Below are 56,957 nucleotides of genomic sequence, written 5' to 3' on the forward strand. Positions count from 1 at the left end.
GGTGGTGGGGGCGGATGGGGTCTACCGGCTCGTCGCCGGACCACCTCTCAACCCCCGTTCGGCCGCCGCCCGGCCAACGGGCACAAAAGAGGGGGGGGGGCGCGGAACGGACTCGAACCGTTCCGCGCCCCGCCCCTTCGCGTGCCGGCGCACACCACTCGCGTGTGGGCCTTCGCACACTCCCCCGTCGCAGGTCAACGCCAGGTTGACGGGTGTTCGCGGGCCGTGGTGGACTTCCGGGGCCATCTACGGCGGCAGGAGAGGAAGCCCGGTGCGAATCCGGCGCGGTCCCGCCACTGTGACCGGGGAACAGGAATCCCCGGGAGCCAGGAACTCTCACCGCCGGACTCTTCGAACCAGGGCGTGGACACCCTGAGTGAGGACATGACGCGATGCCCGGCTGCCGCCGCCCCCGCCCGACGCACAGCACCAGGTGCTTCCCCGACCGTGTGACCGGCTGAGCCCATGCGTGCCGGACGCGTCTTCGCGTACGGCGCCGCCGCCGGCCTCCTCGGCGACCTGCTCCTCGGCGACCCGCGCCGCGGACATCCGGTCGCCGCGTTCGGCCGTGCCGCGGGCGCCGTGGAACGGGTGCTGTGGCGGGACCACCGGGGCTGGGGCGCCCTGCACACCGCCGTGTGCGCCGGTGGCGCCGCCGCCCTCGGGCTGGCCGCCTCCCGTGCCGTACACCGCTCCCCCGCCGCCTCCGTCGCACTGACCGGCGCGGCCACCTGGGCCGTGGTCGGCGGCACCTCGCTGGCCCGCGAGGCCGCCGCCGTCGGCCGGGCCCTGGAGGCCGGGGACGTCGAGGCGGCCCGGGCGCGGCTGCCGCACCTGTGCGGGCGGGACCCGCAGGCGCTGGACGCCGACGGCGTCGCCAGGGCGGTCGTGGAGTCCGTCGCCGAGAACACCTCGGACGCGGTCGTGGGCGCCCTGGTGTGGGGCGCCGTGGCGGGTGTGCCGGGGCTGCTCGGCTTCCGGGCCGTCAACACGCTGGACGCCATGGTCGGCCACAAGTCGCCCAGGTACCGCCGCTACGGCTGGGCCTCGGCCCGCCTGGACGACCTCGTGGGCTGGCCGGGCGCCCGTCTGACCGCCGCCTTGACCACGGTGGCCGGTGTCGACCCGCGGGGCGCGGCGCGGGCCTGGCGCGCGGACGCCGCACGGCACCCGAGCCCCAACGCGGGGCCCGTGGAGGCCTCGTTCGCCGGTGCCCTGGGCGTGCGGCTCGGCGGGACGCTCTCCTACGGCGGGCGGGTCGAGCACCGGCCCGTCCTCAACGGCGCCGCGGGGCGCCCGGTACGGGCCGGTTCCGGCGACATCGACCGGGCGGTACGGCTGTCCCGGCGCGTGAGCTGGCTGGCGCTGGGCGTGTGCGCGGGCGCACGGCTGCTCGCGCGCGGCATCGTCAGGAAGGGACGTACGTCATGAACGGTGGTCTGCTCGTCGCCGGCACCACCTCCGACGCCGGCAAGAGCGTCGTCACCGCCGGGATCTGCCGCTGGCTGGTGCGGCAGGGCGTGAAGGTGGCGCCCTTCAAGGCGCAGAACATGTCACTGAACTCCTTCGTGACCCGCGAGGGCGCGGAGATCGGGCGGGCGCAGGCCATGCAGGCCCAGGCCTGCCGGGTGGAGCCGACCGCGCACATGAACCCGGTGCTGCTCAAGCCCGGCGGGGAGCGCAGCAGCCAGGTCGTGCTGCTCGGCAGGCCCGTCGGCGAGATGAGCGCCCGCGGCTACCACGGCGGCCGCCAGGAGCGACTGCTCGGCACGGTCCTCGACTCGCTCGCCGAACTCCGCGCCACCTACGACGCGGTGATCTGCGAGGGGGCGGGCAGCCCGGCCGAGATCAACCTGCGCCGCACCGACATCGTGAACATGGGGATCGCCCGGGGGGCCGGACTCCCGGTCCTCGTCGTCGGCGACATCGACCGCGGGGGCGTCTTCGCCTCCTTCTTCGGCACGGTGGCGCTGCTGGCCCCGGAGGACCAGGCGCTGGTCGCCGGGTTCCTGGTCAACAAGTTCCGGGGCGACGTGTCGCTGCTGGAGCCGGGCCTCGACATGCTGCACGGCCTCACCGGGCGGCGGACGTACGGTGTGCTGCCGTTCCGGCACGGGCTCGGCATCGACGAGGAGGACGGACTGCGGGTCTCGCTGCGCGGGACCGTGCGGGAGTCGGTGGTCGCGCCGCCCGTCGGGGAGGACGTGCTGCGGGTCGCCGTCTGCGCGGTGCCGCTGATGTCCAACTTCACGGACGTGGACGCGCTGGCCGCCGAACCGGGTGTCGTGGTGCGGTTCGTGGACCGGCCGGAGGAGCTGGCCGACGCGGACCTGGTGATCGTGCCGGGGACGCGGGGGACGGTGCGGGCGCTTCAGTGGCTGCGGGAGCGGGGGCTCGCGGACGCGATCGTCCGCAGGGTCGCCGAGCAGCGGCCCGTGCTCGGCGTCTGCGGCGGTTTCCAGCTCCTCGGGGAGCACATCGAGGACGAGGTCGAGTCCCGCGCCGGGCACGTGGACGGGCTCGGACTGCTGCCCGTGCGGGTGCGGTTCGCCCGCGAGAAGACCCTCACCCGGCCGGTGGGCGAGGCCCTCGGCGAGCGCGTCGAGGGGTACGAGATCCACCACGGGGTCGCCGACGTCGCAGGGGGCGATCCCTTCCTGGACGGCTGCCGGGTCGGCCAGACCTGGGGCACGCACTGGCACGGTTCGCTGGAGTCGGACGGCTTCCGGCGGGCGTTCCTGCGCGAGGTGGCCGCCGCCGCGGGCCGCCGCTTCGTGCCGGCCCCCGACACCTCGTTCGCCGCGCTGCGCGAGGAGCAGCTCGACCGGCTCGGCGACCTGATCGAACACCACGCGGACACGGACGCGCTGTGGCGGCTCATCGAGTCCGGCGCGCCGCAAGGACTGCCCTTCATTCCACCGGGAGCGCCCGCATGAGCACAGTGTTGTTGTTGTCGACCGCCGACACGGACCTGCTGGCGGCCCGCGCGTCGGACGCCGCCTACCGGATCGGCAACCCGACCCGGGTCGACGTCCGGGAGGAGCTGCCGGGCCTGGTCGAGGGCGCGGACCTCGCCGTCGTGCGCCTGCTCGGCGGCAAGCGCGCCTGGGAGGACGGGCTGGCCGCGCTGAAGGCCGCCGGCATCCCTACCGTCCTGCTCGGCGGCGAGAGCGTGCCGGACGCGGAGCTGATGGCCGAGTCGTCGGTCCCGGCCGGGGTGGTGGCGCAGGCGCTGCGCTACCTGGTCGAGGGCGGCCCGGACAACCTCACCCAGCTCGCCCGCTTCCTGTCGGACACGGTGCTGCTGACCGGCGAGGGCTTCGACGAGCCGGAGAAGATGCCGGAGTACGGCGTCCACGGCTCCCGGGACGTCGTGGCCGGCCGCCCGACGGTCGGCGTGCTCTTCTACCGCGCCCACCACCTGAGCGGCAACACCGCGTTCGTCGACACGCTGTGCGACGCGATCGAGGCGCGCGGCGCCAACGCCCTGCCCGTGTACTGCGGTTCGCTGCGCGGCGCGGACCCGGGGCTGTACGAGCTGCTGGGCCGGACCGACGCCCTGGTCGCCACCGTCCTCGCGGCGGGCGGCACGCACGCCTCGCAGGCCTCGGCGGGCGGCGACGAGGAGGCGTGGGACATCGGGGCCCTGGCCGACCTGAACGTGCCGGTGCTGCAAGGGCTCTGCCTCACCTCCTCCCGGGCCGCCTGGGAGGCCTCCGACGCCGCCCTCTCCCCGATGGACGCGGCGATGCAGGTCGCGATCCCGGAGTTCGACGGGCGCCTGGTCACCGTGCCGTTCTCCTTCAAGGAGCAGGGTCCCGACGAGGTGCCGGTGTACGTCGCCGACCCCGAGCGGGCCGGGCGGGTCGCCGGCATCGCCGTACGGCACGCGGCGCTCGGGCACAAGGCGAACGCCGACAAGAAGCTCGCGCTGGTCTTCACGGCGTACCCGACCAAGCACTCCCGCGTCGGCAACGCGGTCGGTCTCGACACCCCGGCGTCGGCGGTGCGGGTGCTGGACGCGCTCAGGGACGCGGGGTACGGGGTCGGCGAATACCCCTCCGAGGGCGACGAGCTGATCCACCGGCTGATCGCGGCCGGCGGCCACGACGTGGAGTGGCTGACCGAGGACCAGCTCGCCGCCGCGCCCGCGCGGGTACCGCTGGCCGACTACCGGGCCTGGTTCGAGAAGCTGGACCCGGAGCTGCGGGACGCGATGACCGAGGCGTGGGGCGAGCCGCCGGGGTCGCTGTACGTCGACGGGGACGACATCGTGCTGGCGTCGCTCCAGTTCGGGAACGTCGTGGTGATGATCCAGCCGCCGCGCGGCTTCGGGGAGAACCCGATCGCGATCTACCACGACCCGGACATGCCGCCGTCGCACCACTACATGGCCGCCTACCGGTGGCTGGAGCACAGTTTCGGCGCCGACGCGATCGTGCACATGGGCAAGCACGGCACGATGGAGTGGCTGCCGGGCAAGGGCCTCGGCCTGAGCGCGGGCTGCGCGCCGGACGCCGTACTCGGCGACCTGCCGCTGATCTACCCGTTCATCGTCAACGACCCCGGCGAGGGCACCCAGGCCAAGCGGCGCGGCCACGCCACGGTGGTCGACCACCTCGTCCCGCCCATGGCGCGTGCCGACACCTACGGCGACCTGGCCAAGCTGGAGCAGCTGCTCGACGAGTACGCGCTCGTCTCCGACCTGGACCCGACGAAGGCGCCGGCGGTCCGGGCGCAGATCTGGACGCTGGTCAAGGCGGCCGAGCTCCACCACGACCTGCACGTGGACGACCAGCCGGACGACGACGCCTTCGACGAGTTCGTCATGCACATCGACGGCTACCTGTGCGAGATCAAGGACGTGCAGATCCGCGACGGCCTGCACGTCTTGGGCGGCGGCCCGGTCGGCGAGCCGCGCGTCAACCTGGTCCTCGCGGTGCTGCGCGCCTCGCAGGTGTGGGGCGGGCAGGCGAACGCCCTGCCGGGCCTGAGGGCGTCCCTGGCCGAGCACTTCGGCCTGGTGGAGAAGGAGCTGCTGGCCGAGCCCGGTGCCCCGGTGAAGGTGCCGGTGGAGCTGACGGAGCTGGTGGACGGTCCGGCCCGGTCGGCGGCCGACGCGATCGACCTGCTCGAACAGCTGTGCCGGCGGGTCGCGGAGGGGATGGAGCTGCGGGCGTGGGACCCGGCGGCCGTACCGGGCCTGGTGCGCGACGTGCTGGGCACCGAGCTCCCCGACGCGGTCGCGGTGCTGGAGTTCGCCTGCACGGAGGTCGTGCCGCGCCTGGCCCGGACCACGGACGAGATCGGGCACATCCTGCGGGCCCTGGACGGCGGCTACGTGCCTGCCGGACCGTCGGGCTCCCCGACCCGCGGGCTGGTCAACGTCCTGCCGACCGGCCGGAACTTCTACTCCGTCGACCCGAAGGCGATCCCGTCCCGGCTGAGCTGGGAGGTCGGGCAGTCGCTAGCGGACTCGCTGATCCAGCGGTACCTGAACGACACGGGCGAGTACCCGAAGTCCGTCGGCCTCACCGTCTGGGGCACGTCCGCGATGCGCACCCAGGGTGACGACATCGCGGAGATCCTGGCCCTGCTGGGGTGCCGTCCGGTGTGGGACGACGCCTCGCGCCGGGTGACGGGCTTCGAGGTGGTGCCGGCCGAGGAGCTGGGCCGGCCCCGCATCGACGTCACGGTGCGCATCTCGGGCTTCTTCCGGGACGCGTTCCCGCACGTGGTGGGGCTGATCGACGACGCGGTGCGGGCGGTCGCGGAACTGGACGAGCCCGCCGGGTCCAACTTCGTGAAGGCGCACGCCGACGAGGACACCGCCGAGCACGGCGACCGGCGCCGGGCCACCTCCCGCATCTTCGGCTCCAAGCCGGGCGCGTACGGCGCGGGTCTGCTCCCGCTGATCGACGCCCGCAACTGGCGCTCCGACGCGGACCTCGCCGAGGTGTACGCGGTGTGGGGCGGCTACGCCTACGGGCGCGGGCTCGACGGGCGGGCGGCGCGCGGGGACATGGAGACGGCGTTCCGGCGGATCGCGGTGGCGGCGAAGAACGTGGACACGCGTGAGCACGACCTCGTGGACGCCGACGACTACTTCCAGTACCACGGCGGCATGGTCGCCATGGTGCGGCACCTCACGGGCGAATCCCCCGAGGCGTACGTCGGCGACTCCGCCACTCCCGACCAGGTGAGGACCCGGACGCTGGGCGAGGAGACGCACCGGGTCTTCCGGGCCCGGGTGGTCAACCCGCGGTGGATGGCGGCGATGCGGCGGCACGGTTACAAGGGCGCCTTCGAGATGGCGGCCACCGTGGACTACCTCTTCGGGTACGACGCCACGGCCGGGGTGGTGGACGACTGGATGTACGAGCGGCTCAGCGCCGAGTACGTCTTCGACCCGGAGAACCGGGACTTCATGAAGAAGTCCAACCCCTGGGCGCTGCGCGGCATCACGGAGCGGCTGCTGGAGGCCGCGGACCGGGGGCTGTGGGCGGAGCCGGACGCGGAGACGCTGGAGCGGCTGCGCGCCACTTATCTGGAGCTCGAAGGTGACTTGGAGGGTGACGACAAGTGAGTACCCCGTTCCCGTTCACGGCCGTCGTGGGCCAGGACGACCTGCGGCTCGCGTTGCTGCTGAACGCCGTCTCACCGGCGGTCGGCGGTGTGCTGGTCCGCGGCGAGAAGGGCACCGCGAAGTCCACGGCCGTGCGGGCGCTGTCGGCGCTGATGCCGGAGGTGGACGTCGTCTCCGGGTGCCGCTTCTCCTGTGACCCCGACTCCCCCGACCCGGGCTGCCCGGACGGCCCGCACGAGCCGGGCGCGTTCGCGTCGCGCCCTGCCCGGATGGTCGAGCTGCCGGTCGGCGCCTCCGAGGACCGGCTGGTGGGCGCCCTGGACATCGAGCGCGCGCTGGCGGAGGGCGTGAAGGCCTTCGAGCCGGGCCTGCTGGCCGACGCGCACCGCGGGATCCTCTACGTCGACGAGGTCAACCTGCTCCACGACCACCTCGTGGACCTGCTGCTGGACGCCGCCGCCATGGGCGCCTCGTACGTCGAACGCGAGGGCGTGTCGGTGCGGCATGCCGCGCGGTTCCTGCTCGTCGGGACCATGAACCCCGAAGAGGGCGAGCTGCGCCCGCAGTTGCTGGACCGGTTCGGCCTGACCGTCGAGGTCGCCGCCTCGCGCGAGCCCGACCAGCGCGTGGAGGTCGTACGGCGCCGGCTGGCCCACGACGACGACCCGGCCGGTTTCGCGGTGCGCTGGGCCGACGAGGAGGCCGCCGTACGGGCGCGGATCGTGGCGGCGCGGGAGCTGTTGCCGTCGGTGCGGCTGGGCGACGGGGCGCTGCGGCAGATCGCGGCGACATGCGCGGCCTTCGAGGTGGACGGCATGCGGGCCGACATCGTGATGGCGCGGACGGCGACCGCGCTGGCGGCCTGGGCCGGGCGGACGGAGGTGCTCGCGGAGGACGTGCGGCAGGCGGCGCTGCTCGCGCTCCCGCACCGGCGGCGGCGCAATCCGTTCGACGCGCCGGGGCTCGACGAGGACAAGCTGGACGAGACGCTGGAGGAGTTCGGCGGGCAGGACGGGGACGGGCCCGACGGGGACGACGATCCCGGTCCGGGCCCCGGCGGCGGTCCCGGTGGGCAGCCCGAGCCCGACGACGCGCCGCGGGGTGACGGCGACGCCGCCGCGCGTCCCGAGGCCGGGGAGGACGGGGAGCCGCAGCCGTCCGGCGGCGCCGGTGAGCAGTCCCCCGCGCGGGCCGCCGAGCCGTTCCGGACCAAGGTGCTGAGCGTGCCGGGGCTCGGCGAGGGTGCCGCCGGGCGGCGTTCGCGGGCGCGGGCCGAGCACGGGCGGACCATCGGGGCCCGGCGGCCCCGGGGGGCGCTGACCAAGCTGCACCTCGCGGCGACCGTGCAGGCCGCCGCACCGCACCAGCGGGCGCGGGGGCGCAGCGGGCCGGGGCTGGTGGTGCGCCGGGACGATCTGCGGCAGGCGACGCGCGAGGGGCGTGAGGGCAATCTCGTGCTGTTCGTCGTGGACGCCTCCGGGTCGATGGCCGCGCGGCAGCGGATGGGCGCCGTCAAGGGTGCCGTGCTGTCGCTGCTGCTGGACGCCTACCAGCGGCGGGACAAGGTGGGGCTGGTGACCTTCCGGGGTGCGGCCGCCGACGTGGCGCTGCCGCCGACCTCGTCGGTGGACGCGGCGGCGGTCCGCCTGGAGTCGCTGCCGACCGGGGGGCGTACGCCGCTCGCGGCCGGGCTGCTCAAGGCGCACGAGGTGCTGCGGGTGGAGCGGCTGCGGGATCCCGCGCGGCGGGCGCTGGTCGTGGTGGTGACGGACGGACGGGCGACCGGGGGCCCGGAGCCCGTCGCGCTGGCCGGGCGTGCCGCGCGGCTGTTCGCCGCCGAGGGCACCGCCTCGGTGGTCGTCGACTGCGAGTCGGGGCCGGTGCGGCTCGGGCTCGCCGGGCAGCTCGCGGGTGAGCTGGGCGGTACGGCGGTGACGCTGGACGAGCTGCGGGCGGACTCGATCGCCGGGCTCGTGAAGGACGTGCAGGGCAGCAGGAGGGCCGCGTAATGCCGCAGGGGAAGCCGAGTGTCGTACCGGACGACGGGCTGACGACCCGTCAGCGGCGCAACCGTCCGCTGGTCGTGGTGCACACGGGCGTCGGGAAGGGCAAGTCCACCGCCGCCTTCGGGCTGGCGCTGCGCGCCTGGAACCAGGGGTGGCCGATCGGGGTGTTCCAGTTCGTCAAGTCGGCCAAGTGGAAGGTCGGCGAGGAGAACGCCCTGCGGGTGCTGGGCGCCAGCGGCGAGGGCGGGTCGGTCGACTGGCACAAGATGGGCGAGGGCTGGTCCTGGGTCCAGCGCGACGCGCAGCTGGACAACGAGGAGAAGGCCCGGGAGGGCTGGGAGCAGGTCAAGCGGGACCTGGCCGCCGAGACGTACAAGCTGTACGTGCTGGACGAGTTCGCCTATCCGATGCACTGGGGGTGGGTCGACACCGACGAGGTGGTGTCCGTGCTGCGGGAGCGGCCGGGGACCCAGCACGTCGTGATCACCGGGCGGAACGCGCCCGACGCGCTGGTGGAGTGCGCCGACCTCGTCACCGACATGTCCAAGGTCAAGCATCCGATGGACACGGGGCAGAAGGGGCAGAGGGGCATCGAGTGGTGACCTCCTCCGACTCCGCCTCCCCCACCCGCTCCGCCGTTCCCCGGCTGGTCGTCGCCGCGCCCTCGTCCGGGAGCGGCAAGACCACCGTCGCCACCGGGCTGATGGCCGCGCTCGCCGGGCGCGGGCTCGCCGTGTCGCCGCACAAGGTCGGGCCGGACTACATCGACCCCGGCTACCACGCGCTCGCCACCGGACGGGTCGGGCGCAACCTCGACGCGTACCTGTGCGGGCCCGAGCTGGTCGGACCGCTGTTCCTGCACGGGGCGCGCGGCTGCGACATCGCCGTGGTCGAGGGCGTGATGGGGCTGTACGACGGGGCCGCCGGCGAGGGCGAGCTGGCGTCCACCGCGCAGGTCGCGAAGCTGCTGCGGGCGCCGGTGGTGCTGGTCGTGGACGCGTCGTCGCAGTCGCGGTCGGTGGCGGCGCTGGTGCACGGGTTCGTGAGCTGGGACCCGGAGGTGCGGATCGGCGGCGTGATCCTGAACAAGGTCGCGTCGGACCGGCACGAGGCGCTGCTGCGGGAGGCGGTGGACTCCGTCGGGGTGCCGGTGCTCGGGGTGTTGCGGCGGGCCGCGCCCGTGGAGACGCCTTCTCGGCATCTGGGGTTGGTTCCTGTCGCCGAGCGGCGTTCGCAGGCGGTGGAGGCGGTTGCGGCGATGGCGGCGCAGGTGGCCGACGGGTGTGATCTGGAGGCGTTGACCGGTCTGGCGCGGAGTGCGGGGGCGTTGGGTTGTGCGGCGTGGGACGCGGGCGAGGCCTTGGTCTCCTCGCCCCCGCCGACCCCTCCCGTCCCGTCCCCGGGGGCTGCGCCCCCGGATCCCCGCTTTCGGCCTGGCCGGCCTCGTCCTCAAGCGCCGGACGGGCTGAAGAAGCGCGTCGCCGTCGCCGGAGGGGCCGCCTTCACCTTCTCCTACGCCGAGCACACCGAGCTGCTCGCCGCCGCCGGGGCGGAGGTCGTCACGTTCGACCCGTTGCGGGACGAGGAGCTTCCCGAGGGGACCGCCGGGCTCGTCGTCGGGGGCGGGTTCCCCGAGGTGTACGCCGCCGAGCTGTCCGCCAACGAGGGGCTGCGGAAGTCCGTCGCCGAGCTGGCGCTCAGCGGTGCTCCCGTCGCCGCCGAGTGCGCGGGGCTGCTGTATCTGTGCCGGGAGCTGGACGGGTTGCCGATGTGCGGGGTGCTGGACGCCTCCGCCCGGATGTCGGAGCGGCTGACGCTGGGCTACCGGGACGCCGTGGCCGTGTCCGACAGCGCGCTGGCCGGGGCGGGGACGCGGCTGCGGGGGCACGAGTTCCACCGGACGGTCGTGGAGCCGGGGGCCGGGGCGGCGCCGGCTTGGGGGATGCGGGCGCCCGAGCGGCGCGTCGAGGGATTTGTGGAGCGCGGTGTGCACGCGAGCTATCTGCACACGCACTGGGCGGCCGAGCCCGGTGTCGCCCGTCGGTTCGTGGAGAGGTGCCGGACGTCATGAGCAGCAGGCTGATCGGTGTGGGGGTCGGGCCCGGGGACCCGGAGCTGGTGACCGTGAAGGGGGTCAACGCGCTCCGGGCCGCCGATGTCGTGGTCGTGCCCGTGATGGACTCCGGTGAACGCGGGCGCGCCGAGGCGACGGTCCTGCACTACGTGGGCGGCGAGAAGGTCGTACGGGTCGTGTTCGCGCTGAACGAGCGCACCGACCGGGCGCGGCGCGAGGCGGCCTGGGACGCGGCCGGGGAGCGGGTGGCCGGACTGCTGCGGGAGCACGCCGCCGTCGCCTTCGCGACCATCGGCGATCCCAACGTGTACTCGACCTTCACCTATCTCGCGCAGACCGTCGGCGCGCTGGTGCCGGGCACCGTCGTGGAGACCGTGCCCGGGATCACCGCCATGCAGGACCTCGCGGCGCGGTCGGGGGCCGTACTGACCGAGGGCACCGAGCCGTTGACGCTGGTGCCGGTCACCGCGGGGGCCGCCGTGCTCAAGGAGGCGCTGCACGGGCCCGGCACGGTCGTCGCCTACAAGTTCGGCCGGCAGGCGGCCGAGGTGGCCGAGGCGCTGCGGGAGAGCGGGCGGCTGGACGACGCCGTGTGGGGGTCGGCGCTCGGGCTGCCGGAGGAGTCCGTACGGCCCGCCGGCGAGCTGGACGGGGCGCCGTTGCCGTATCTGTCGACGCTCATCGCGCCCGCCCGGCGCGAGGGCGGGCGGGGCGGGAAGCTGTGAACGCCCGTGGTGCGCGGCGCTCACTCGGCGATGCCCACGACCAGCCAGATGAACGCCGCGCCCGCGACCGTGCACAGCAGGGTCGAGCGGGCGGGGTGCTCGTGGTGGGCCTCGGGGAGGATCTCGGCCGCGGCGAGGTACAGGAGCACGCCGCCGAAGAGGCCGAGATAGGCGCCGAGCGCGCCCTCCGGGATGGTGAACAGGAGGGTGGAGGCCGCGCCGACGACGGGGGCCAGCGCGTCGGCGACCAGCATGGCGACGGCCCGGCGGCGGGCGTTGCCGTACAGGCTGGTCAGTGTGTAGGTGTTGAAGCCGTCCGCGAAGTCGTGGGCGATCACCGCCATCGCGACCGCCGCGCCCATGCCGCCGCCGACCTGGAAGGCCGCGCCGATCGCCACACCGTCCATGGCGCTGTGACCGACCATCGCGGACGCGGCCGTCAGGCCCACCTCGGGCGAGCGGTGGCCGTGCTCGTCGGCGCCGTGCGCGGCGCGGCGGGCCGCCAGCAGGCGTTCCACCAGGTGCGCGAGCAGGAATCCGGCGACGAAGAGCAGCAGGGCGGCCGGCACGCCGAACACCTCGTCGCCCGCCGCCTCCAGGGCCTCCGGCAGCAGGTCGAGGCCGACCACGCCCAGCATGAGGCCGCCGGCCAGGCCCAGGACGAGGTGGCGCCGGTCGGTCACGCGCTGGGCCGTCCAGCCGCCGGCCAGCGTCATCAGGAACGCGCCGAGCGCGACGAAGACCGCCATGGGCCCTTGGTATCCGATCACGTCGCGTTCACGCGCGTACGACAGCAGCAACCGCAGTAAATATGCGCAGGACGCACAGGAGAGGACCGAAAACGATGGATTCCGAGGCCAAGGTGACCTTCGTCGGTGCCGGTCCCGGCGCCGCCGACCTGCTGACGTTCCGTGCGGCGCGCGCCATCGCCGAGGCGGACGTAGTGATCTGGGCGGCGAGCCTCGTCCAGGCGGAGGTGCTCCAGCACGCCCGGGAGGGCGCCGAGGTGCTGGACTCGGCGACGATGTCGCTGGAGGACGTCGTCGCCGTCTACCGGCGGGCGCGGCAGGAGGGGCTGCGGGTGGCCCGCATCCACTCCGGCGACCCGGCGCTGTGGGGCGGCACGCAGGAGCAGCTCGACCGGTGCGCGGAGATCGGCGTCGCGACCGAGGTGGTGCCCGGTGTCTCCGCGTTCTCCGCGGTCGCCGCGCTCGCGCGACGGGAGCTGACGATCCCGGAGGTCGCGCAGTCCGTGGTCCTCACCCGGCTCGGCGGGGGCAAGACGCCGATGCCGCCCGGGGAGGAGGTCCGCGAGTTCGCGAAGCACGGCACGACGATGGCGGTCTTCCTGTCGGCGGCCCGCAGCGGCCAGCTGGTTCGGGAGCTGCTGGAGGGCGGCTATCCGACCGAGACGCCGGTCGTCGTCGCCTACCAGGCCACCTGGCCCGAGGAGCTGGTCGTGCGGTGCACGATCGGGACACTGGAGGAGACGGTCAAGGAGCACAAGCTCTGGAAGCACACCCTGTTCCTGGTCGGCCCGGCCCTCGACGCGCACGGCACCCGCTCGCACCTCTACCACCCGGGGCACTTCCACGGCTATCGCAAGGCCGACCCGGAGGCGCGCCGGGAACTGCGTTCGCGGGGTGCGAGCACGTGATCACCGTGGTCGGAATGGGAGCCTCCTCCGGTGCGGCTCCCGCCGGGGACGTCGCCGCGGGTGCGGAGCTGGTCGTCGGGGGGCGGCGGCACCTGGACTCCGTACGGCTGCCGGAGGGGGCCCGGACGGTCGTCCTCGGGGCGCTGGCGCCCGCCCTGGACACGGTCGCGGAGTACGTCGCCGAGGAGCGGCCGGTGACCGTGCTGGCCTCCGGTGATCCGGGGTTCTTCGGGATCGTGCGGGCGCTGGCCGAGCGGTTCGGTCCGAAGCGGCTGGACGTGCGGCCCGGGATCTCCTCGGTCGCCGCGGCCTTCGCGCGGGCCGGGCTGCCGTGGGACGACGCCGTGGTGGCGAGCGCGCACGGGCGGGACCTGCGGACGGCGGTGCAGCTGTGCCGGGCGCACCCGAAGGTCGCCGTGCTGACGGGGCCCGGGGCCGGTCCGGCGGAGCTGGGGGCCGCGCTGGGGTCCGACGGGCGGGTGTTCGTCGTCGCCTCCGCGCTGGGCTCTGCCGGGGAGCGCGTGGAGCGGGTGACGCCCGCCGAGGCCGCCGCCCGGGACTGGGGGACGGCGGTCAGCGTGGTGCTGTGCCTGGACGAGGCGCGGGCGCTGGGGCCGGCGCGGGCGGTCGCGGGGCCGCGGCCGGGGCCCGCCGGATGGGCGCTGGACGAGGCGGAGTTCGCCCACCGCGACTCGATGATCACCAAGTTCGAGGTGCGGGCGCTGGCGCTGGCCCGCCTCGGGCCGCGCCCCGGCGACCTGGTGTGGGACGTCGGCGCGGGCTCCGGGTCCGTGGCCGTGGAGTGCGCGCGGCTGGGCGCCGCCGTCACCGCCGTCGAGAAGACGACGGACGGTGTCGGGCGGGTCCGCGCCAACGCCGCCGCGCACGGTGTGGACGTGCGGGTGGTGCACGGGGCGGCGCCCGGGGTGCTGGCCAGCCTGGACGAGGACCCGGACGCGGTGTTCGTGGGCGGTGGCGGGCGCGAACTGCCCGCGATCGTCGCCGAGTGCGCGCGTCGGGCCCGGCGCGCCGTGGTCGTCGCGATGGCCGCGCTGGACCGGGTGCCCGCGGCCCGTCGGGCGCTGCTCGACGCCGGTCTCGACTGCGACGGGGTGCTGCTGCAGTCCTCGCGGCTCGCGCCGCTGCCGGGGGATGTGACCCGGCTCGCGGCCACCAATCCCGTCTTCCTGCTGTGGGGCGTCAGGCCGCACAGCCGTACCGAAGGAGTTGCCCCTTGATCGGGCTCATTTCCGCCACGGCGGCGGGAGCGGCGGCGCGGGACCGGCTGGCCGCGGCGTGGCCGGAGCGCACGCGCGTGTACGAGGGTCCCGTCGCGGACGCCGTACGGTCCGCGTTCGCCGAGTGCGAGCGGCTGGTGTGCTTCCTGGCCACGGGGGCCGTGGTCCGGCTGGTGGCGCCGCTGCTGGACGACAAGCGGACCGACCCGGGTGTGGTGTGTGTCGACGAGGGCGGGCGGTTCGCCGTGTCGCTGGTCGGCGGGCACGGGGGCGGTGCGAACGAACTGGCCCGCGCGGTCGGCGAGGTGCTGGGCGCGGAGCCGGTGGTGACGACGGCGACCGACGCGGTCGGGCTGGCCGGTCTGGACACGCTCGGGCTGCCCGTCGAGGGCGATGTCGCCGGGGTGTCGCGGGCGCTGCTGGACGGCGAGCCGGTGGCGCTGCGCGCGGAGGTGGCCTGGCCGCTGCCGCCGCTCCCGGTCGCGGCCGACGGGGCGTACACGGTCCGGGTGACGGACCGTGCGGTGGAGCCGTCCGAGCGCGAGGCCGTCCTGCGTCCGCCGTCCCTGGTCGTCGGCGTCGGCGCGTCCAGGGGGGCGCCGGTGGACGAGGTGCTCGCCCTGGTGGAGGCCGCGCTGCGCGAGGCGGGGCTGTCGGCGGCGTCGGTGGCCGAGCTGGCCACCGTGGACGCCAAGGCGGAGGAGCCCGGGATCGTCGGGACCGCCGGGCGGCTGGGCGTGCCCCTGGTGACGTACCCGGCCGACGCGTTGGCGGGCGTCGAGGTGCCCAACCCCTCCGACGCCCCGCTCGCGGCCGTGGGCACCCCGTCGGTCGCGGAGGCGGCGGCGCTGGTGCGCGGGGGCGAACTCCTCGTGCCCAAGCGGAAGTCGGCGGCGGTGCCCGCGATGGCGACCTGTGCGGTGGTACGGCGGCCGGGGCGCGGGCGGCTCGCGGTGGTCGGGCTCGGGCCCGGCGCCCGGGACCTGGTGACGCCGCGGGCGCGGGCGGAGCTGCGGCGGGCGTCGGTGCTGGTCGGGCTCGACCAGTACGTCGACCAGGTCCGCGATCTGCTGCGGCCCGGCACGCGGGTGCTGGAGTCGGGGCTCGGCGCGGAGGAGGAGCGGGCCCGCACCGCGGTCGAGGAGGCGCGGCGCGGGCACGCCGTCGCGCTGATCGGCAGCGGGGACGCCGGGGTGTACGCCATGGCCTCGCCCGCGCTGGCCGAGGCGAGCGACGACATCGACGTGGTCGGGGTGCCGGGCGTGACGGCGGCGCTGGCGGCCGGGGCGATCCTGGGCGCGCCGCTCGGCCACGACCACGTGTCCATCAGCCTGTCCGACCTGCACACGCCGTGGGAGGTCATCGAGCGCCGGGTGCGCGCGGCGGCCGAGGCGGACCTCGTCGTGACGTTCTACAACCCGCGCAGCCGGGGCCGCGACTGGCAGCTGCCCAAGGCGCTGGCGATCCTCGCGGAGCACCGGGAGCCGGCGACTCCGGTGGGCGTCGTGCGCAACGCGTCGCGGGCCGACGAGTCGAGCCGCCTGTCCACGCTCGCCGCGCTCGACCCGGCGACCGTCGACATGATGACCGTCGTGACGGTGGGCAACACCGCGACCCGGGAGATCGCCGGGCGCATGGTGACGCCGCGCGGCTACCGCTGGCAGGAGGATCCGGCCACCCGCCGCTCCCCTGCCGATTCCTCCCGGGCCTCCGAGTCCGGGACGTCCGAGTCCGAGACACCCGAGGAGAACCTGTGACGACCCCGCCCGCCCTGCTCATCTCCGGACACGGCACCCGGGACGAGGCCGGAGCCGAGGCGTTCCGCGACTTCGTGCGCGAGCTGGGCCGACGCCACCCCGAGCTGCCCGTCGCGGGCGGCTTCATCGAGCTGTCCCCGCCGCCGCTGGGCGATGCGGTGACGGAGCTGGTGGAGCGCGGGGTGCGCCGGTTCGCGGCCGTGCCGCTGATGCTGGTGTCCGCCGGCCACGCCAAGGGCGACATTCCGGCGGCGCTGTCGCGCGAGAAGGAGCGCCACCCCGGCATCTCCTACACCTACGGGCGCCCGTTGGGCCCGCACCCCGCGCTGCTGCGGGTGCTGGAGCGGCGCCTCGCGGAGGCGGTCGACCCGTCCTGGGACCCGTCCGAGGTGACCGTGCTGCTGGTCGGCCGCGGCTCGACGGACCCGGACGCCAACGCCGAGGTGTTCAAGGCGGCGCGGCTGCTGTGGGAGGGGCGCGGTTACGCGGCCGTGGAGACGGCGTTCGTGTCGCTGGCGGCGCCGGACGTGCCGGGCGGCCTGGACCGGTGCGTGCGGCTGGGGGCGCGGCGGGTCGTCGTGCTGCCGTACTTCCTGTTCACCGGCATCCTCCCGGACCGGGTCCGGCACCAGACCGAGGAGTGGGCCGCCGCGCACCCGGAGACCGAGGTGCGGTCGGCGGACGTGATCGGTCCGGAGCCCGAGCTGCTGGATCTGGTGTGGGAGCGGTACGAGGAGGCCGTCGAGGGCGATCTGCGGATGAACTGCGACAGCTGCGTGTACCGGATCGCGCTGCCGGGGTTCGAGGACAAGGTGGGGCTGCCGCAGCAGCCGCACTTCCACCCCGACGACGACGGCGACCACCACGGGCACCATCACGGGCATGGACACGCGCACTCCCATGCACACTGAGGCCCAGGGGCCCGATCTGCGCCATCACGGGGACGCCGAGGTGCGCGACGAGGGTTCGGCGCTGGTGGACCTCGCGGTGAACGTCCGCGCGGACACTCCCCCGGCCTGGCTGCGTGAGCACGTCGCCGCCTCGCTCGGCTCGCTCGCCGCCTACCCGGACGGACGGGCCGCGCGGGCGGCGGTGGCGGCGCGGCACGGGCTGCCGGTGGAGCGGGTGCTGCTGACGGCCGGGGCGGCGGAGGCGTTCGTGCTGCTGGCGCGGGCGCTGAAGGTGCGCCGGCCGGTCGTGGTGCACCCGCAGTTCACCGAGCCCGAGGCGGCGCTGCGGGACGCGGGGCACACGGTCGGCCGGGTGCTGCTGGGGGCGGCGGACGGCTTCCGCCTCGACCCCGCCGACGTCCCCGAGGACGCCGACCTGGTGGTGGTCGGCAACCCGACGAACCCCACCTCGGTGCTGCACCCGGCGGGCGTGCTCGCGTCGCTGGCCCGGCCCGGGCGGACGCTGGTCGTGGACGAGGCGTTCATGGACGCGGTGCCGGGCGAACGGGAGGCGCTGGCCGGGCGCCGGGACGTACCCGGGCTCGTCGTCCTGCGCAGCCTCACCAAGACGTGGGGGCTGGCGGGGCTGCGCATCGGGTACGTGCTGGCCGACCCGGAGACGATCACCGAACTGGAGCGCGCCCAGCCCCTGTGGCCGGTGTCCACGCCCGCGCTGGCGGCGGCCGAGGTGTGCGTGGCGCCGCGGGCACTGGCGGAGGCCGCCCACGCCGCCCACCGCGTCGCCGCCGACCGGGACCGTCTCGTCGCCGGGCTGGCGGAATTCGCCGGTGCCGGGGTGCGGGTCGTCGGTCCTGCCGAGGGTCCCTTCGTCCTGGTCGGCATCCCGGACGCGACCGCCGTACGGCACCGGTTGCGCGGCCTGGGGTACGCGGTCCGGCGCGGGGACACCTTTCCGGGGCTGGGCGAGGGGTGGCTGCGCCTGGCGGTACGGGACCGGATGACGACGGACGGCTTCCTGCACGCCCTGGAGCGCGCACTGGCGACACCGAAACCATCCTGAGCCCCGCCCCCTCCAACCGGCCCCGCACCGCCGTCCCCACCTGCCCGGTCCCCTCGCCGTCAGCCCCGCCCGGCCGGGCCCCTCGCCGTCAGCCCCACCTGCCCGGTCCCCTCGCCGTCAGCCCCGCCCGGCCGGGCCCCTCGCCGTCAGCCGTGCCTGCGCCTGGCCAGGAGCAGTGCGCCGCCGCCTGCCAGGACCAGGGCCGCCGCGCCGGCCGCGATGTACGGGGTCGCGGAGCCGCCGCCGGTCTCGGCCAGGTCCGCCTCGGTGCGGGCGCCCTGGGGCTTCACGTCCGCGGCGGGGCCGGCGTCCTGCTCGGCCGGGGGTTCCTCGGCCTTCGCCGGGGGCTGCTCGGCCTCGTGCGTCGGGGCGGACGGGGACTCGCAGGTCGCCTTGGCCAGGGTGACGGTGCCGTCGACCTCGGCGACGTTCAGGTCGAGGGGGTTGACGGAAACCCTGAGTTCGAGCGCGGTGGCGGCGGCCGTGCGGGAGGTGGTCTCCTCCTTCGAGAGGTCGAGCCGGACCTCGCCGACGCCGGGCACCTTCACGTCCGTCGTCCCGCCGGTGGTGAGCGTGACCTTCTTGCCGAGGACGGTCACCGGACCCAGCAGGTTGGCGTCGGCGACCGGCTTCTTCCCGGCCTCGCAGGTCGCCGTGGAGGTGACCTCCTGGACCTCGATCACCGACAGCAGCGGCAGGCCGGGGACGTGCAGCCGGGCGCGGGCCAGCGTGGTGGAGCCCTCGCTCTTCCCGGCGTTCGCGGTCGCCTTCGCCTCGGCGACGTCGGCGCGCAGGACGCTGAAGGGCTTGCCGCCGTCGACGCCGTCCAGCCGGGCGGTGAGCGCGGTCTTCTCGGCGTCCCCGGGGGCCTGCACCTCGTTGAGGGTGACCGCGAGCGGGACGTTCACGGTCTTGTTGAGCAGGGAGACGTCGAGCCCGGTGCGCAGCACGGTGGCGCTCGCGCGGCCGTGGTCGCCGGTCGCGTGGGCGGATCCCGCGCCGGCCAGGGTCGCGGGGCCCGCGGCCAGGGCGGTGGCCGCCGCGACGGTGGCGAGACGGCGTGCGGGCATGCGGAAGGTGTTGCCGTTCAAGGTGGTGGGACCCCCAGTGAGACATGCGTGCGGGGCACGCATGAGCGACATGCTTGGGACCCGGACAGAATGTCCCCGCATCCACCGAACCGTCAGCGAACTCAGGGCACTTCACCCCTTCGTGGGGTTTTGGCGAACCCTTTCGAATCCTCCCCGCGCCTTCTCGCACGGGTGTTCCCCGGCGTCACTCCCGTCGGCTAACCGACGACCCGCCCGTTGAGCACCACCCGGCGCGGAGCGGTGAGCACGCGCACGTCCGCGCGCGGGTCCTGCTCGTACACCACCAGGTCCGCCGGTGCGCCCTCCTCCAGGCCCGGACGCCCGAGCCAGCGCCGGGCGGCCCAGGTCGTCGCGGCGAGGGCCTCGACGGGCGGGATGCCCGCGGTGACCAGCTCCGCGACCTCGGCCCCGGCCAGCCCGTGGGCGAGGGCACCGCCCGCGTCGGTGCCCACGAAGACCGGAATCCCGGCGTCGTAGGCGTTGCGCACGGTGTCGTAGCGGCGCTCGTGGAGCCGGCGCATATGGGCCGACCAGCGCGGGAAGCGGGTCTCGCCGCCGTCGGCCAGCGCGGGGAAGGTGGCGATGTTGACGAGGGTGGGCACGATGGCGACGCCCCGCTCGGCGAAGAGGGGGATCGTGTCGTCCGTGAGCCCCGTGGCGTGCTCGACGCAGTCGATGCCGGCCTCGACCAGGTCGCGCAGGGAGTCCTCGGCGAAGCAGTGCGCGGTGACGCGGGCGCCCAGGCGGTGCGCCTGAGCGATGGCCGCCTCGACGGCGCCGCGCGGCCAGCAGGCCGACAGGTCGCCGAGGTCGCGGTCGATCCAGTCGCCGACCAGTTTCACCCAGCCGTCGCCGCGCCGGGCCTCCTGGGCGACGTACGCGACGAGGTCCTCGGGCTCGACCTCCCAGGCGTAGTTGCGGATGTAGCGGCGGGTGCGGGCGATGTGCCGGCCCGCCCGGATGATCTTCGGGAGGTCCTCGCGGTCGTCGATCCAGCGGGTGTCGGAGGGCGAGCCGGCGTCGCGGATGAGGAGGGTGCCCGCCTCGCGGTCGGTCAGCGCCTGCTTCTCGGCGACGTCCGCGGGGACCGCCCCGTGCTGGTCCAGGCCGACGTGGCAGTGCGCGTCGACCAGGCCGGGCAGCGCCCAGCCCTCGACGGTGCGGACGTCGGCCGCGCCGGCGGGGCGGTCGTACGAGATACGGCCGTCGATCACCCACACCTCGTCCCGGACCTCCTCCGGTCCGACGAGCACCCGACCCTTCACGTGCAGCACCGCGCGATCGCTCATGCCCCGCACCCTAGACGGTGCCCGCACGCCCGTCCGGGGCCGGTCACCGGCGCCCGCCGCGCGCTGCCGCGCGGGTGCGCAGCTCGGTCGCGTACCCGGCCCCGACGGCGCTCGCGACGGCCGTCAGGGCCAGGACGGCGGTGGCCGGATTGACGTAGCCGGGGACGTCGTCGCTGGTGTACTCGCCGCCGCCGGTGGTCTCGCAGACGAAACCCAGGGGCAGGAAGGAGACCGACTGGTCGATGACGCGGGCGGCGCGCTCCTCGTAGCCCGGCATGCGGCAGGGCGGCGCCGGTGCGGAGCCCGCGCCGCCGCCGGACTCCATGACGGCGCCGGTCACGTGGAGCAGCCCCCAGGCGTACGCCGCGACGGCGGCCGCACCGGCGAACGCGGCGAGGGCGTGCAGCACCGGTCCGGCACCGGACCCCCGGGCGCGGCGGGCGGCGAGGACGCTCGCGCCGTGGCCGGTCAGCCCGAAGGCCGACACCACGGCGACCACGACGACCAGCAGGAGGACGAGGAACACGGGGCCAGTCCATCAGGCCGGCGACTGCTTCGGCTGTGACGGAAGCCACGATTCCGGGCGTGGGGGTGTCGCAACGGAAACCCTCCGGCGCGAGTGCCGGCGGACGCCATGGTTACTCTCGACTCCGTACGCCGCGTACCCGCGCCGCACACCCGCCGTTACCGAAGAGAGCACCGCCGTGACCCATCCCTTCCTGGACCTCCCCCCGCTGAGCGCCGGACGTTTCGCCGCGATCGAGGACCGGGTCGCGCGCCTGCTCGGCACCGGGCAGGACGTGGTGGTCATGCAGGGCGAGGCGCTGCTGCCGCTGGAGGGCGCGATCCGCGCCGCCGCGGGCCCCGGCACCGTCGCGTTGAACATCATCACGGGGCCGTACGGGCAGACCTTCGGGAACTGGCTGCGGGACTGCGGCGCGACCGTGCACGACCTCGCCGTGCCGTTCCACACCGCCGTCTCCGCCGAGCAGGTCCGCCGGGCCCTCGCCGAGCACCCGGAGACCGACTTCGTGTCCCTCGTGCACGCCGAGGCGGCTACCGGCAACACCAACCCGGTCGCGGAGATCGGCGAGGTGGTGCGGGCGCACGGCGCCCTGTTCTACCTGGACGCGGTGGCCTCCGTGGGCGCCGAGCCGGTGCTGCCGGACGCGTGGGGCGTGGACCTGTGCGTGATCGGCGCGCAGAAGGCGATGGGCGGCCCGGCCGGGGTCTCGGCGGTGTCGGTGAGCGAGCGGGCCTGGGCGCGGATGGCGGCGAACCCGAACGCTCCGCGGCGGTCGTACCTGTCGCTGCTGGACTGGAAGGAGCGCTGGATCGACGGCGGGCGCAAGGCGCTGCTGCACGCGCCGGCGCAGTTGGAGATGCTCGCGCTGGAGGCCTGCGTCGAGCGCATCGAGGCGGAGGGCCCCGAGACGGTGATGGCGCGGCACGCGTCCGCCGCGGCGGCCACCCGGGCCGGCGCGCTCGCGCTGGGCGGCCTGGAGCCGTACGTGTACGAGGCGGCGGACGCGGCGCCGGTCGCCACGACGCTGCGGACGCCGTCGGACGTCGACGCGTCCGCGCTGGTGGCCCGTGCCCTGGAGTCCGACCCGGCGCTGCCGCTGGCCGCGGGCGGCGGCGCGCTGGCCGGCGGGATGATCCGGGTCAACCACTACGGTCCGGACGCGACGCGCGGGGCCGTGCAGGGCTGCCTGGCGGCACTGGGTGCCGCGCTGGCCGAGCGGGGCGTGAAGGCCGACCCGGAGGCCGCCCGGCGGGCCGCCGAGGAGGCATGGGGGCTGCCGAACGGACCCGGCCTTTCACAGGGATGAATTAGAGGGAATTCCCGATGCTCACACCAGCAGAATTAAGGAATTCCACTCAGCGCAGCTTCCCGTATTCTTCTGCCCGCTTTCCTCGGACCTAAACACAAAGATTTCACGACAGCCGACCTTCGCATTTCGGACACGTCTCGCACGGGTTACGTGATTGTGACCCGATCCACAAGCTGCCCGTTATGCGGCTTAAGTTCCCGGCAAATCGCCACATAACGCCGCCATCTCGCGCGGAGGCACGCGCACGCGTGATAACACACGGAGCGCCCATTCGTAACCCCATCCGGCGATGCAATTTCGAATTTCGCTGGGTAAATTCAATTTGCATGACTGCCGCGCAAGCAGACCTGCAAATCGATCGTCCGAGAGTGGCCGACGGTGCCGCCCTGTGGCGGATAGCGAGGGATTCCAAGGTCCTCGACCTCAACTCCTCCTACAGCTATCTGCTCTGGTGCCGGGACTTCGCCGCGACGTCGGCCGTCGCCCGCGACGAGCGCGGTGAGCCGGTCGGCTTCGTCACCGGCTACGTGCGACCGGACCGCCCGGACACCCTGCTCGTGTGGCAGGTGGCGGTGGACGCGGCGTACCGCGGGCGCCGGCTCGCCGCCTCCCTGCTCGACGGGCTGGCCGAGCGGACCGTCGCGGAACGCGGGCTGACCACCCTGGAGACCACCATCTCCCCCGACAACACCGCGTCCCAGCGGCTGTTCACCTCGTTCGCCGAGCGCCGCGGCGCCCGGCTGGAGCGCGAGGTGCTGTTCGACACGGACGTGTTCCCCGACGGACCGCACGAGCCCGAAGTGCTGTACCGCATAGGCCCCCTGTCCACCACCGGCTGACCGACCGGCAGTCCGGACGGCCCGGCACCCCGTGCCAGTCCGGCCCCCAGACTTCCCGGCGGACCGCACCGGTCCCCCGGAGCCGTACGACCTTCCTCTCCCACCCTCACCCCACGAGGAGCGATTCGTCGTGACCATCACCCAGCCCGACCTCAGCGTCTTCGAGACCGTCGAGTCCGAGGTGCGCAGCTACTGCCGCGGCTGGCCCACCATCTTCGACCGTGCGGTCGGCAGCCGCATGTACGACGAGGACGGCCACGAGTACCTCGACTTCTTCGCCGGAGCGGGCTCGCTCAACTACGGGCACAACAACGCGGTCCTGAAACGCGCGCTGATCGACTACCTGGAGCGGGACGGCGTCACGCACGGGCTCGACATGTCGACGACCGCCAAGCGCCGCTTCCTGGAGGCGTTCCAGAACACCATCCTGCGGCCCCGCGACCTGCCGTACAAGGTCATGTTCCCGGGCCCGACGGGCACCAACGCCGTCGAGTCCGCGCTCAAGCTGGCACGCAAGGTGAAGGGGCGCGAGTCGATCGTGTCGTTCACCAACGCCTTCCACGGCATGTCGCTGGGCTCCCTCGCGGTGACCGGCAACGCCTTCAAGCGGGCCGGCGCGGGCATCCCGCTGGTGCACGGCACGCCCATGCCGTTCGACAACTACTTCGACGGGACCGTCGAGGACTTCATCTGGTTCGAGCGGCTCCTCGAGGACCAGGGCTCCGGCCTGAACAAGCCGGCCGCCGTGATCGTCGAGACCGTGCAGGGCGAGGGCGGCATCAACGTCGCCCGGGCCGAGTGGCTGCGTGCCCTGGCCGACCTGTGCGCGCGCCAGGACATGCTGCTCATCGTCGACGACATCCAGATGGGCTGCGGCCGTACCGGCGCCTTCTTCTCCTTCGAGGAGGCGGGCATCACGCCGGACATCGTCACCGTCTCCAAGTCGATCAGCGGCTACGGCCTGCCGATGGCGCTGACCCTGTTCAAGCCCGAGCTGGACGTCTGGGAGCCGGGCGAGCACAACGGCACCTTCCGCGGCAACAACCCGGCCTTCGTCACGGCGACCGCCACGCTGGAGGCGTACTGGGCCGACGGGTCGGCGATGGAGAAGCAGACCCGCACCCGGGGTGAGCAGGTCGAGCAGCACATGATCGCCATCACCGAGGAGAACCTGGCCGACATCAAGGAGTACCGGGGCCGCGGTCTGGTCTGGGGTCTGGAGTTCCACGACAAGGACCGCGCGGGCCGGGTCGCCAAGCGCGCCTTCGAGCTGGGGCTGCTCATCGAGACGTCCGGCCCCGAGAGCGAGGTCGTCAAGCTGCTGCCGGCCCTCACCATCACGCCCGACGAGCTGGACGAGGGCATGAAGACCCTGGCCAGGGCCGTGCGCGAGACCGCCTGACCGTCCGGCCGACCGACGGCGGGACCGTCGGGCACCACTGCTTCCGGCGCCTTCGGGCCGTATGGCCGAAGGCGCCGGGGACCCCACCGCACATCCTCACCTAGGAGGCATCGCAACACCGTGATCGTCCGTTCGTTCAAGGAGTTCGAAGGCACCGACCGGCACGTGAAGAGCGCGTCCGGCACCTGGGAAAGCACCCGGATCGTCCTCGCCAAGGAGAAGGTCGGCTTCTCCCTGCACGAGACGATCCTGTACGCGGGTACGGAGACGTCGATGTGGTACGCCAACCACATCGAGGCCGTCGTCTGCACCAAGGGCGACGCGGAGTTGACCGACCGCGAGACGGGGAAGACGTACCACATCACGCCGGGCACGATGTACCTCCTCAACGGCCACGAGCGGCACACGCTCAAGGTCAAGGAGGACTTCCACTGCATCTGTGTCTTCAACCCGCCCGTCACCGGACGGGAGGATCACGACGAGAACGGCGTCTACCCGCTGCTCACCGAGGAGGTGTGAGTCACCGTGACCACGACCACGAACGTCACCGACCTCTATCCGACCCGCGGCGCCACCGAGGTGGCGACTCCCCGGCAGGACCCGGTGGTCTGGGGCTCCCCGGACACCCCCGGTCCCGTGTCGGCCGGTGACCTCCAGGCGCTGGACCGCGACGGCTTCCTCGCGATCGACCAGCTGATCGCGCCGGACGAGGTCGCCGAGTACCAGCGGGAGCTGGAGCGGCTCACCACCGACCCGGCCATCCGCGCGGACGAGCGCTCGATCGTCGAGCCGCAGTCCAAGGAGATCCGGTCGGTCTTCGAGGTGCACAAGATCAGTGAGGTCTTCGCCAAACTGGTCCGCGACGAGCGCGTGGTCGGGCGGGCGCGGCAGATCCTCGGCTCGGACGTCTACGTCCACCAGTCCCGGATCAACGTCAAGCCGGGCTTCGGAGCCAGCGGCTTCTACTGGCACTCGGACTTCGAGACCTGGCACGCCGAGGACGGCCTGCCCAACATGCGTACGATCTCGGTCTCGATCGCGCTCACCGAGAACTACGACACCAACGGCGGCCTGATGATCATGCCGGGCTCGCACAAGACGTTCCTCGGGTGCGCGGGGGCCACGCCGAAGGACAACTACAAGAAGTCCCTGCAGATGCAGGACGCGGGGACCCCGTCCGACGAGGCGCTGACGAAGATGGCCTCCGAGTACGGCATCAAGCTGTTCACCGGCAAGGCCGGCTCGGCGACCTGGTTCGACTGCAACTGCATGCACGGGTCGGGCGACAACATCACGCCGTTCCCGCGCAGCAACGTGTTCATCGTGTTCAACAGCGTGGAGAACACGGCCGTGGAGCCGTTCGCGGCTCCGATCCGGCGGCCGGAGTTCATCGGGGCGCGGGACTTCACTCCGGTGAGGTGACCCGCTTCTGATCTCGGGCAGGGGCCTTTTCGTGTGGGACGGGAGGCCCCTGCCCGATGTTCTTCCCGGCCCCGCCGGGTCAGCCCGCCAGCACGTCGAGCAGCCGGTCCACGTCCGCCGTGGTGTTGTACACGTGGAAGGCGGCCCGCAGGTTGCCCGCCCGGTCGGACACCTGGACCCCGGCCCGGCCCAACTCGCCCTGCCGGTGGCCCAGCCCCGGCACGGACACGATCGCCGAGCCCGGCGCGGGCACCGGCTCGTGGCCCAGCGAGCGCACGCCCGCGCGGAACCGGTCGGCGAGCGCGGTGTCGTGGGCGTGCACGGCGTCGACGCCCAGTTCCTCCATCAGGGCCAGGGAGTGCCGGGCGCCGGTGTAGGAGAACAGCGCGGGGCTCTCGTCGAACCGCCGGGCGGAGTGCGCGAGTTCCTCGACGGGGCCGTAGCAGCTGTCCCAGGGGTGCTCCCCGGTCGCCCACCCGGCGAACAGCGGCGTCAGCCCGGCCGCCGCTCCCAGGTCCTCGGGGACCACGAGGAAGGCGACGCCGCGCGGGCAGAGCACCCACTTGTAGCCGACGGCGGTCACGTAGTCGAAGTCGTCCGCGGCCGTCGGCAGCCAGCCGTTCGCCTGGGAGGCGTCGATCAGCGTCCGCGCCCCGTGCGCCCGGGCGGCGTCCCGCAGCGCGGGGAGGTCGGCGATCCGCCCGTCGGCGGACTGCACGGAACTGACCGCGACGAGCGCGGTGTCGGGGCCCACCGACTCGGCCAGCCGCTCCAGCGGCACGCTGCGCACCTTCAGGTCGCCGCGCGTGTACAGCGGGTTCACCAGGGAGCTGAAGTCGGCCTCCGCGGTGAGGACTTCGGCCCCCGACGGCAGCGACGCGGCGACGAGCCCGCTGAACGTGGCGACGGACGCGCCGGTCGCGACCCGGGTGGCGGGCACCCCCACGAGGCGGGCGTACGCGGCCCGGGCCGCCTCGACGTCGGCGAACATGTCGAGCGGCTGCCCTTCCGCCGCGGCGGCCGCCGCGTCCCGCATGGCCGCGAGGGTCCGGGCGGGCAGCAGGCCGGTGCTGGCGGTGTTCAGGTACGTGGTCTTCGGGGCGAACTCGGTACGGACGAGATTCTCGAAGCTCTCCATGGCACCACTGTGCGGCCCCCCGGACCTCTCCGTCCATTGCGTATTTCTACGCGGTTTCTCCAAGCATCCCTTATGCACGGCCTCTCACCTGGGCTTTTGGCCGCCCTTCACCCCTGGGGCACCGCGCACCCGTCCGGACCGCAGGCCTGCGCGTCCCCGTCGTCGATCAGCTTCAGCGGCGTGCGCCCGCCCCACGCCTGGGTCAGCGCCTGGGCGAAGACCTCGGCGGGCTGGGCGCCCGAGACGCCGTAGGCGCGGTCCAGCACGAAGAACGGCACCCCGGTGGCGCCGAGCTGGGCCGCCTCGCGCTCGTCGGCGCGCACCTCGTCGGCGTAGGCGGCGGGGTCGGCGAGCACCGCGCGGGCCTCGTCCTCGTCGAGCCCGGCGGCGACGGACAGCTCGACGAGCCGCTCGTCGTCGTTGAACACGGAGCGCTCCTCGGCGAAGTTGCCCCGGTAGAAGGCGTCCAGGAGCGCCCCGTGCCGCCCGCGCTCCTTGGCGAGGTGCAGCAGTCGGTGCATGTCGAAGGTGCTGCCGTGGTCGCGGTCCCGGGTGCGGTAGTCGAGGCCCTCGGCGGCCGCCTGCGCACCGAGGTTGTCCTCCCCGGCCCGCGCCTGCGCCTCGCTCATGCCGTACTTGGCGGTGAGCATCGTCAGCACGGGCTGCACGTCGTCCTTGGCCCGCCCGGGGTCCAGCTCGAAGGAACGGTGGACCACCTCGACCCCGTCCCGGTGCGGGAAGGCCGCGAGCGCCTTCTCGAAGCGGGCCTTGCCCACGTAGCACCAGGGGCAGGCGATGTCGCTCCAGATCTCGACGCGCATGTCTCGGCTCTTCTCCAGGTCGTACGGCCGCGGAGGCCCTCTCCGCCTCGTACGTGAACGTTCAAGCAGCGGGTCCCATTCCCGCCGTCAGCTGCCGTCCCGCAGGTCCGCCGGCCAGGACGGGCGGAACTCCAGGTGGTCGTACGTCACGGTGCAGCCCTCCCCCGTCGGCGCCTGCGCCAGGAAGCCGACCAGGGCGGAGCCGGTCTCCTCCTCGTCACCCAGTGTGAAGAGCCGTACGAAGGTCCAGCGCTCCCCGTCGAGGGAGGCGTGGAAGGCGAAGGCCCGCCCGCTCCGGCTGACCCGGAACCAGACGGAGTCCCCCTCCACGGGGAAGGAGTTGCAGTCGTCGGAGTGGCCCCGGGTGACCACCGTGCAGACGGTGGGCACGTCCGGGGAGTACTCCAGACACAGCTTGGCCCAGGCCCGCTCCCCCACGTGCACGTAGAGCACCCCGGCGTCGAAGGCACCCCGGAACCCGACCGACACCCGAGCGATCAGCTGGAAGTCCCCGTCGGGCGCCCCCAGCAACCGCGGCGCGTCGGACACGGACTCCAACGACTCCCCGGTGGGCGGCACGAACCGGTCCTGCCGGGGTCCGGCGGTTCCGGTGAGCACACCGTCGGCGTAGGCCCAGTGGCCTTCGGGTCCGTACGGGCGGAGGGTGAAGGGCAGTTCGGCGACTTCAAGATTCATTGACTGATCATCCCAACGTGAGGGGAACGTCCTGAAGGGGCGCGGGGAACTGCGCGACAAGCCACGACGGCGCGTCGGACCGCACACAACCCCGCGCCCAACGGCGCTACCGCTCAAGAATCCCGTTGAACCGCCTCGGCAGCCCCAGCGGATTGTCGTCCCGCAACTCCACCGGCAGCAGTGCCTCAGGCACTCCCTGATAAGCCACCGGCCGCAACCACCGCTCGATGGCGGTACCCCCCACCGAGGTGGACGTCGACGTGGTCGCCGGGTACGGCCCCCCGTGCTGCTGAGCCGCGGCCACCGCGACCCCCGTGGGCCAGCCGTTCACCAGGACCCGCCCCGCCAGCGGCGTCACCTCCGCGAGGAGAGCCGCCCCGGCACCCTCCCCCGCCACCTCCTCGGCGGAGAGCTGCACGGTCGCCGTGAGGTTCCCCGGCAGCCGGGCCAGCACGCCCCGCACCTCCGCCTCGTCCTGGTAGCGGGCCACCACGGTGACCGGCCCGAAGCACTCCTCCAGGAGCAGGTCGTGCTCGCCCTCGGCCGCCAGCCGCGCCGCCGGCACCGTGAGGAACCCGGGGCTGACGGTGTGCTCGCCGCCCGCGCCCGGCGTCACCGGGGAGTCCACGTCGGGCAGCGCGGTGCGCTCGGCGACGCCCGCGACGAAGTTGTCCCGCATGCGGTGGTCGAGGAGCACCCCGGCGTCGGTGGCGCTGACCGCGTCGGTGAGGGACTTGACCAGGCCGTCACCGGCGTCACCGGCCGGCACGAGCACCAGGCCGGGCTTCACGCAGAACTGCCCGACGCCCAGCGTCATGGAACCGGCCAGCCCCGCGCCGATCGCCTCCGCCCGCTCGGTGGCCGCCGCCTCCGTGACGACGACCGGGTTCAGCGAGCCCAGCTCGCCGTGGAAGGGGATCGGCACCGGACGCGCCGCCGCCGCGTCGAACAGCGCGCGACCGCCGCGGACGGAGCCGGTGAAGCCGGCCGCGGCGACCAGCGGGTGCTTGATCAGCTCGACGCCCGCCTCGAAGCCGTGCACCAGGCCGAGGACGCCGTCCGGGATCTCGTGCCGGGCCGCGGCCCGGCGGAGCACCTTGGCGACCAGCTCGGACAGGGCCGGGTGGTCGGGGTGGGCCTTGACGACGACCGGGCAGCCGGCCGCGAGGGCGCTGGCGGTGTCGCCGCCGGGGACGGAGAAGGCGAAGGGGAAGTTGGAGGCCGAGTAGACGGCGACGACGCCGAGCGGCACCTTGTAGCGGCGCAGGTCCGGGATGGGCGGGGTGGCGGTGTCGTCGGGGTGGTTGACGACCACGCCGAGGTACTCGCCCTCGTCGACGATGTCGGCGAAGGCCCGCAGCTGGTAGCAGGTGCGGGCGAGTTCGCCGGTGAGCCGGACCGGGCCGAGCGCGGTCTCCGCGTCGGCCACCTCGACGAGGGTGCCCTCGGCCGCCTTCAGCTCGTCGGCGGCGCTCCGCAGGAAGGCCGCGCGGACGGTGCGGTCGGCCAGGGCGTCCCGGGCGGCGTGCGCGGCGCGGACGGCGGCGTCCACCTCCTCGGCCGTGGCTTCCACGGCGACCTGTTCACGCTGCTTCCCGGTACGGGGGTCGACACTCCAGACTGGTGCTGCTGCCACCGCGGGTCCCTCCACGTGCTCTGCACAGAAGTTGTTCGATATACTGAACGCTGTCTCTACTGATGAATATGCTGTTCGAGACTATATCTTCAGCTTCTCGTCGAACGAAGGGGTCAAGGGCGATGTCGGCTGTCGAGACGGGGGGCGGAGCGCAGGTCAAGTCCGCGGTGCGGACGGTTGAGCTGCTCGAATACTTCGCCGGACGCCCCGGTATGCACTCCCTCGCGTCGGTCCAGGAGGCCGTCGGGTATCCGAAGTCCAGCCTCTACATGCTGCTGCGCACGCTGGTGGAGCTGGGCTGGGTGGAGACGGACGCCACGGGCACGCGGTACGGCATCGGGGTGCGGGCGCTGCTGGTCGGCACCTCGTACATCGACGGCGACGAGGTGGTCGCGGCGGCCCGGCCGACGCTGGACCGGCTCTCGGACGACACGACGGAGACCATCCACCTCGCGCGCCTGGACGGCACCAACGTGGTCTACCTCGCCACCCGCCAGTCCCAGCACTACCTGCGGCCGTTCACCCGGGTCGGCCGCCGGCTGCCCGCGCACTCGACCTCGCTGGGCAAGGCGCTGCTGAGCACGTACAGCGACGAGCAGGTACGCAAGCTGCTCCCGGAGACGCTCCCGGCGCTGACCGAGCACACCATCACCGACCGGGAGAAGCTCATCGAGGAGCTGCGCCTGGTGCGGGAGCAGGGCTTCGCCGTGGACCGCGAGGAGAACACGCTGGGGCTGCGCTGCTTCGGCGTGGCGGTCCCCTACCGCACCCCCGCGCGGGACGCGATCAGCTGCTCGGTGCCGGTGGCGCGGCTGACGCCCGCGCACGAACAGATGGTGAAGGACGCGTTGTTCGACGCGCGGGACCGGCTGACACTGGCCACGCGTAGGCTCTGATCCATGCACATCGCACTGCGCGAGGTACACGACAGCGATCTGCCCGTCTTCTTCCGGCAGATGAACGATCCGGAAGCCCTGCGGATGGCGGCCTTCACGGTGAAGGACCCCGCCGACTGGGAGGCGTTCGCGACCCATTGGAACAAGATCCGTGCCTCCCGCGACGTGGTGCGGACCATCCTCGGCGACGGTGACGTCATCGGCAGCACGGCGGTGTACGGGGACCCGGGCGAGCGCGAGGTGACGTACTGGGTGGACCGGGCGTACTGGGGGCAGGGCGTGGCCACGGCCGCGCTGCGCGCCCTGCTCGCCGAGGTGCGGGACCGCCCGCTGTACGCGCGCGCGGCCGCCGACAACGCGGGGTCGCGGCGCGTGCTGGAGAAGTGCGGGTTCGTGACCAGCGCGCGGGCGCGGGGGTTCGCGCCGGCCCGGGGCGAGGAGATCGACGAGGTCGTGCTGCACCTCGCGGAGTGAGGACATCGCCGATGAACGGCCGATGAGAAAGATGAGAAAACGGGGCACACGGGAACGACCGCCCCCCGCCCGTTCGTCCTGTCAGCGGGATGAACGGGATGAACAAGACGATCAGGCGGGCCTCGGTCTTCACGCTGCTCCTGGTATTTGCTCTGCTGATCAGGGCGACCTGGGTGCAGTTCTACGAGAGCCGGGCGCTCGCGGACAGCAAGGACAACCGGCGCAACGCGATAGAGACGTACGCGGAGCCGCTCGGGAACATCATCGTGGCCGGCCGGTCGGCCACCGGATCGGCGCCGACGGAGGGCGGCGACCTCGCGTACAAACGCACGTACGAGAACGGGAAGCTGTACGCGGCGGTGACGGGCTACGCCTCGCAGGCATACGCGCCGACCCAGCTGGAGGGCATCTACCAGGACGTGCTCAACGGCACCGATCCGCGGCTGAGGACCGTGATGGACACGGTCACCGGCACCCGGGCCGAGCCGGGCAACGTGGTGACCACGATCGACCCGGACGTGCAGAAGGCCGGGTTCGAGGCGCTGGGCGACAAGAAGGGCGCCGCCGTGGCGATCGACCCGAAGACGGGCAGGATCCTGTCCGTGGTGTCGACCCCCTCGTACGACCCGACGTCGCTGACCGACGCCAACACCGCCGGTGCGGCCTGGAAGAAGCTCACCGGTGACCCGGACAAGCCGCTGACCAACCGCGCGCTGCGCCAGCCGCTGCCGCCGGGCTCGACGTTCAAGCTGGTCGTGGCGGCCGCCGCGCTGGAGAACGGGCTGTACGACTCGGTGGACGTGAAGACCGACAGCCCCGACCCGTACACCCTGCCCGACACCGCGAAGGACCTGTCCAACGAGAACCCGAACGCCCCCTGCGAGAACGCCACGATCCGCACCGCGCTGCAGTACTCGTGCAACAACGTCTTCGCGAAGATGGCCGTCGACCTCGGCCAGGACGAGCTGCGCGCCATGGCCGAGAAGTTCGGCTTCAACGACGAGACGCAGGACGTGCCGGTACGGGCCTACACCAGCGTCTACCCGAAGGACATGAACCGGTCGTCGACGGCGCTGACGGGCATCGGCCAGTTCGACGTGACGGCGACCCCGCTGCAGATGGCGATGGTGTCCGCGGCCCTGGCCAACGGCGGCGAGCTGGTCTCCCCGCACATGGTGTCGCAGGTCACCGACAGCGGCGGCGACGTGCTGGAGGACCACACCGACGCGGACTCGAAGCGGATCGTCAGTTCGTCCACCGCCGAGCAGCTGCAGTCGGCCATGCGGACCGTCGTCGAGAAGGGCACGGGGTCCAACGCACAGATCTCCGGCGCGACGGTGGGCGGCAAGACGGGCACGGCCCAGCACGGCGAGAACAACAGCCAGACGCCGTACGCCTGGTTCACCTCCTACGCCAAGTCCGACACGTCGGGCAAGGAGGTCGCGGTGGCGGTCCTCGTCGAGCAGTCCGACGCGGCCCGCAGCGAGGTCAGCGGCAACGGCCTGGCGGCCCCGGTGGCCAAGGCGATGATGGAGGCGGCGCTCAAGGACTGAGGCCACCCCTCCCCCGCGGGTTCGGTCTGCCGTACGGTGTTCGGCACCCGGGAAGCCACTGCGAGGAGAGTCCGCCGTGAGGACAGTCGCCGACGACGACGCCTCCGCGGAGTTCCACGCCTTCTTCGAACGCCACTACGCCGAACTGGCCCGGCTCGCCCGGCTGCTGACGGGCGAGCCGGACGCCGCCGACGACCTGGCGGCGGACGCCCTGCTGGCCCTGTGGCACCGCTGGGACCGGGTCCGCGCGGCCGACCACCCGGTGGCGTACGCGCGCGGTGTCGTCGCCAACCTCGCCCGCACCCGCGTCCGCACCGCCGTGCGCGAGCGCAGACGAGTCGCCCTGTTCTGGTCGCAGCGCGAGGAACGGGCCGAGAACCCCGACGTCGCGGGCGTGGTGGACGTGCAGGAGGCGCTGCGCCGGCTGCCGTTCCGCAAGCGGGCGTGCGTGGTGCTGCGGCACGCCTTCGACCTCTCCGAGAAGGACACGGCGCTCGCCCTGGGCGTCTCGGTGGGCACGGTCAAGAGCCAGACGTCGAAGGGGGTGGCCGAACTCCAGCGGTTGCTCGGCACCCGGGCGGCTCCGCGCGCTCCCCGGCAGGTGCGCGCGGCGATCGCGCACAGCGGTGAGGCCGCGGGAGGGACCCGGTGACCGGACGGCGGGACGTGGACGAGGAGCTGCGCGCCCGGCTGCGCGAGGCGGCCGGGGCGCACCGGCCGGACCGGGTCCGGATCCTGGCCCGGGTGGAACGCGGCATGGCGGTCGGCGACCGCGGGCCGGACCGTGTGCGGCTGCCGGGGTGGGTGCGGGTGGCCGGTGCGACGGCGGCGGTGGCGGGCGTCCTGGTGGCCGGCGGCTACGCGGTCGCGTCGGCGGTGAAGGACGACGCCCCCGCACCGCGCTCGGTCGCCGCCCCGCCGGTTCCCGCACCGTCGCCCGAGGAGGCCACCCCGAGCCGGCCGCCCGCCTCGGACGTCGAGGACGGGCCCCTGTGGTCGGACGGCTCGGTGGACCCGCACAGCAACGCCTTCTGGGCGCAGAGCAACATCACGCTCAGGACGAGCACTCCGCTGACCGCGCTCACCGTCGAGCTGAGGGTGGCGCAGACCGGGTCGGTCACCACCACCGGGGCCTGGCGGTCGCTCCCGGAGCGCGACTTCACGGTCACGGTCGAGGAGCGGGACGGTTTCCTCGTCTACCGGTGGACGCTCGAGCGGGGCCGTACCGTCCCGGCGGGCGAGTGGATGTTCGCCGGCCAGTACAACCACGAGCGCGGTGGCCGGGACGCCCGCGGCGACCGCTACTCGGCGACGGCCACCGCCACGTCCGGACGGCTGTCGGTACGGGGCGACTTCGCGCCTCGCGACGACCGCTCGTAGGGAACCTCTGAGGCCCGGCAACCCCTTCCGCACCGCGGGGCGAAACTTTCGGTCCCTGCCGTCCCGTTGACGCGCCGCTTCCCACTGGTGACACTCCGAGGGCACAGCTTCCAACAGAACCACCCAGACTCCGACAGGAAGTGTCATGCGCCGTCACACCGCTCGCCGCACGCTTCTGGTCCCCCTCCTCGCTCTCCTCCTCGCCCTGCTCGCCGCCCCTGCGGGCACCGCCCACCCCGGAGCGGCCCCAACGCAGAAGAATTCGTACGCCGGTTACCTCTTCGCCTACTTCACCGGCGAGGGCACCGCGGACGGCGAGCAGATCCGCTACGCCCTCAGCCGCGGCAACGACGCCCTGCACTGGCGCGAGCTGAACGGGGGCAAGCCCGTGCTGACCTCCACGACCGGCGAGAAGGGCCTGCGCGACCCGTTCGTGATCCGCTCCCCCGAGGGCGACCGGTTCTACATGATCGCCACCGACCTGCGGATGTACCGGAACAGCAGTGGCAGCTGGGACGAGGTGCAGCGGCACGGCAGTAAGTCGATCATGGTCTGGGAGTCCACCGACCTGGTCCACTGGACCGACCAGCGCCTGGTGAGGGTCGCCCCGGACAGCGCGGGCAACACCTGGGCGCCGGAGGCCTACTGGGACGACGAGCTGGACGCCTACGTCGTCTTCTGGGCGTCCAAGCTCTACGCCGACGACGACCCGGACCACACGGGCTCGACGTACAACAAGATGCTGTACGCCACCACGAAGGACTTCCGCACCTTCAGCGAGCCGAAGGTGTGGAACGACCCGGGCTACTCGGTCATCGACTCGACGGTCGTCAAGCACGAGGGCACGTACTACCGCTACACCAAGGACGAGCGCGACCCGTCCTCCGGCTCCCCCTGCTCGAAGTTCATCACCGCCGAGAAGTCGGCCTCGCTCACCGACACCTCCTACGCCTTCGTCTCCGACTGCATCGGCAGCGGCGCGATGGACCGGGGCGAGGGGCCGACGGTGTTCAAGTCCAACACCGAGGAGAAGTGGTACCTGTTCGTCGACGAGTACGGCGGCCGGGGCTACCTCCCCTTCGAGACCACCGACCTCGACTCGGGCAGGTGGACGCCGTCGACCGACTACCATCTGCCCGCCAGCCCGCGGCACGGCACGGTGATACCGGTGACGCAGGCGGAGTACGACCGGCTGCTGGCCGCCTATCCGGCGAGTCCCGCCTCGGTCGTGGACGCCACGGCGCGCGGGCAGAAGGGCTACGCCGTCGTGAGCGAGGAGACCGGCAAGGTGGTCCTGCCGATGGAGCCCCGCACGAACCTGCGCCGGCTCGCCCCGAAGCTGTGGGTCGGCGAGGGAGCGAAGGTGACCCCGGAGTCCGGTACGCGCCGTGACTTCCGCAGGCCGCAGACGTACACGGTGACGGCCGCCGACGGCACGAGGCGCACCTGGACCGTCGAAGCGGTGCCCACCCGCAGCCCGGTCCTGCCCGGCCTCTACGCGGACCCCGACGTCCGGTACCTGGACGGCCGGTACTGGATCTATCCGACGACGGACGGCTTCCCCGGCTGGAGCGGCACGCGGTTCAAGGCGTTCTCGTCGAAGGACCTGGTCCACTGGAAGGACCACGGCGTCGTCCTCGACCTGGGGCCGGACGTGTCCTGGGCCGACAAGAACGCCTGGGCCCCGGCGATCGCCGAACGCGACGGCAGGTACTACTTCTACTTCTGCGCCGAGCAGCAGATCGGCGTCGCGGTGGCCGACTCCCCGGCCGGTCCCTTCACGGACGCGCTGGGCGAGCCGCTGGTGGCCAAGGGGCGGTTCGACGGCCAGATGATCGACCCGTCCGTCTTCACGGACGACGACGGGCAGTCGTACCTGTACTGGGGCAACGGGCACGGTTACGTGGTCCCGCTCAACGACGACATGGTGTCCTTCGACGCCTCCCGGGTGCGCGACATCACCCCGGAGGACTTCCGCGAGGGCTCCTTCGTGGTGAAGCGCGACGGGGCCTACTACTTCATGTGGTCCGAGGACGACACCCGCAGCGAGGACTACCACGTCGCGTACGCGACCGGCCCGTCCCCGCTCGGCCCGTGGACCGAGCGCGGCACGATCCTGTCCAAGCGCCCGGAGTACGGCATCCTCGGCACCGGCCACCACTCCGTGGTCAACACGCCCGGCACCGACGACTGGTACATCGTCTACCACCGCTTCGCGCTGAACGGCCCCGGCAGGCCCGGCGGGGACGGCACCCACCGGGAGACCACGATCGACCGGCTGGAGTTCGCCCCCGACGGAACGATCGAGCCGGTCGTGCCGACCCTGGGGTCCGTCCCCGCCGGGGCGGCGCGCTACTCGACGAAGTAGGTCGGGTTGGGCAGTTTGTACGTCCGGTCCGCGTAGCCGCCCTGGAGGTCGGAGTACTGGTCGCCGAAGTTGGCGACGATGTCGTACCCGAGGTCCCGCTCGATGTGCCGGCGGGTACCTGCCTTGTACTGCACGGTGGTGCACTTCCAGGTGCCCGGGGTGGCGCAGTGGGCCAGGTAGGACGGCGGGTTCGCCTTGTCCTTCAGGAAGATGTGGCCGGTGTCGAGGTTCACGTCGGCGCCGACCTTCTTCAGGTTCCCGACGGCGGCGGCGCGCTGCGCCTCGCTCAGGCCGGAGTTGTAGAAGACCTCGACCCCCTTCTGCTCGGCGTACCGGGCGAGTCCGGGACTGCCGGGGACGGCCGGGCGGTCGGCCCGGTCGACGTAGGCGGCCCAGGTGGCGCCGTCGTAGCCGTAGTTGTTCTTCTTCTCGTAGTCGAGGCTGAGCAGCAGCGTGTCGTCGATGTCGAAGACGACCGCGGGCCTGGTGTGCTTGTGGTGCGCCGTGCGGGCGGCCCGGTCGATCTGCCGCTTCGCGGCGGCGTCGAGGCGCGCCACGTCGGTGGCGTACGGGCTGTCCGGGGACGCCTGGTAGACACCGTCGGCGTCGAGCGTGGTGCCGTAGTAGGCGTCGATGTCCTTGGCCAGCACCCCGATGTTGTACGGCTCGTGGGTGGAGTTGGCCGTCGACTGGCCGGCGGTGGCGGCGCCCGTGCCGTACAGGACGGCACCGGCGACGGCACAGGCGGCGGTGACGGTCGCGATGCGCAGTGGTTTATGCATGACACAGGTTTCTACGCGCGTCACCCTGGTGAGCGCGAGACCCGTGGCCGGATCCGCGCCCCTTTACCTGGCAAAAATCACGTCAAGCAGGTCAAGTGCCGGTGACCTGCGGACCGGTCACCGCCGCCGGTCGTACGGCCGCCAGTCGCCGAGGTACGCCTCCCGGGTGTGCGCGGCGGCCTGGGCACGGGTGAGCCGGGGCCGGTTCTCCGGGACGGTGGCCGCGGCGCCGGGGCCGGTGTTGCGGTACTCCCGGAACCGCTGCTCCTGCCAGGGGTACGCGTCCCGCATGTTCGCGTACGGCGCCACCGCGTCGATGCCCGCGCCGAGGTGGGTCTCGCGCACGGTGAGCATCGGGCGGGCGGTGGTGTCGGAGCTGGGCACCCAGGGGCGGGCCAGCTTGTAGTAGCCGTCGGGGGCCTCGCTGCTGACGCGGCCGCGGACCACCAGGTAGCCGCGCGGGTTGGCACCCGCCGTGGAGGGCGCGAACACGAAGCCGTAGGGGGCGGCGTCGAGGTCGGGGCGGACCAGGGTGCGGAAGTGGCACTGCTCGTACACCGCGGTCGCCCGGCCGAAGACGAAGTCGACGTCGCCCTCGACGTAGCAGCGCGCGTAGTACTGGCGGGCGAAGAGGCCTAGGTCGCGGGTGTCGGCGTAGAGGGTGTCCTGGTGGCCGAGGAAGCGGCAGTCGTGGAAGGCGGACCGGTCGCCCATGACCTTGAGTGCGACCGCCTGGGTGCCGGTCCAGTCCGGCTGGTCGGCGCGCAGCCAGTCGTTGGCGAAGGTGATCCCCCGGGCGGTGAAGCCGTCGGCGCGCACGGTGGTGGTGGCCGATCCGCTGGTGCCGTAGGTGCCGGAGCCGTCCGGCTTGGGGGTGCCGGCCGCGTTGTCGTACACGATGACGACGTCGCGCGGGTCCCCGGAGGCGCCGAGCCAGGTGGCCCCGGTGCGCCCGGTGTCGACGGAGACCGTCTCGCGGTAGGTGCCGGGGGCGAGGACGAGCGTCCAGCCGTCGCCCTCGGTGGCGTCGACGGCGGCCTGGACGGAGGTGAGGTCGCCGCGGCCGTGCGGGTCGACGTACAGGGTCTTCGGGGTGCGGCGGGCGGCCGGTGAGCCGTACCGGCCGAAGGGACGCGGGTGCGTCCGGGTGCCGGCGACGGCGGGACCGGCCGCCGCGAGGCCGAGGGCGGCGCCCGCGCCGGCGGTCGCCAGGAGGAAGCCTCTGCGGGACGGGGCGGGTCGGTGCATACGGATGCTCCTTCGGGGACGGGCGGGGTGGGCCGGGGCGGTGCGGGCGCCCCGGCCCGGTTCGGGGGACGGGGGTCAGCGCAGCCGGCCGGCGCCCGCGCCGTGGTCGACGACGAAGGGGACCGCCCGGGCAGGCAGCACCCGGGTGCGCAGCGTGGGCGTCCAGCCCGCGCCGGAGCGGAGTGCGGCGTCCGGGTTCTCGGCGTTGTGGGCCGCGATCAGATCGACGGTGCGGCCGTTGACGCGGTTGTGGGCGGCGCTGAGCGGCGAGTCGTTCCAGCGCTTGAGCACCTTCGCGGGGCTGACTCCGGCCGGCAGGGTGAAGGCGTTGTGCTCGGCGACCAGGGCGGACTCCTTGCCGACGCCGAAGCTGTAGGCGTAGTCGTCCGAGGCCACGAAGTGGTTGTTGTAGACGTCGACCTGGCCGAAGCGGACGCGGGGCGCGCGCTCGACGAGGTTCTTGAACAGGTTGTGGTGGAAGGTCGCCCTCAGGTGGCCGCGGTCGACGGCGGCGGTGGACTCGCTGTCGCTGTTGCCGATCAGGATGGTCTTGTCGTGCTCGGTGAAGACGTTCCAGGAGGCGGTGACGTAGTCGGCGCCCTTCACGATGTCCAGCTGGCCGTCGTGCTGCTGGTAGAGCATGCCGAAGTAGGTGGGCGCCGCGCTGTCGGGGTGCTCGCCGTCGGTGAAGGTGTTGTGGTCCAGCCACACGTGCGTCGACCCGTACACGACGGCGCTGTCGTACTCGGAGTTCCAGTTGCCCCGGTCCCCGTCCGTCGGGTCCCACTGCGGGAAGCAGTCCACGGGGCTCTCGAAGGCCAGGTTGCGGACGATGACGTTGTCCACGTCCTTGATCTGGAGGCTGGCGCCCTTGAGCGCGGCGCCCCGGCCGACGCCGATGATGGTGGTGTTGGAGGGGACGTTCGCCTTGATGGCCCGGTCCTGCTGTGCGGCGGAGGCGCGGCGCAGGCCCTCGGGGCTGTCGTCGGGCTCGGCGCTCAGGTCGGTCTCCCTGCCCCAGTTCTCCGGGGAGTACTTCTCCAGGTAGGCGTCGAAGTCGTAGCCGGGCGCGGCGAAGGCCTCGCAGCCCTCCGAGACGGCGTCGACGGTGCCCTTGACCTTGATGATCCGGGGCGCGGTGCCCTCGACGGCGAGAGCGGCCTTGAACTCGGCCCAGGTGGAGACGGTGTACACGTGCTCCGCGTCGGCGTCGGCCCCGCCGGTGGTACCGGTGCCGTGGGAGGCCCAGCCGTCGCCCACGGGCAGCGTCTGCCGGGCGGTGTCCCGGGGGTGGTGGTGGCCGGGGCGGGCCTCGGCCGTGGCGGCGGTCAGGCTCAGTACGAGGGCGGTGCAGCCGGCGAGCGCGGCCGCTCTCTTCATGGCATGCCCATGCCATCCATGCGTGCTCATGGTGCGGCTCTCCCTTGTTCTGGGGGTCGGTCGAGGTGTTACGCGGTGGTTGGCGCGGGCCAGCTGATCCAGGACTCGGGGATCTCCTCGTCCAGCCGGCGCACGTCCCGGTGCGCCAGTACGCGCCCGCGCAGCAGCTCCCGGGCGACGATCCGGGCGACCTCGATCGCGCCCGGCGGATTGAAGTGGGTGTTGTCCTGCTCGGTGGCGGTCCAGTTGAAGTACGCCTTGGTCCCCTCGACGCCGAGCCGCTGCCACAGCGCGAGCGACAGCGCCTGCACGTCGAGCAGCGCCACGCCCTCCTCCCGCGCCAGCGCCCGCATCGCCGCCGGGTACTCCCCGTGGCTGGGCAGGGCGTTCCCCTCGGCGTCGAACCGCCGCCGCTCGGCGGGCGTGGCCAGCACCGGCCGCGCCCCGCGGGCCCGCGCGCCCTCGACGTAGAGCCGCAGGTAGTCCTGGTACGTCGTCCAGGGCTCCGTGTAGCGGGCGGGGTCCTCGTCCTTCTCGTCGTTGTGCGCGAACTGGATCAGCAGGAGGTCACCGGGCCGGACCGCCCCGAGGACGACGTCGAGCCGCCCCTCGTCGACGAAGCTCTTGGAACTCCGCCCGTTCACGGCGTGGTTGGCGACCCCCAACTCCGTGCGAAGAAAGAAGGGCAACGCCATGCCCCACCCGGTCTCGGGCGCGGCGTCGGAGTACTTCTGCGCGGCGGTGGAGTCCCCGGCGACGAAGAGAGTGCGGCGGCGACGCCCACCGGCATGGGCGGTTTGCGTGGCGGCGAACGCCAGGGGAATGGAGGAGACGGCAGCTGCAGTGACCTGTCTTCGGCTGAGTGACACGCTGAGTGCCTTTCAAGAGAGGGAAGGGAAGTCCCCCAGGGGCGCGGGGAACTGCGCGATCAACCACGGACGGCCCGCAGCCCGCGACGAACCACGGACCGCCCACGGCGAAACCGGAACCGCCGACTAACCCATCTGCTCCGTCCACTCGGCCTGCGCCTCATTCAGCTTCTCGGCCAGCCCGTCCAGGAAATCCTCCGCACTCATGTCACCCAGCAGCACCTTCTGGAACGCCGGCTCACTCTCCGACTTGGACAGCGTGTTCCAGTCCGGCAGGTAGTACGGCAGCTGGACGATGGTCGTGGACCCGTCGTTCAGCGCCTGCGCCGCCAGCTTCGTGGGCTCGGCCTTCTGGATCCACGCGTCGTTCGCGGCCTCGGTGTTGGACGGCACCTGCCCGGCCGACTCGTTGAACTTCGAGTTCTGCTCCTTCGACGTGGCGAACTCGATGAACTTCCAGGCGGCCTCCTTGTTCTTCGAGCTCTTGAACATGCCGAGCCCGTCGACCGGGTTGGAGACCTGGACCCGCTTGCCGGAAGCACCGACCGGCTGCGGGATGCCGCGGAACTTGCCGACGCCGAGCGCCTTCACGTGGTCCTGGTAGGAGCCGAGGTTGTGGTTGACCATGCCGATGGTGCCGGTGTCCCACTGGGCGACCATCTTGGCGAAGTCGTTGTTGACGTCGGCGGCCGGCGTGACCTTCTTGTAGAGGGCCGCGTACTTCTCCAGCGCCTCGACGTTCTTCGGGTCGTTGACCGTCGTCTTCTTCTTGTCGGCGTCCCAGAACGAGGTGATGCCGGACTGCCCGTACATCGCGTCGAAGGCCTGAGCGATGGATCCGGAGCCGCCGCGGATGGTGTAGCCGAACTCGTTCTTGCCCGTGTTCGTCAGCTTCTCGGCGGCTTCGTAGAACTTGTCCCACGTCGTCGGCGCGTCGAGACCGGCCTTCTCGAACAGGTCGGTGCGGTAGTAGAGGACGCCGTTGTTGGCGGAGCTGGGCATCGAGTACAGGGTGCCGTCGCCACCGCCGGCGGCCTTCAGGGACTCGACCATGTCCTTGTTGAGCTTGCCGTTCAGGGAGGACTTGGTGAGCCGCTCGTCCAGCGGCTCCAGGGCGCCCTGGGCGGAGAAGCCCGCGAGCATCGACGCCGTCACGCCGCCGACGTCCGGCAGGCCGCCGCCCTGGATGGCGGTGTCGACCTTGGACTGGTACTCGGTGGCGGCGATCCCGACGTACTCCACGTCGATGTCCGGGTTCGCCTTCTCGAAGTCGGCGATGATCTCCTTCCAGACGGCCGTGCGGATGCCGCCGTTGTTGTCCCAGAAGACGATCTTCCCCTTGCCGCTGCCCTCGGCACCCTTGTCGCCGCCCGCCCCGCTGCCGTCGTCACCGCAGGCGGTGGCGGTCAGCGCGAGCACGGCCCCCAGGGCGACGGCGGCGGACGTCCGGCGCCTGACTGTGCCTTTGTCTCTGCTGCTGAGCATGCTGATCCTCATTGGTCGGCTCTCTTCTTCTGGATCGAACAAAGCGGTGGAACGACAACGTGGGGGTTCAGTGGGTTCGGTGGGGCCCGACGCGGAACCGCGTGAAGGTGGCGGTGCCGGCGTGTCCCTGGCCGGCGGGCGCGAGGGCGAACAGGCCGAGCAGCGCGCCGACCCAGCGCCAGGGGGTGGCGGCGAACTCCCGGCCGACGGGATGCGGGCCGCCGCCGGGATCGTCGTCGCCGAGGTCGTAGGAGAAGCGGCAGCGTGCCCCGGGGACCGTCTCGATCCGCAGCCGGGCCCGTCCTCCGGGCGCGGGGCGGGGCCGGTCGGCGTCCCGCTCGGTATCGGCCACCGACTCGGCGAACCGGTGCACCAGGTGCACGGTCCCGTCGGGGTCCCGCTGGAGTCCGGTCCAGCGGTAGGCGTCGCCGAGGACCGCGAGCCCGGCCCGCGCGCCGGGTTCCTCGCTGTCCAGGCGCAGCTCGACCTCGATCACCGAGGGCTCGCCGGGGAAGCGCTGGGTGAGGACGCTGGGCAGCAGGCGCAGATCGTGCGCGTCGGCCGAGCGGACGCAGGCGAGGCGCAGCCCGTCCCCGGCGTGCTGGGTGGCCCAGCCCTCGCGGGGGTTGGCCGTCCACGACCACTGGCGGCCGAACCGTCCGCCGGGGAAGTCGTCGTCGGTCGCGGGCGCGGCGGCGGGCTGCGGGGGCAGGGCGGGACGCGCGTGCCCGGTGACCGGGGCGCCGTCGTCGCCGAGGACCGGCCAGCCGTCCGTTTCCCACCGCATCGGCTGGAGGTGGACCACCCTGCCGTACGCGCCGCGCTGCTGGAAGTGCAGGAACCAGTCCTCGTCGGAAGCCGTGCGCACCCAGCCGCCCTGGTGGGGGCCGTTGACGTCGGTGTCCTTCTGTTCCAGGACGACCTTCTCCTCGTACGGTCCGAAGAACTCGCGGGAGCGGAAGGCGCCCTGCCAGCCGGTCTCCACCGATCCGGCGGGGGCGAGGATCCAGTACCAGCCGTCGTGCCGGTAGAGCTTGGGGCCCTCCAGGGTGAACCAGCCGGGCAGCCGGTCGGCGTCGACGATCACCTTGCCCTCGTCGAGGAGTCCGGTGCCGTCGGGGCGCATGCGGTGGCCGGTGAGGCGGTTCTTGATCCCGGAACGGGAGCGGGCCCAGGCGTGCACGAGGTACGCCTCGCCGGTCTCCTCGTCCCACAGGGGGCAGGGATCGATCAGGCCCTTGCCCGCCTTGACCAGGTGGGGCGCGGTCCACGGGCCCCGGATGTCGGGGGCGTTGACCTGGAAGACACCCTGGTCGGGGTCGCCCCAGAAGATCCAGAACCGGTTGGCGTGGTGACGCAGGGACGGTGCCCAGACGCCGCAGTCGTGCCGGGGCCGCGCGAACTCCCGCTCGGGCTCCAGGCGCTCCAGGGCGTGCCCGACCAGGGTCCAGTCGACCAGGTTGCGGGAGTGCAGCAGGGGCAGGCCGGGTACGCGGCCGAAGCTGGACGCGGTCAGGTAGAAGTCGTCGCCGACGCGGATCACGTCCGGGTCGGACCAGTCTGCGTTCAGGACGGGGTTGGTGTACATCCCCGTACTCTCGGCGGCGGTCACGGGCTCACCGCCTTGCGCACCAGGGCGGCGGCGCCGTCGGCGTCGAGGCGGCCGTCGGCGACCACGGTGACGATCCGGCGGACCAGGGTGTCGCCCGGGGCGACGGTCACCCGGTCGTCGTGGGCCAGCGAGGAACCGACGCCCGGGTACTCCTCGGTGCGCACGAACCACGGGTCGCGCCGGGTGCGTTCGGTGGCGCCGGCGAACACCAGCGACCAGGTCTCCCCGGTCATGGCGAGCCAGTCGGCGCCCCTGCCGTGCACCTCGCGCTCTCCCTCCCGGTCGGCGGTGAAGACGCCGGGCGCCGCGTTCTCCTTGCGGGCGCGCCAGAAGAAGCCGCCGTAGGCCGCGCCGGGGCGCCCGTTGGTGGCGGGGCTGCCGAGGGTGAGCGGGTCCGGGGTGGTGTTGGTGAGGGAGAAGGTGAAGTCCAGCGCCCAGGCGGTGCCGGTGAGTTCGGTGGCCGCGACCGTGCGGCGCTCGCGCAGCAGCTCGGTGCCCGCGGCGACCCAGCGCAGTTCCTCGACGAATCCGTCGGGGTCGCGGAGCTGGAAGGCGGTGTGCCGCTGGGTGCCGTGGTTGTCCAGCTCGGTCGGCCCCTTGTCGCGGACGAAGGTGCGCCCGCCCCAGAAGTTGTGCCCCTCGACGTCGGGAACGGCGACACCGACGCCGAGGTGATGGAGGTGGTCGGCGGGGCTGAACTCGGTGACGGCCGTGCCGGCCAGGGTGGTGACGGGGTGCAGGTAGGGGCGCGGCGAGAGCCGGTACGGCAGCTCGGGCCGGGTCACGTACCGGGCGACGGGGCGGCCCGCCACGCGCAGCACCGGGGAGTCGTTGCCGGTCATCGGGTGCTCACCTCGTCACGCGGGTGCTCGGTGCGCGGCGCCCAGGGCGCGCCCAGTTCGGAGTAGAGGGAGAGGGTGTCGGCGGCGGCGGCCACGAATGCGTCGATGCCGGGGACCACGCGGCGGTCCTCCCCGGGGACGCGGCGCCAGGCGGCGGCGGGCAGCGGCTCCGGGTCGGGGGCCCGGCGGATCGCCTCGACGACCCGCATGAAGGCGCCCGTCTCGTCCGGCGGGACCAGCAGCGGGGCTCCGGTGGCGAGGTGGTCGACCAGGTTCTCCAGCAGGTCGGTGCGGTCGTGGTGGACCTCCTCGGGGCCGTGGCCGCCCCGCTGGAGCAGGACGCGGTCCTGCTTGTACCAGAAGGTGACGCGCCCGCTGGAGCCGTGCACCAGGACGTACGGCTCGTCGGCACGCTCCGCGCACAGGGTCGCGGCGACGGTGACGCGGTGCCCGCGTGCGGTGCCGATCCGCACGCAGGAGGTGTCGTCGGCCTCGATGTCGTTGGCGTGGCTCAGCTCGGTCTCGATGCCGGTGACGTCCTCGGCGCGGGCGGTGCCGCCGAGCGCGAGGGCGGTGGCGACGGCGTGCGCCAGCGGGTTGGTCAGCGCGCCGTCGATCACGTCGGCGCCGTTCAGCCGCCGCTTGCCGGACCAGGGTGCCCGGCGGAAGTAGGCCTCGTCGCGCACCCACGCCCCGGCCCCGCCGATGCCCACGACCTCGCCGATCGCGCCCTCGGCCACCAGCTCCCGGATGGCGGGGACCGCGTGCGAGCCCAGTGACTGGAAGCCGATCTGGCAGGCGACGCCGGTCTCCGCGACCCCGTCGGCCATCCGCCGGAACTCGGCGTACGACGGCGCCGGGGGCTTTTCGAGGAGCAGGTGCACTCCCCGGCGGGCGGCGGTCAGGGCGAGGTCGGTGTGGGTGGGGATCGGCGTGCAGATCACGGCGATCCGGGCGCCGGTGGAGTCGAGCAGGGCGGCGAAGTCGGCGGACTGCTCGGGGAGTTCTCCCTCTGCCTCCTGCTCGGTCAGCGGGGTCAGCTCGCAGATGCCGGCCAGCCGGACCAGTCCCGCCCGCTCCAGGCGGCGGATGTTGGCGACGTGCCAGCGGCCGTGGCCGCGGGCGCCGGCGAGGACGACGGGAACCGGGTTCATCCCTTCACCGCCCCCGCGCTGAAGCCGGTGATCAGCCACTTCTGGATGAAGGCGAAGACGATCACGACGGGGACGGCGGCGACGATGCCGCCGGCGGCGAGCGCGCCGAGGTCGACGCTGTCCGCGCTCATCAGGGAGTTGAGGCCGACCGGGATGGTCTGCTTGTGCTGGTTGTTGAGGAACATCAGGGCGAACAGGAAGTGGTTCCAGGAGTGCACGAAGGCGAAGGAACCCACCGCGATCAGGCCGGGCCGCAGCAGCGGCAGTACGACGATCCGGAAGGCCCGGAACCGGCCGCAGCCGTCGACCCAGGCGGCCTCCTCCAGCGAGTACGGCACGTTCTTGATGAAGTTGCTGATCAGGATGATCGACAGCGGCAGCTGGAAGACCGTCTCGGCGATGATGACGCTGCCCAGCGAGTTGATCATCTGGAGCCCGGCGAAGATCTCGAACAGCGGCACCAGGAGCAGCGCGCCGGGCACGAACTGGGAGCAGAGCAGGGCGAGCATGAAGACCCGCTTGATCTTGAAGTCGAACCGGGCGAGGGCGTAGCCGCCGGCCAGCGCGACGAGCGTGGTCATCACGAGGGTCGCGAGCCCGACGTACACGCTGTTCTCGAAGTAGGTGCCGAAGCCGCGGTCGGTCCACACCTTCTCGAAGTGCTCGGTGGTCATCGGCCAGGGCACGAGCGAGGTCGAGCCGGCCGGGCGCACCGCGAAGAGCAGGATCCAGTAGAACGGGATCAGGGTGAAGACCAGGTAGATCCCGAGCGGAAGGTAGATCTGCCAGCGGGGGACCTCGTCCCAGGCCGGGCGGCGCTTCTTCGCCGGCCGCGGCGGTTCGTGGTCGGTCCGCGCGGGCGCGGGAGCGGGCGCGGTGGCCTCCTTGGTGATCACTTGTTCTCGCCTCCGAACTTGCTCAGCCGCAGGTAGACGATCGAGCAGAAGAGCAGGATCACGAACGCGACCGTGGTGAGGGCCGACGCGTAGCCGAAGTCGTGGGCGTCGACGCTGGTGTTGGCGATGTACAGGGGCAACGTCGTGGTCTCGCCGGCGGGTCCGCCGCCGGTCAGGGTGTAGAGCAGGTCGACGTTGTTGAACTCCCACACCGCGCGCAGCAGCGTGGACAGGATGATGGCGTCCTTCAGGTGCGGCAGCGTGATGTGCCAGAACTGCTTGAGCCGGCTGGCCCCGTCGACCTCGGCGGCCTCGTACAGGTCCTTCGAGACGGACTGGAGGTCGGCGAGGATGAGGATGGCGAAGAAGGGCACGCCGCGCCAGAGGTCGGCGACCACCGCGGCGGAGAACACGGTCGAGGTGTCGGACAGCCAGCTGGTGCCGTACGAGCCGATGCCCATGTCCGCGAGGTAACGGGTGACGCCGGTCTGGGAGTTGTAGAGCAGCACCCAGATGGCGGAGGTCAGGACGCCGGAGACCGCCCAGGGGGAGAAGACCATGGCCCGCCCGATGCCCCGGCCCACGAAGGTCTGGTTGACGATGAGTGCCAGGGCCAGACCGAAGAGCAGTTGCAGTCCGACCTCGACGAAGACCCACTTGGCGCTGAAGACGAGGGTGTCCCAGAACACCGGGTCCTCGGTGAAGATCCTGACGAAGTTGTCGAAGCCCGCGAAGCCGTTCCGCCACGGTTTGGTGGGGTTGTACTCCTGAAGGCTGTAGTAGAAGACGCTGATGACCGGGTAGGCGATGAAGCCCAGCATCAGCAGGGCGGCCGGTCCGATCAGCAGGTACGGGAGCCTGCGCGGCGTGGCCGAGGCACGGCGCCGCCGGGGTGGCGCGGGCGGTTTCGCCACGGCTGCGGCTTGGGCCATGACAGTTCTCCGTTCTAGTACGTCTACGTCGTGCAAGGCATGCGCGGAGCTGGTGCGCTGATGGGAAGCGCTTTCTCGATGGGCAGGGGCGTGCCGGGTCCCGCCGTCGGCGGGCTCAGCCCGCGTAGGGGTCCTGCACCTTGCCCGGGCGGGCCAGGAACTCGAAGTCGCAGCCGGTGTCGGCCTGGGTGATCTGTTCGTTGTAGAGCGCGCCGTAGCCCCGCTCGTAGCGGGCCGGCGGTGGTGTCCAGGCGGCCCTGCGGCGTTCCAGCTCCTCGTCGTCCACGTTGAGCCGGAGCAGGCGCGCCTCGACGTCGAGGGTGATGGAGTCGCCGGTGCGCACCAGGGCGAGCGGTCCGCCGACGTACGACTCGGGGGCCACGTGCAGCACGCACGCGCCGTAACTGGTGCCGCTCATCCGCGCGTCGGAGATCCGGACCATGTCCCGCACGCCCTGCTTGAGCAGGTGGTCGGGGATGGGCAGCATGCCGTACTCGGGCATGCCCGGGCCGCCCTTGGGCCCGGCGCCCCGCAACACCAGCACGCTGTCGGCGGTGATGCCCAGGTCCGGGTCGTTGATGGTGCGCTGCATGGTCCTGTAGTCGTCGAAGACGACGGCGGGACCGGTGTGCTCGAGCAGGTGCGGCTCGGCGGCGATGTGCTTGATGACGGCGCCGTCCGGGCAGAGGTTGCCCCGCAGGACGGCGACCCCGCCCTCGGCCGCGACCGGGTTGTCGCGGGTCCTGATGACGTCGTCGTGGTGGACGAGGGCGCCGTCCAGCTGCTCCCGCAGGGTGTCGTGGGAGACGGTGGGCCGGTCGAGGTGGAGCAGGTCGGTGATGCGGGAGAGGAAGCCGGGCAGCCCGCCGGCGAAGTGGAAGTCCTCCATCAGGTACGTCTGTCCGCCGGGGCGGACGTTGGCCAGCACCGGGACGGTGCGGGCGATGCGGTCGAAGTCGTCGAGGGTGAGGGTGACGCCCGCGCGGCCCGCCATGGCGATCAGGTGGATCACGGCGTTGGTGGAGCCGCCGAGGCCGAGCACGGTGGTGACGGCGTCCTCGAAGGCGTCGGCGGTGAGGATGTCGCTCAGTCTCCGGTCCCGGTGGACCAGTTCGACGATGCGCAGTCCGGCCGCGGCGGCCATCCGGTCGTGCCCGGAGTCGACGGCCGGGATGCTGGAGGCACCCGGGACGGTGACGCCGAGGGCCTCGGCGGCGGCGGTCAGCGTGGAGGCGGTGCCCATCGTCATGCAGTGGCCCGGCGAGCGGGCCAGGCCGCTCTCCAGCTCCTGCATCTCGCAGTCGCCGATGAGGCCGGCCCGCTTGTCGTCCCAGTACTTCCACATGTCGGTGCCGGAGCCGAGGGTCTCGCCGCGCCAGTGCCCGGGGAGCATGGGCCCGGCGGGGACGAACACCGCGGGCAGGTCCACCGTGGCGGCGCCCATGAGCAGGGCGGGCGTGGACTTGTCGCAGCCGCCCATCAGCACGGCGCCGTCGACCGGGTAGGAGCGCAGCAGTTCCTCGGTCTCCATCGCGAGGAGGTTGCGGTAGAGCATCGGGGTCGGCTTCTGGAAGGTCTCGCTGAGTGTGGAGACCGGGAACTCCAGCGGGAACCCGCCCGCCTGCCACACCCCGCGCTTGACCGCCTGGGCGCGGTCGCGCAGGTGGACGTGGCAGGGGTTGATGTCGGACCAGGTGTTGAGGATCGCGATGACGGGCTTGCCGAGGTGCTCCTCGGGCAGGTAGCCGAGCTGGCGGGTGCGGGCGCGGTGGCTGAAGGAGCGCAGGCCGTCCGTGCCGTACCACTGGTGGCTGCGCAGCTCTTCGGGGCGCTTGCGGTGGGCCGCTCCGGCGGGGTCGGTCATATCGACCACCCCGCGGCGATGGCGGCGACTTCGGCGCGCTCGTCCTCGGGCAGCGGCTTGCTCGGCGGGCGGACCTCCCGGCGGCACAGGCCGAGCGAGGCGAGAGCCTCCTTGACCACGGTGACGTTGTTGGCGGAGCCGTTGGCGGCGCGCAGTTCCTCGAAGCGGCGGATCTGCTCCCAGACCTTCATGGCGGCCGGGTAGTCGCCGGAGCGCAGCGCTTCGATCATGTTCAGCGAGACGGCCGGGGCGACATTCACCAGGCCCGAGGTGAAGCCGGTGGCTCCGGCGCTGAAGTACGAGGGCGCGTACGGCTCGGCGAGCCCCGCGACCCAGACGAAGCGGTCGAGGCCGGCGTCGCGGGCGAACGCGGCGAACTTGGCGGCGTCGGGGACGGCGTACTTCACGCCGACGACGTTGGGGCAGGCGTCGGCGAGGTCGGCGAGGCGGGCGCCGGTGAGCTGGGCGTTGCGGATGTAGGGCACGACGCCCAGTTCGGGCACGGCCTCGGCGATGGCGCGGTGGTAGTCGACCCAGCCGCCCTGGGAGACGTAGGGGTGGACAGGCTGGTGGACCATCACCATGGAGGCGCCCAGGTCGCGGGCGTGCCGGGCGGAGGCGACCGCGGTCGGCACGTCGTGGCCGACGCCGACCAGGATGTCCGCGCGCTCGCCGGTCTCCTCGATCGTCAGCTCGGTGACCAGGCGGCGCTCGGCCGGGGAGAGGGCGTAGAACTCGCCGGTGTTGCCGTTGGGAGTGAGGGTCGTGATGCCACCGTCGAGGAGACGACGCAGCAGGGCCCGGTAGGTGGCGGGGTCGACGGTGCCGTCCTCGGCGAACGGGGTCACCGGGATCGCCACCACGTCGGCCAGGGCCGCCCGCTGGGTCTCGAACGTCGCTGTCATGCCTGACCGTCCTCTTCCTGGGCCGCGGTCCCCGCCTCGGGGAAGGCCCGCTCGACGAAGGACGCGATGTGCGCGTGCAGGGCGCGGGCCGCGCCGTCCGCGTCACCGGCGAGGGCGAGGCGCAGGATCTCCTGGTGCTCGCCGGCCTCCCGCTCCCAGGAGGGGTCGGCGGCCCAGGCGACCGCGGAGACGAGGGCCGCCTGGTCGCGGACCTCGTCGAGCATCCGGCCGAGCAGCGGGTTGCCGCACGGCAGGTACAGGGCGCGGTGGAACTCGCGGTTGGCCAGCGACCGTTCGGCCGTGTCCGTGGCCCGGTCGGCCTGGGTGAGCGCGTCCCGGGCGGCGTCCAGGGAGGCACCGCGGCGCACGGCGCGCCCCAGCGCCTCGGGCTCGAGGAGCAGCCGGACGTCGTAGACCTCGCGCGCCATGTCCGCGTCCACCATGCGCACGGTGACGCCCTTGTACTGGCTCATCACGACCAGTCCGGTACCGGCCAGGGTCTTGAGCGCCTCGCGCACCGGTGTCTTGGACACCCCGAACTGTGCGGCGAGGTCGGTCTCGACCAGGGCCTGGCCGGGCGTCAACCGGCCGGTGAGGATGCGGCGTTTGATCTCCTCCAGCACGTACTGCGTGCGGGAGGGGATCGGCGTGGGCACAGAGGTCATGCGCGCCTCTCGGAATCTCGCGTCGGATGCGCGACAGATCTCGGACATCAGATCTCGCGTATCGCGTCTCATATATGACGTACGGAGTACGACGCGTTGAAGGTAAGAGGGGCGCGCGGCGGCGTCAATGCTTCTGACAAAGGAAGTTGGCTGCGGTCGAGATTCGCTATGCGGTGCGGGACCAGCCCGGGTCGCGTCCGCTGAGCCCCACGGCGCGCTCCAGCAGCGGCGCGTCGGCGGTCACGGCGACGACCGGCCCGAACATGCCCTGGTCCCGTTCGGACTCCGCCGCGGCGGCGGCGAGCAGCCCGTGCGCCGCCTGGAGCGCGGCCGCGTCGGGGGTGTACTCCTGGCCGGTCGCGCGGGCCAGGTCCCAGCCGTGGATGACCAGTTCGTCGGCGACGACGGCACCGGCGACCGCGCCGGGCAGGTCGATGCCGCCGGCCCGGGTCATGCCGGTCCACGCCTCGGGGTCGCGCCACGCCTCGGCGAGTTCCCCGAGCACGGCGGCCAGCTGCTCGCGCCAGCCGGGCCCGATGTCCGGCACGGATGCCCCGGGGCTGGTGTCCGTGGTGGGTCCCAGGTCCTTGCGCGCGGCGTCACGGAAGGCGACGGCGAGACCGGTCAGGTGGCCGAGCAGGTTGCGCACCGCCATGCCGGGACAGGGCGTCGGGTCCGCGAGCCCGTCGTCGCGCACACCGTCGGCGAGGCGGGTGAGGATCCTCGTCTGCGGTCCCAGGTCGAGGGTGGTGGTCTCGGCGGTCATCGGCTGCTCCTCGTGACGTGCGCGGTCGGCTCTCTCGGAGGGTGGACTCGGGGCACCCGCGAAACTCATCGGCCGCCGGGGTCGGCATTAGGGCACCTGCCCGATGCCCGCACCCGGGCCTTAGGACCACGCTGACCAGGTATGACGACGGCAGGAACGAAGAAATCCGCAGGGCCGGACGGACCCTGGCCTATGGTCCGCGTCCTGCGCGACCGCGACGCGGGCCTGTATCTCGCCGGGGTGGTGGTGTCCGGCTTCGGCACCTCGGCGCTCTGGCTGGCGGCCGGCGTGTGGGTGAAGGATCTCACCAGCTCGGACGGGCTGGCGGCGCTGTGCATGCTCGCGATGTGGGCGCCGACCCTGGCGGGCCCGGCGCTGGGCACCCTGACGGACCGGGTCCGCCGCAGGCCGCTGCTGATCGCCGCGAGCCTGCTGATGGCCTGCCTGCTGCTCACGCTCTTCGCGGTGGACTCCCGGGACACGCTGTGGCTGCTCTTCGCGGTGCTCTTCGTGTACGGCGCGGCGGGTGTCGTCCACGACGCGGCCGAGTCGGCGCTGGTGGCCGCCGCCGTCGCCCCGGGGCTGCTCGGCGACTTCAACGGCCTGCGCACGACCGCGGGCGAGGGCATGAAGCTGCTCGCGCCGCTGGCCGGGGCGGGGCTGTACGCGGCCTACGGCGGACCGGGCGTGGCGCTGCTGGACGCGGCCACGTTCGTGCTGGCCGCCGGTGTGTACGCCGCCCTGAGGGTACGGGAGGCGCCGCCGGAGCGCCCCGCGGCGAACTGGCGGCGCCGCACGGCCGAGGGCGCCCGGTACCTGTGGGGGCACCCCGGCCTGCGCCCGCTCGTCCTCGCGGGCGGCGTCACGATGCTGTGCGCGGGCGTCAACGGCGCCACGGTCTACGCGGTCGTCGACGCCCTCGGGCACTCCCCCGCGTACGCCGGTGCGCTGTACGCGGTGCAGGGGGCCGGGTCGGTGGTGGTGGGGCTGCTCGCCGGACCGGCCGTGCGGCGTCTGGGCGGACGGCGCTTCGCCGCTGCGGGGATCGCCCTGTTCGCGGTGGCGGTGGCGGTGCGGGCGGCACCGTACGACGCGGTGGCCCTCGCCTCCGGTGCGGCGATCGGGGCGGGGCTGCCGACGGTGCTGATCGCCGCCCTGACCGCCGTCCAGCGCGAGACCCCGGGGCCGCTGCTGGGCCGGGTCGCGGCGACGGCCAACTCCCTGGTCCTCACCCCCAACGTGCTCGGACTCGCCGTGGGCGCGGCCCTGGTGGAGCCGACCGGCCCGCGCCTGCTGCTGCCGGCGGTGGGCGCGGTGCTACTGGCGACGGCGACGGTACTGGCGACCGCGCGGAGGCCGGCGGACCGGCCCACGCCGTCAGCCGCGTAGGGCCAGCCACTCCTGGAGTTCGACGAGGTTTCCCGCCGGGTCCATGAGGTGGGCGACCCGCATGCGGTCCGTCATGGGCGCCGGGCCGTGGAGGAGCTCGGCTCCCCGCGCGGTGATCTCCTGGCAGCAGCGGTCCAGGTCGTCGACCCGCAGGACGACGAGGGACCGGTGGCCGGCCGGCTCGTCGGCGAGTGCGCCCAGTACCCGGGCCATCTGTGCGCGGTCCTGCAGGGCGATGCCCGCGGTGCCGCCGTCGGGGGTGAACTTCGCGTACGGGCCGTCCTCCGCCTCGAACTGCGGCTTCAGCCCCAGGACGTCCCGGTAGTAGCGGTAGCAGCCGGGAAAGTCCGTGACCAGCAGGCGGACCTGGGCGAGTTCCAAGGCCATCCCCCTCGAAGAGCGCGACGAGGGGTGCCGAGGTCAGCCGGTGCCGACCGGCCCGGACCCCCTCGTCGGCACCTTACGTGAGGGCCGCGAGCCCCGTCCGCACCCCCTCCAGATCCCCGTCCGACGCCAACCCCGCGTGATACAGCCGCAGTTCCGTCGCCCCCAGGTCCCGGGCGCGGGCGGCGTCGGCGGCAAGGGTGCGGGGGCTGCCGCCCATGCCCGAGACCACCGTGAGGTTGGCGGCGAGGACGGCCCCGTCGGCGCCCTGCTCGGCGAACGGCGTCAGCAGGCCCGCGCCGCCCGTGCAGGGGACGACCACGCCGTCCGCGACGGAGAGGATGTGCGCGGGGTCGACGCCGGCGTTGGCGCCGCAGTGGTAGGACACCGGGTCGGCGTGCAGCAGGACCTGGAAGCCGTCGGGCGCGGCGGCGCGGACCGCCGAGACCGCCGCCTCCTGGAGCGTGCGGGCCCTGTCGTCCCGCCACGCGCGCGTGGCGTTCGCGGCCGCCGCCCCGAGGAGCTTCTCGACGCCCGCCCAGCCCCCGTCCGAGGGCGCCGTACCCCGCCAGACCGGTTCCAGCGCGGTGCGCACGGCGGCGGCGAGTGCGTCGGCGTCGAGGCCCTGACCGCCGTAGCCCGCCCGGCAGTCGGGGCAGAAGCACAGCGACATCAGGTACTGCCCGGCGTCCCCGAGGGCCACTCCGCCGGTCTTGTCGTGGGCGTGCAGGTGGGCGAGCCCGTACCAGCCCAGCGACTCCAGTTCCGTGCCGTGCGCCCCGGGCCGCACCGCCGCCTCGGCGGCCAGGTCGGTGAGGTAGGCGCGGGTGGCGGGCTGGGCGATGCAGGGCGCCCAGGGGTAGCGGTCGCCGTAGGCGTTGACGACGGAGGTGTGCGGATGTTCCGCGCCGAGGCGGGAGTTGTGGGCGAGGACGACCCAGGTGTGCACCTGGAGGCCCGCGTCCGCGAGGGCTGCGGCGGCCTCGCCGTACGCGTCGCCGGGCGCCCAGTCCCCGGCCTCGTACGGGCGCAGGCCGCGGCCCTCCCAGCGGGCGGCGTCCGGCGGGTAGAGGACGGCGGCGTGCTCGGCGGTGACGACGCGGTGGCGCGGGTGGCGGGGGGTGAGGGCACGGGTGGAGTGGTAGGCGGCGGCGAGGGTCACCTGGGCCACGCCGAGGTCCGCGACGCGCGCGGGGGCTTCCGGGTCGCCGCCCACGTCCCAGGGGTAGACGAACGCCGACGCCTTCACCGGCCGGCCCCTTCCCGGAGCAGCGCCTGACCGCGCTCGATGATCCCCGCGAGCTGCTTCACGTGCTCCTCGGCCGGCTCCTCCAGCGGCGTCCGCACCTCCCCCACGTCCAGACCGCGCAGCCGTACGCCCGCCTTGACCAGGGCGACGGCGTATCCGCGGCCCCGGGCGCGCAGTTCGACGAACGGCCGGTAGAAGCCGTCCAGCAGCCGGTGCACCGTGGTGTCGTCGCCCTCGCGCAGCGCCCGGTGGAAGGCGAGGGCGATCTCGGGGGCGAAGCAGAACACGGCGGACGAGTAGAGGGTGACGCCGAGCGCGCGGTAGGCGAGCTGGGTCTGCTCGGCGGTCGGCAGTCCGTTGAAGTACAGGAACTCCTCGCCGGGCAGTTCCGTGCGCACCGCGCTGACGGTCCGCTGCATGAGGTCGAGGTCGCCGAGCCCGTCCTTGAGGCCGACGATGCCGTCGGTGCGGGCCAGTTCGACGACGCTCCCGGGGGTGAACACGGCGTTGTCGCGCTGGTAGACGATCACGGGCAGCGCGGTCGCGGCCGCCACCTCGCGGTAGTGCCGCACCAGCCCCTCCTGCCCGGCGAGCACCAGGTAGGGCGGCATGGCGAGCAGCCCGTCGGCCCCGGCCTCCTCGGCGAGGCGGGCGTAGCGCACGGCGAGGGCGGTGCCGTAGCCAGCGCCCGCGAGGACGGGCACCCGGCCCGCGCTCTCCTCGACGGCCGCGCGGACGCAGGCCGCGAACTCCTCGGGCGTCAGGGCGTGGAACTCGCCGGTGCCGCAGCAGGCGAACACGGCGGCGGCACCCGCCTCGACCCCGCGGCGCACATGGGTGCGGTAGACGTCCAGGTCGAGTCCGCCGTCGGGTCCGTACGCCGTGACGGGGAAGAACAGCGGGCCGCTGGGCGCGGTGAGCCGAGTGGCGAGAGGGGCTGAGGTCACGGGCGCTCCCCATTCCATATCTATGACCTGCGTCTACATTTCTGAACGCGACCACGCTAAGCCGCCCCGCGAACACCGTCAAGCAGGCGCCCTCTTGACGCCCGACCACCCGCTCCTTAGCGTGTCCACGCATCTGAACGTGAGGCACACACCGGCACGCACGCACGCGTACGCCATTACTACAGACCGACCTAGGAGTCCCGAGGATGCCCGCTCCCCGCACCGTCCTGCTCACCGGCGCCGCCGGCGGCCTCGGCACCCTGATGCGGGAACTGCTCCCCGAACACGGCTACGAGCTGCGCCTGCTCGACCTGCGCCCGATCGACGGCGAGCCGGACGCGATCGTCGCCGACCTCGCCGACCGGGACGCCCTGCGCGAGGCGGTCCGGGGCGTCGACGCGATCATCCACCTCGCGGGCATCTCCCTGGAAGCCTCTTTCGAGAAGATCCTGAAGGCCAACATCGAGGGCACGTACAACCTGTACGAGGCCGCCCGCGAGGAGGGCGTCGGCCGCATCGTCTTCGCCTCCTCCAACCACGCCGTCGGCTACACCCCGCGCCCGCGGGGCGACGACCCCCTCATCCCGGTCGACACGCCGCGCCGCCCGGACACCTACTACGGCCTGTCCAAGTGCTTCGGCGAGGACCTCGCCCAGCTCTACTGGGACAAGCACGGCATCGAGACCGTCTCCGTGCGCATCGGCTCCTGCTTCCCCGAGCCGACCAGCGTGCGC

50 protein-coding genes and 1 riboswitch (1 of these 51 only partly in view) are annotated in these 56,957 nt (G+C 73.1%); of the genes, 25 read left to right on the top strand and 25 right to left on the bottom strand.

Translation table 11 applies throughout. The features are described from left to right. Window positions 1-212 precede the first annotated feature (212 nt). Window positions 213-355, top strand: a riboswitch (cobalamin riboswitch). 110 nt (window positions 356-465) lie between these two features. Genes ACZ56V_RS24835 through cobI form a run of 7 tightly spaced genes read left to right on the top strand, consistent with a single transcriptional unit; the run spans window position 466 to window position 11,391 of the window. Next, complete coding sequence (locus ACZ56V_RS24835) at window positions 466-1,431, top strand: cobalamin biosynthesis protein (protein WP_468945310.1); 966 nt, start codon at window positions 466-468, stop codon at window positions 1,429-1,431. Then, a complete protein-coding gene (locus ACZ56V_RS24840) occupies window positions 1,428-2,936 on the top strand; it encodes a cobyric acid synthase (RefSeq protein WP_467383881.1) in 1,509 nt (502 codons plus the stop codon). The genes ACZ56V_RS24835 and ACZ56V_RS24840 overlap by 4 nt, the downstream gene beginning before the upstream one ends. Next, on the top strand, window positions 2,933-6,586 hold the full coding sequence (cobN, locus tag ACZ56V_RS24845) for a cobaltochelatase subunit CobN (protein ID WP_467383882.1): 3,654 nt from the start codon (window positions 2,933-2,935) through the stop codon (window positions 6,584-6,586). Before ACZ56V_RS24840 ends, cobN begins: the two co-directional genes overlap by 4 nt. Then, window positions 6,583-8,595 (top strand): putative cobaltochelatase, encoded by a 2,013-nt coding sequence (locus ACZ56V_RS24850; RefSeq protein ID WP_467383883.1) that lies wholly within the window; start codon window positions 6,583-6,585, stop codon window positions 8,593-8,595. The genes cobN and ACZ56V_RS24850 overlap by 4 nt, the downstream gene beginning before the upstream one ends. After that, the gene (gene cobO, locus ACZ56V_RS24855; RefSeq protein ID WP_467383885.1) at window positions 8,595-9,194 is read left to right on the top strand and encodes a cob(I)yrinic acid a,c-diamide adenosyltransferase; all 600 of its coding nucleotides are present in this window, start codon (window positions 8,595-8,597) and stop codon (window positions 9,192-9,194) included. Before ACZ56V_RS24850 ends, cobO begins: the two co-directional genes overlap by 1 nt. Beyond that, window positions 9,191-10,663 carry a cobyrinate a,c-diamide synthase gene (locus tag ACZ56V_RS24860; RefSeq protein WP_468945315.1) on the top strand — a complete coding sequence of 491 codons (1,473 nt, stop codon included), beginning with the start codon at window positions 9,191-9,193 and terminating at the stop codon, window positions 10,661-10,663. The genes cobO and ACZ56V_RS24860 overlap by 4 nt, the downstream gene beginning before the upstream one ends. After that, a complete protein-coding gene (gene cobI, locus ACZ56V_RS24865; RefSeq protein ID WP_467383889.1) occupies window positions 10,660-11,391 on the top strand; it encodes a precorrin-2 C(20)-methyltransferase in 732 nt (243 codons plus the stop codon). The genes ACZ56V_RS24860 and cobI overlap by 4 nt, the downstream gene beginning before the upstream one ends. Before the next feature lie 20 nt (window positions 11,392-11,411). Here cobI and ACZ56V_RS24870 read toward each other — a convergent pair whose 3' ends face one another. Beyond that, a complete protein-coding gene (locus tag ACZ56V_RS24870) occupies window positions 11,412-12,140 on the bottom strand; it encodes a ZIP family metal transporter (RefSeq protein WP_398912491.1) in 729 nt (242 codons plus the stop codon). 95 nt (window positions 12,141-12,235) lie between these two features. On the opposite strand from ACZ56V_RS24870, the gene cobM reads away from it, so the two are divergent. Genes cobM through cobC form a run of 5 tightly spaced genes read left to right on the top strand, consistent with a single transcriptional unit; the run spans window position 12,236 to window position 18,014 of the window. Further along, window positions 12,236-13,048: a precorrin-4 C(11)-methyltransferase gene (gene cobM / locus ACZ56V_RS24875; RefSeq protein WP_468945319.1), complete on the top strand. Its 813-nt coding sequence runs from the start codon at window positions 12,236-12,238 to the stop codon at window positions 13,046-13,048. After that, on the top strand, window positions 13,045-14,286 hold the full coding sequence (gene cbiE / locus ACZ56V_RS24880; RefSeq protein ID WP_468945322.1) for a precorrin-6y C5,15-methyltransferase (decarboxylating) subunit CbiE: 1,242 nt from the start codon (window positions 13,045-13,047) through the stop codon (window positions 14,284-14,286). The genes cobM and cbiE overlap by 4 nt, the downstream gene beginning before the upstream one ends. Continuing rightward, a complete protein-coding gene (cobJ, locus tag ACZ56V_RS24885; protein WP_468945324.1) occupies window positions 14,283-16,043 on the top strand; it encodes a precorrin-3B C(17)-methyltransferase in 1,761 nt (586 codons plus the stop codon). Before cbiE ends, cobJ begins: the two co-directional genes overlap by 4 nt. Then, window positions 16,040-16,954: a sirohydrochlorin chelatase gene (locus ACZ56V_RS24890; RefSeq protein ID WP_468945327.1), complete on the top strand. Its 915-nt coding sequence runs from the start codon at window positions 16,040-16,042 to the stop codon at window positions 16,952-16,954. The genes cobJ and ACZ56V_RS24890 overlap by 4 nt, the downstream gene beginning before the upstream one ends. After that, window positions 16,926-18,014, top strand: a complete 1,089-nt coding sequence (gene cobC, locus ACZ56V_RS24895; RefSeq protein WP_468945330.1) for an Rv2231c family pyridoxal phosphate-dependent protein CobC — start codon at window positions 16,926-16,928, stop codon at window positions 18,012-18,014. The genes ACZ56V_RS24890 and cobC overlap by 29 nt, the downstream gene beginning before the upstream one ends. Window positions 18,015-18,160: 146 nt before the next feature. Here cobC and ACZ56V_RS24900 read toward each other — a convergent pair whose 3' ends face one another. The 3 genes from ACZ56V_RS24900 to ACZ56V_RS24910 form a co-directional block, all read right to left on the bottom strand. Next, a complete protein-coding gene (locus ACZ56V_RS24900) occupies window positions 18,161-19,105 on the bottom strand; it encodes an SCO1860 family LAETG-anchored protein (RefSeq protein ID WP_398912498.1) in 945 nt (314 codons plus the stop codon). Between the two features lie 197 nt (window positions 19,106-19,302). Continuing rightward, a complete protein-coding gene (locus ACZ56V_RS24905) occupies window positions 19,303-20,394 on the bottom strand; it encodes an amidohydrolase family protein (RefSeq protein ID WP_398912499.1) in 1,092 nt (363 codons plus the stop codon). A 43-nt stretch (window positions 20,395-20,437) separates the two neighbouring features. Next, window positions 20,438-20,920 carry a hypothetical protein gene (locus ACZ56V_RS24910; RefSeq protein WP_398912500.1) on the bottom strand — a complete coding sequence of 161 codons (483 nt, stop codon included), beginning with the start codon at window positions 20,918-20,920 and terminating at the stop codon, window positions 20,438-20,440. A gap of 178 nt (window positions 20,921-21,098) precedes the next feature. Between ACZ56V_RS24910 and ACZ56V_RS24915 the strand changes: the two genes are divergently transcribed. From ACZ56V_RS24915 to thpD, 5 genes are all read left to right on the top strand, one after another. Next, on the top strand, window positions 21,099-22,226 hold the full coding sequence (locus ACZ56V_RS24915) for a pyridoxal-phosphate-dependent aminotransferase family protein (RefSeq protein WP_468945335.1): 1,128 nt from the start codon (window positions 21,099-21,101) through the stop codon (window positions 22,224-22,226). A 329-nt stretch (window positions 22,227-22,555) separates the two neighbouring features. Then, entirely contained in the window at window positions 22,556-23,068 is a 513-nt protein-coding gene (ectA, locus tag ACZ56V_RS24920; RefSeq protein ID WP_356367254.1) for a diaminobutyrate acetyltransferase, read from the top strand. A 130-nt stretch (window positions 23,069-23,198) separates the two neighbouring features. Continuing rightward, window positions 23,199-24,470: a diaminobutyrate--2-oxoglutarate transaminase gene (ectB, locus tag ACZ56V_RS24925; RefSeq protein ID WP_468945338.1), complete on the top strand. Its 1,272-nt coding sequence runs from the start codon at window positions 23,199-23,201 to the stop codon at window positions 24,468-24,470. Window positions 24,471-24,590: 120 nt separating this feature from the next. After that, the gene (locus ACZ56V_RS24930; RefSeq protein WP_030184764.1) at window positions 24,591-24,989 is read left to right on the top strand and encodes an ectoine synthase; all 399 of its coding nucleotides are present in this window, start codon (window positions 24,591-24,593) and stop codon (window positions 24,987-24,989) included. A 6-nt stretch (window positions 24,990-24,995) separates the two neighbouring features. Next, on the top strand, window positions 24,996-25,892 hold the full coding sequence (gene thpD, locus ACZ56V_RS24935; RefSeq protein WP_356367250.1) for an ectoine hydroxylase: 897 nt from the start codon (window positions 24,996-24,998) through the stop codon (window positions 25,890-25,892). 79 nt (window positions 25,893-25,971) lie between these two features. Here thpD and ACZ56V_RS24940 read toward each other — a convergent pair whose 3' ends face one another. From ACZ56V_RS24940 to ACZ56V_RS24955, 4 genes are all read right to left on the bottom strand, one after another. Continuing rightward, window positions 25,972-27,030, bottom strand: coding sequence for an aminotransferase class V-fold PLP-dependent enzyme (locus tag ACZ56V_RS24940; protein ID WP_398912506.1), 1,059 nt, complete (start codon window positions 27,028-27,030; stop codon window positions 25,972-25,974). Window positions 27,031-27,137: 107 nt separating this feature from the next. After that, a complete protein-coding gene (locus tag ACZ56V_RS24945) occupies window positions 27,138-27,851 on the bottom strand; it encodes a DsbA family oxidoreductase (RefSeq protein ID WP_468945343.1) in 714 nt (237 codons plus the stop codon). Between the two features lie 87 nt (window positions 27,852-27,938). Beyond that, complete coding sequence (locus tag ACZ56V_RS24950; RefSeq protein ID WP_356367244.1) at window positions 27,939-28,547, bottom strand: DUF1349 domain-containing protein; 609 nt, start codon at window positions 28,545-28,547, stop codon at window positions 27,939-27,941. A 106-nt stretch (window positions 28,548-28,653) separates the two neighbouring features. Beyond that, window positions 28,654-30,183 carry an aldehyde dehydrogenase (NADP(+)) gene (locus ACZ56V_RS24955; protein WP_467383906.1) on the bottom strand — a complete coding sequence of 510 codons (1,530 nt, stop codon included), beginning with the start codon at window positions 30,181-30,183 and terminating at the stop codon, window positions 28,654-28,656. Between the two features lie 122 nt (window positions 30,184-30,305). Here ACZ56V_RS24955 and ACZ56V_RS24960 point away from each other — a divergent pair, with 122 nt between their 5' ends. The 6 genes from ACZ56V_RS24960 to ACZ56V_RS24985 all read left to right on the top strand — a co-directional run bounded on the left by ACZ56V_RS24960 (window position 30,306) and on the right by ACZ56V_RS24985 (window position 36,854). After that, on the top strand, window positions 30,306-31,079 hold the full coding sequence (locus ACZ56V_RS24960) for an IclR family transcriptional regulator (RefSeq protein ID WP_059301842.1): 774 nt from the start codon (window positions 30,306-30,308) through the stop codon (window positions 31,077-31,079). 3 nt (window positions 31,080-31,082) lie between these two features. Further along, window positions 31,083-31,553 carry a GNAT family N-acetyltransferase gene (locus ACZ56V_RS24965; protein ID WP_467383909.1) on the top strand — a complete coding sequence of 157 codons (471 nt, stop codon included), beginning with the start codon at window positions 31,083-31,085 and terminating at the stop codon, window positions 31,551-31,553. Between the two features lie 98 nt (window positions 31,554-31,651). Further along, complete coding sequence (locus ACZ56V_RS24970) at window positions 31,652-33,106, top strand: peptidoglycan D,D-transpeptidase FtsI family protein (RefSeq protein ID WP_468945348.1); 1,455 nt, start codon at window positions 31,652-31,654, stop codon at window positions 33,104-33,106. A 76-nt stretch (window positions 33,107-33,182) separates the two neighbouring features. Beyond that, the gene (locus ACZ56V_RS24975) at window positions 33,183-33,758 is read left to right on the top strand and encodes a SigE family RNA polymerase sigma factor (protein ID WP_467383912.1); all 576 of its coding nucleotides are present in this window, start codon (window positions 33,183-33,185) and stop codon (window positions 33,756-33,758) included. Beyond that, the gene (locus ACZ56V_RS24980; protein ID WP_467383913.1) at window positions 33,755-34,486 is read left to right on the top strand and encodes a hypothetical protein; all 732 of its coding nucleotides are present in this window, start codon (window positions 33,755-33,757) and stop codon (window positions 34,484-34,486) included. Before ACZ56V_RS24975 ends, ACZ56V_RS24980 begins: the two co-directional genes overlap by 4 nt. Before the next feature lie 145 nt (window positions 34,487-34,631). Then, window positions 34,632-36,854 carry a glycoside hydrolase family 43 protein gene (locus ACZ56V_RS24985; protein ID WP_467383915.1) on the top strand — a complete coding sequence of 741 codons (2,223 nt, stop codon included), beginning with the start codon at window positions 34,632-34,634 and terminating at the stop codon, window positions 36,852-36,854. Here the strand turns inward: ACZ56V_RS24985 and ACZ56V_RS24990 are convergent. The 14 genes from ACZ56V_RS24990 to ACZ56V_RS25055 form a co-directional block, all read right to left on the bottom strand. Next, window positions 36,839-37,636, bottom strand: coding sequence for an HAD family acid phosphatase (locus ACZ56V_RS24990; protein ID WP_468945352.1), 798 nt, complete (start codon window positions 37,634-37,636; stop codon window positions 36,839-36,841). The genes ACZ56V_RS24985 and ACZ56V_RS24990 overlap by 16 nt on opposite strands. Window positions 37,637-37,753: 117 nt before the next feature. Further along, window positions 37,754-38,884: a pectinesterase family protein gene (locus ACZ56V_RS24995; protein WP_398912516.1), complete on the bottom strand. Its 1,131-nt coding sequence runs from the start codon at window positions 38,882-38,884 to the stop codon at window positions 37,754-37,756. 75 nt (window positions 38,885-38,959) lie between these two features. After that, window positions 38,960-40,294: a pectate lyase family protein gene (locus ACZ56V_RS25000; RefSeq protein WP_467383919.1), complete on the bottom strand. Its 1,335-nt coding sequence runs from the start codon at window positions 40,292-40,294 to the stop codon at window positions 38,960-38,962. A 38-nt stretch (window positions 40,295-40,332) separates the two neighbouring features. Beyond that, window positions 40,333-41,133 carry a rhamnogalacturonan acetylesterase gene (locus ACZ56V_RS25005; protein WP_467383920.1) on the bottom strand — a complete coding sequence of 267 codons (801 nt, stop codon included), beginning with the start codon at window positions 41,131-41,133 and terminating at the stop codon, window positions 40,333-40,335. Window positions 41,134-41,259: 126 nt separating this feature from the next. After that, a complete protein-coding gene (locus tag ACZ56V_RS25010) occupies window positions 41,260-42,630 on the bottom strand; it encodes an ABC transporter substrate-binding protein (RefSeq protein ID WP_398912519.1) in 1,371 nt (456 codons plus the stop codon). 55 nt (window positions 42,631-42,685) lie between these two features. Then, the gene (locus ACZ56V_RS25015; RefSeq protein ID WP_467383922.1) at window positions 42,686-44,206 is read right to left on the bottom strand and encodes a glycoside hydrolase family 43 protein; all 1,521 of its coding nucleotides are present in this window, start codon (window positions 44,204-44,206) and stop codon (window positions 42,686-42,688) included. A gap of 20 nt (window positions 44,207-44,226) precedes the next feature. Next, complete coding sequence (locus ACZ56V_RS25020; RefSeq protein ID WP_398912521.1) at window positions 44,227-45,072, bottom strand: PmoA family protein; 846 nt, start codon at window positions 45,070-45,072, stop codon at window positions 44,227-44,229. Beyond that, window positions 45,069-46,226 carry a Gfo/Idh/MocA family protein gene (locus ACZ56V_RS25025; protein WP_467383924.1) on the bottom strand — a complete coding sequence of 386 codons (1,158 nt, stop codon included), beginning with the start codon at window positions 46,224-46,226 and terminating at the stop codon, window positions 45,069-45,071. The genes ACZ56V_RS25020 and ACZ56V_RS25025 overlap by 4 nt, the downstream gene beginning before the upstream one ends. After that, window positions 46,223-47,122 (bottom strand): carbohydrate ABC transporter permease, encoded by a 900-nt coding sequence (locus ACZ56V_RS25030; RefSeq protein ID WP_104634395.1) that lies wholly within the window; start codon window positions 47,120-47,122, stop codon window positions 46,223-46,225. The genes ACZ56V_RS25025 and ACZ56V_RS25030 overlap by 4 nt, the downstream gene beginning before the upstream one ends. Next, entirely contained in the window at window positions 47,119-48,054 is a 936-nt protein-coding gene (locus ACZ56V_RS25035) for a carbohydrate ABC transporter permease (protein WP_115741493.1), read from the bottom strand. Before ACZ56V_RS25035 ends, ACZ56V_RS25030 begins: the two co-directional genes overlap by 4 nt. Window positions 48,055-48,169: 115 nt before the next feature. Beyond that, on the bottom strand, window positions 48,170-49,918 hold the full coding sequence (gene araD / locus ACZ56V_RS25040) for an L-arabinonate dehydratase (RefSeq protein ID WP_467383926.1): 1,749 nt from the start codon (window positions 49,916-49,918) through the stop codon (window positions 48,170-48,172). Next, entirely contained in the window at window positions 49,915-50,823 is a 909-nt protein-coding gene (locus tag ACZ56V_RS25045; RefSeq protein WP_398912524.1) for a dihydrodipicolinate synthase family protein, read from the bottom strand. The genes araD and ACZ56V_RS25045 overlap by 4 nt, the downstream gene beginning before the upstream one ends. Beyond that, on the bottom strand, window positions 50,820-51,488 hold the full coding sequence (locus tag ACZ56V_RS25050; protein WP_398912525.1) for a GntR family transcriptional regulator: 669 nt from the start codon (window positions 51,486-51,488) through the stop codon (window positions 50,820-50,822). Before ACZ56V_RS25050 ends, ACZ56V_RS25045 begins: the two co-directional genes overlap by 4 nt. Window positions 51,489-51,654: 166 nt before the next feature. After that, entirely contained in the window at window positions 51,655-52,254 is a 600-nt protein-coding gene (locus ACZ56V_RS25055) for a TIGR03086 family metal-binding protein (RefSeq protein WP_467383928.1), read from the bottom strand. 141 nt (window positions 52,255-52,395) lie between these two features. Between ACZ56V_RS25055 and ACZ56V_RS25060 the strand changes: the two genes are divergently transcribed. Continuing rightward, the gene (locus tag ACZ56V_RS25060) at window positions 52,396-53,643 is read left to right on the top strand and encodes an MFS transporter (protein WP_468945364.1); all 1,248 of its coding nucleotides are present in this window, start codon (window positions 52,396-52,398) and stop codon (window positions 53,641-53,643) included. Here the strand turns inward: ACZ56V_RS25060 and ACZ56V_RS25065 are convergent. The 3 genes from ACZ56V_RS25065 to ACZ56V_RS25075 form a co-directional block, all read right to left on the bottom strand. Beyond that, entirely contained in the window at window positions 53,632-54,024 is a 393-nt protein-coding gene (locus ACZ56V_RS25065; protein WP_467383930.1) for a VOC family protein, read from the bottom strand. The genes ACZ56V_RS25060 and ACZ56V_RS25065 overlap by 12 nt on opposite strands. Before the next feature lie 79 nt (window positions 54,025-54,103). After that, on the bottom strand, window positions 54,104-55,276 hold the full coding sequence (locus tag ACZ56V_RS25070) for a hypothetical protein (RefSeq protein ID WP_398912529.1): 1,173 nt from the start codon (window positions 55,274-55,276) through the stop codon (window positions 54,104-54,106). Continuing rightward, a complete protein-coding gene (locus ACZ56V_RS25075; protein WP_467383932.1) occupies window positions 55,273-56,223 on the bottom strand; it encodes a 5-dehydro-4-deoxyglucarate dehydratase in 951 nt (316 codons plus the stop codon). The genes ACZ56V_RS25070 and ACZ56V_RS25075 overlap by 4 nt, the downstream gene beginning before the upstream one ends. A gap of 206 nt (window positions 56,224-56,429) precedes the next feature. Between ACZ56V_RS25075 and ACZ56V_RS25080 the strand changes: the two genes are divergently transcribed. Continuing rightward, window positions 56,430-56,957: the 5' portion of an NAD-dependent epimerase/dehydratase family protein gene (locus ACZ56V_RS25080; RefSeq protein WP_356367196.1), read on the top strand. The gene runs 282 nt beyond the window's last position; the window shows 528 of its 810 coding nt (coding positions 1-528); the start codon lies at window positions 56,430-56,432; the stop codon falls past the right edge of the window.

The organism is Streptomyces sp. NPDC034099 (assembly GCF_055575415.1).

What these genes read in the sequence shown, in the direction of transcription:
- cobM (WP_468945319.1), top strand. Translation starts at nt 12,236, where the DNA reads ATGGATTCCGAGGCCAAGGTGACCTTCGTCGGTGCCGGTCCCGGCGCC.
- cobO (WP_467383885.1), top strand. Translation starts at nt 8,595, where the DNA reads ATGCCGCAGGGGAAGCCGAGTGTCGTACCGGACGACGGGCTGACGACC.
- ACZ56V_RS25045 (WP_398912524.1), bottom strand. Translation starts at nt 50,823, where the DNA reads ATGACAGCGACGTTCGAGACCCAGCGGGCGGCCCTGGCCGACGTGGTG.
- ACZ56V_RS24990 (WP_468945352.1), bottom strand. Translation starts at nt 37,636, where the DNA reads ATGCATAAACCACTGCGCATCGCGACCGTCACCGCCGCCTGTGCCGTC.
- ACZ56V_RS24995 (WP_398912516.1), bottom strand. Translation starts at nt 38,884, where the DNA reads ATGCACCGACCCGCCCCGTCCCGCAGAGGCTTCCTCCTGGCGACCGCC.
- ACZ56V_RS25015 (WP_467383922.1), bottom strand. Translation starts at nt 44,206, where the DNA reads ATGTACACCAACCCCGTCCTGAACGCAGACTGGTCCGACCCGGACGTG.
- araD (WP_467383926.1), bottom strand. Translation starts at nt 49,918, where the DNA reads ATGACCGACCCCGCCGGAGCGGCCCACCGCAAGCGCCCCGAAGAGCTG.
- ACZ56V_RS24945 (WP_468945343.1), bottom strand. Translation starts at nt 27,851, where the DNA reads ATGCGCGTCGAGATCTGGAGCGACATCGCCTGCCCCTGGTGCTACGTG.
- ACZ56V_RS25060 (WP_468945364.1), top strand. Translation starts at nt 52,396, where the DNA reads ATGACGACGGCAGGAACGAAGAAATCCGCAGGGCCGGACGGACCCTGG.
- ACZ56V_RS25050 (WP_398912525.1), bottom strand. Translation starts at nt 51,488, where the DNA reads ATGACCTCTGTGCCCACGCCGATCCCCTCCCGCACGCAGTACGTGCTG.
- ACZ56V_RS25055 (WP_467383928.1), bottom strand. Translation starts at nt 52,254, where the DNA reads ATGACCGCCGAGACCACCACCCTCGACCTGGGACCGCAGACGAGGATC.
- ACZ56V_RS24870 (WP_398912491.1), bottom strand. Translation starts at nt 12,140, where the DNA reads ATGGCGGTCTTCGTCGCGCTCGGCGCGTTCCTGATGACGCTGGCCGGC.
- cobC (WP_468945330.1), top strand. Translation starts at nt 16,926, where the DNA reads ATGGACACGCGCACTCCCATGCACACTGAGGCCCAGGGGCCCGATCTG.
- ACZ56V_RS24965 (WP_467383909.1), top strand. Translation starts at nt 31,083, where the DNA reads ATGCACATCGCACTGCGCGAGGTACACGACAGCGATCTGCCCGTCTTC.
- ACZ56V_RS24840 (WP_467383881.1), top strand. Translation starts at nt 1,428, where the DNA reads ATGAACGGTGGTCTGCTCGTCGCCGGCACCACCTCCGACGCCGGCAAG.
- ACZ56V_RS24835 (WP_468945310.1), top strand. Translation starts at nt 466, where the DNA reads ATGCGTGCCGGACGCGTCTTCGCGTACGGCGCCGCCGCCGGCCTCCTC.
- cobI (WP_467383889.1), top strand. Translation starts at nt 10,660, where the DNA reads ATGAGCAGCAGGCTGATCGGTGTGGGGGTCGGGCCCGGGGACCCGGAG.
- ACZ56V_RS24985 (WP_467383915.1), top strand. Translation starts at nt 34,632, where the DNA reads ATGCGCCGTCACACCGCTCGCCGCACGCTTCTGGTCCCCCTCCTCGCT.
- ACZ56V_RS24970 (WP_468945348.1), top strand. Translation starts at nt 31,652, where the DNA reads ATGAACAAGACGATCAGGCGGGCCTCGGTCTTCACGCTGCTCCTGGTA.
- ACZ56V_RS24905 (WP_398912499.1), bottom strand. Translation starts at nt 20,394, where the DNA reads ATGAGCGATCGCGCGGTGCTGCACGTGAAGGGTCGGGTGCTCGTCGGA.
- ectA (WP_356367254.1), top strand. Translation starts at nt 22,556, where the DNA reads ATGACTGCCGCGCAAGCAGACCTGCAAATCGATCGTCCGAGAGTGGCC.
- ACZ56V_RS25020 (WP_398912521.1), bottom strand. Translation starts at nt 45,072, where the DNA reads ATGACCGGCAACGACTCCCCGGTGCTGCGCGTGGCGGGCCGCCCCGTC.
- ACZ56V_RS24950 (WP_356367244.1), bottom strand. Translation starts at nt 28,547, where the DNA reads ATGAATCTTGAAGTCGCCGAACTGCCCTTCACCCTCCGCCCGTACGGA.
- cobN (WP_467383882.1), top strand. Translation starts at nt 2,933, where the DNA reads ATGAGCACAGTGTTGTTGTTGTCGACCGCCGACACGGACCTGCTGGCG.
- ACZ56V_RS24940 (WP_398912506.1), bottom strand. Translation starts at nt 27,030, where the DNA reads ATGGAGAGCTTCGAGAATCTCGTCCGTACCGAGTTCGCCCCGAAGACC.
- ACZ56V_RS25025 (WP_467383924.1), bottom strand. Translation starts at nt 46,226, where the DNA reads ATGAACCCGGTTCCCGTCGTCCTCGCCGGCGCCCGCGGCCACGGCCGC.
- ACZ56V_RS25000 (WP_467383919.1), bottom strand. Translation starts at nt 40,294, where the DNA reads ATGAGCACGCATGGATGGCATGGGCATGCCATGAAGAGAGCGGCCGCG.
- ACZ56V_RS25035 (WP_115741493.1), bottom strand. Translation starts at nt 48,054, where the DNA reads ATGGCCCAAGCCGCAGCCGTGGCGAAACCGCCCGCGCCACCCCGGCGG.
- ACZ56V_RS25010 (WP_398912519.1), bottom strand. Translation starts at nt 42,630, where the DNA reads ATGAGGATCAGCATGCTCAGCAGCAGAGACAAAGGCACAGTCAGGCGC.
- ACZ56V_RS24960 (WP_059301842.1), top strand. Translation starts at nt 30,306, where the DNA reads ATGTCGGCTGTCGAGACGGGGGGCGGAGCGCAGGTCAAGTCCGCGGTG.